This is a genomic window from Bacillus sp. LH1, from assembly GCF_057924895.1.
On the sequence record NZ_CM175007.1, the window covers coordinates 1,610,019 to 1,667,689 of the forward strand.

The 57,671-nt window shown below is 35.2% G+C and carries 60 protein-coding genes, 1 pseudogene and 1 riboswitch (1 of these 62 only partly in view); of the genes and pseudogenes, 47 read left to right on the plus strand and 14 right to left on the minus strand.

Annotation, left to right across the window (positions count from 1 at the left end; translation table 11 throughout):
* From ACX9TM_RS08530 to ACX9TM_RS08630, 21 genes are all read left to right on the plus strand, one after another.
* A protein-coding gene (locus tag ACX9TM_RS08530; RefSeq protein ID WP_098949027.1) for a site-specific integrase crosses the window boundary here: on the plus strand, window positions 1-400 show its 3' portion. Its footprint begins 143 nt before the window's first position; 400 of the gene's 543 nt are visible here — the last part of the coding sequence; its start codon lies beyond the left edge, outside the window; it ends in the stop codon at window positions 398-400.
* 665 nt (window positions 401-1,065) lie between these two features.
* Window positions 1,066-1,428, plus strand: a complete 363-nt coding sequence (locus tag ACX9TM_RS08535) for an HNH endonuclease (RefSeq protein ID WP_224742152.1) — start codon at window positions 1,066-1,068, stop codon at window positions 1,426-1,428.
* Between the two features lie 99 nt (window positions 1,429-1,527).
* Window positions 1,528-2,049, plus strand: a complete 522-nt coding sequence (locus tag ACX9TM_RS08540; RefSeq protein WP_150475889.1) for a phage terminase small subunit P27 family — start codon at window positions 1,528-1,530, stop codon at window positions 2,047-2,049.
* Between the two features lie 8 nt (window positions 2,050-2,057).
* Window positions 2,058-3,767: a terminase large subunit gene (locus ACX9TM_RS08545; protein ID WP_150475886.1), complete on the plus strand. Its 1,710-nt coding sequence runs from the start codon at window positions 2,058-2,060 to the stop codon at window positions 3,765-3,767.
* A gap of 13 nt (window positions 3,768-3,780) precedes the next feature.
* The gene (locus tag ACX9TM_RS08550) at window positions 3,781-5,031 is read left to right on the plus strand and encodes a phage portal protein (RefSeq protein WP_150475884.1); all 1,251 of its coding nucleotides are present in this window, start codon (window positions 3,781-3,783) and stop codon (window positions 5,029-5,031) included.
* Window positions 5,012-5,704, plus strand: coding sequence for a head maturation protease, ClpP-related (locus ACX9TM_RS08555; RefSeq protein WP_150475882.1), 693 nt, complete (start codon window positions 5,012-5,014; stop codon window positions 5,702-5,704). The genes ACX9TM_RS08550 and ACX9TM_RS08555 overlap by 20 nt, the downstream gene beginning before the upstream one ends.
* A 37-nt stretch (window positions 5,705-5,741) precedes the next feature.
* Window positions 5,742-6,899, plus strand: a complete 1,158-nt coding sequence (locus tag ACX9TM_RS08560; protein ID WP_150475880.1) for a phage major capsid protein — start codon at window positions 5,742-5,744, stop codon at window positions 6,897-6,899.
* Between the two features lie 40 nt (window positions 6,900-6,939).
* Window positions 6,940-7,233, plus strand: a complete 294-nt coding sequence (locus tag ACX9TM_RS08565) for a head-tail connector protein (protein WP_150475878.1) — start codon at window positions 6,940-6,942, stop codon at window positions 7,231-7,233.
* A complete protein-coding gene (locus ACX9TM_RS08570) occupies window positions 7,230-7,574 on the plus strand; it encodes a phage head closure protein (protein ID WP_150475876.1) in 345 nt (114 codons plus the stop codon). Before ACX9TM_RS08565 ends, ACX9TM_RS08570 begins: the two co-directional genes overlap by 4 nt.
* Complete coding sequence (locus ACX9TM_RS08575) at window positions 7,562-7,999, plus strand: HK97-gp10 family putative phage morphogenesis protein (RefSeq protein ID WP_150475874.1); 438 nt, start codon at window positions 7,562-7,564, stop codon at window positions 7,997-7,999. Before ACX9TM_RS08570 ends, ACX9TM_RS08575 begins: the two co-directional genes overlap by 13 nt.
* Window positions 7,996-8,358 carry a tail completion protein gp17 gene (gene gp17, locus ACX9TM_RS08580; protein ID WP_150475871.1) on the plus strand — a complete coding sequence of 121 codons (363 nt, stop codon included), beginning with the start codon at window positions 7,996-7,998 and terminating at the stop codon, window positions 8,356-8,358. Before ACX9TM_RS08575 ends, gp17 begins: the two co-directional genes overlap by 4 nt.
* Before the next feature lie 15 nt (window positions 8,359-8,373).
* Window positions 8,374-8,940: a major tail protein gene (locus tag ACX9TM_RS08585; protein WP_150475869.1), complete on the plus strand. Its 567-nt coding sequence runs from the start codon at window positions 8,374-8,376 to the stop codon at window positions 8,938-8,940.
* 58 nt (window positions 8,941-8,998) lie between these two features.
* Complete coding sequence (gpG, locus tag ACX9TM_RS08590; RefSeq protein WP_150475866.1) at window positions 8,999-9,373, plus strand: phage tail assembly chaperone G; 375 nt, start codon at window positions 8,999-9,001, stop codon at window positions 9,371-9,373.
* Window positions 9,374-9,537: 164 nt separating this feature from the next.
* A complete protein-coding gene (locus ACX9TM_RS08595; protein ID WP_150475864.1) occupies window positions 9,538-14,520 on the plus strand; it encodes a phage tail tape measure protein in 4,983 nt (1,660 codons plus the stop codon).
* Window positions 14,517-15,389 (plus strand): phage distal tail protein, encoded by an 873-nt coding sequence (locus ACX9TM_RS08600; RefSeq protein WP_150475862.1) that lies wholly within the window; start codon window positions 14,517-14,519, stop codon window positions 15,387-15,389. Before ACX9TM_RS08595 ends, ACX9TM_RS08600 begins: the two co-directional genes overlap by 4 nt.
* Before the next feature lie 27 nt (window positions 15,390-15,416).
* Window positions 15,417-16,268, plus strand: coding sequence for a structural protein (locus ACX9TM_RS08605; RefSeq protein WP_150475860.1), 852 nt, complete (start codon window positions 15,417-15,419; stop codon window positions 16,266-16,268).
* 16 nt (window positions 16,269-16,284) lie between these two features.
* Entirely contained in the window at window positions 16,285-17,406 is a 1,122-nt protein-coding gene (locus tag ACX9TM_RS08610) for a siphovirus ReqiPepy6 Gp37-like family protein (protein WP_150475858.1), read from the plus strand.
* A gap of 47 nt (window positions 17,407-17,453) precedes the next feature.
* Complete coding sequence (locus ACX9TM_RS08615; protein WP_150475856.1) at window positions 17,454-20,057, plus strand: BppU family phage baseplate upper protein; 2,604 nt, start codon at window positions 17,454-17,456, stop codon at window positions 20,055-20,057.
* Window positions 20,058-20,128: 71 nt separating this feature from the next.
* Window positions 20,129-20,365 carry a hemolysin XhlA family protein gene (locus ACX9TM_RS08620; protein WP_150475853.1) on the plus strand — a complete coding sequence of 79 codons (237 nt, stop codon included), beginning with the start codon at window positions 20,129-20,131 and terminating at the stop codon, window positions 20,363-20,365.
* Window positions 20,365-20,604 carry a holin gene (locus tag ACX9TM_RS08625; protein WP_098856097.1) on the plus strand — a complete coding sequence of 80 codons (240 nt, stop codon included), beginning with the start codon at window positions 20,365-20,367 and terminating at the stop codon, window positions 20,602-20,604. The genes ACX9TM_RS08620 and ACX9TM_RS08625 overlap by 1 nt, the downstream gene beginning before the upstream one ends.
* Window positions 20,601-21,665 carry an N-acetylmuramoyl-L-alanine amidase gene (locus ACX9TM_RS08630; RefSeq protein ID WP_150475851.1) on the plus strand — a complete coding sequence of 355 codons (1,065 nt, stop codon included), beginning with the start codon at window positions 20,601-20,603 and terminating at the stop codon, window positions 21,663-21,665. Before ACX9TM_RS08625 ends, ACX9TM_RS08630 begins: the two co-directional genes overlap by 4 nt.
* A 64-nt stretch (window positions 21,666-21,729) precedes the next feature.
* Here the strand turns inward: ACX9TM_RS08630 and ACX9TM_RS08635 are convergent, their stop codons facing one another.
* Both ACX9TM_RS08635 and ACX9TM_RS08640 read right to left on the minus strand, forming a co-directional pair.
* Entirely contained in the window at window positions 21,730-22,344 is a 615-nt protein-coding gene (locus ACX9TM_RS08635) for a hypothetical protein (RefSeq protein ID WP_150475849.1), read from the minus strand.
* Between the two features lie 90 nt (window positions 22,345-22,434).
* Window positions 22,435-22,641 carry a helix-turn-helix transcriptional regulator gene (locus ACX9TM_RS08640; protein ID WP_371410978.1) on the minus strand — a complete coding sequence of 69 codons (207 nt, stop codon included), beginning with the start codon at window positions 22,639-22,641 and terminating at the stop codon, window positions 22,435-22,437.
* Between the two features lie 156 nt (window positions 22,642-22,797).
* Here ACX9TM_RS08640 and ACX9TM_RS08645 point away from each other — a divergent pair, with 156 nt between their 5' ends.
* From ACX9TM_RS08645 to ACX9TM_RS08660, 4 genes are all read left to right on the plus strand, one after another.
* Complete coding sequence (locus tag ACX9TM_RS08645; protein WP_150475847.1) at window positions 22,798-23,100, plus strand: hypothetical protein; 303 nt, start codon at window positions 22,798-22,800, stop codon at window positions 23,098-23,100.
* 2 nt (window positions 23,101-23,102) lie between these two features.
* The gene (locus ACX9TM_RS08650) at window positions 23,103-23,285 is read left to right on the plus strand and encodes a hypothetical protein (protein ID WP_072192074.1); all 183 of its coding nucleotides are present in this window, start codon (window positions 23,103-23,105) and stop codon (window positions 23,283-23,285) included.
* A gap of 117 nt (window positions 23,286-23,402) precedes the next feature.
* A complete protein-coding gene (locus tag ACX9TM_RS08655; RefSeq protein ID WP_150475844.1) occupies window positions 23,403-24,584 on the plus strand; it encodes an FtsK/SpoIIIE domain-containing protein in 1,182 nt (393 codons plus the stop codon).
* Window positions 24,526-25,143, plus strand: a complete 618-nt coding sequence (locus ACX9TM_RS08660; protein WP_150475842.1) for a replication-relaxation family protein — start codon at window positions 24,526-24,528, stop codon at window positions 25,141-25,143. Before ACX9TM_RS08655 ends, ACX9TM_RS08660 begins: the two co-directional genes overlap by 59 nt.
* 32 nt (window positions 25,144-25,175) lie before the next feature.
* Here ACX9TM_RS08660 and ACX9TM_RS08665 read toward each other — a convergent pair whose 3' ends face one another.
* Window positions 25,176-25,412, minus strand: a complete 237-nt coding sequence (locus ACX9TM_RS08665) for a helix-turn-helix domain-containing protein (RefSeq protein ID WP_000673258.1) — start codon at window positions 25,410-25,412, stop codon at window positions 25,176-25,178.
* Between the two features lie 163 nt (window positions 25,413-25,575).
* Between ACX9TM_RS08665 and ACX9TM_RS08670 the strand changes: the two genes are divergently transcribed.
* The 3 genes from ACX9TM_RS08670 (at window position 25,576) to ACX9TM_RS08680 (ending at window position 28,095) form a co-directional block, all read left to right on the plus strand.
* Entirely contained in the window at window positions 25,576-25,695 is a 120-nt protein-coding gene (locus ACX9TM_RS08670; protein ID WP_023521579.1) for a DUF3961 domain-containing protein, read from the plus strand.
* 15 nt (window positions 25,696-25,710) lie between these two features.
* Window positions 25,711-26,574: a helix-turn-helix domain-containing protein gene (locus ACX9TM_RS08675; RefSeq protein ID WP_150475840.1), complete on the plus strand. Its 864-nt coding sequence runs from the start codon at window positions 25,711-25,713 to the stop codon at window positions 26,572-26,574.
* A 66-nt stretch (window positions 26,575-26,640) separates the two neighbouring features.
* Window positions 26,641-28,095 carry a recombinase family protein gene (locus tag ACX9TM_RS08680; protein WP_150475837.1) on the plus strand — a complete coding sequence of 485 codons (1,455 nt, stop codon included), beginning with the start codon at window positions 26,641-26,643 and terminating at the stop codon, window positions 28,093-28,095.
* 17 nt (window positions 28,096-28,112) lie between these two features.
* Here the strand turns inward: ACX9TM_RS08680 and ACX9TM_RS08685 are convergent.
* Window positions 28,113-33,101 (minus strand): annotated as a pseudogene (locus tag ACX9TM_RS08685) (beta strand repeat-containing protein); the annotation flags it as partial.
* A gap of 122 nt (window positions 33,102-33,223) precedes the next feature.
* On the opposite strand from ACX9TM_RS08685, the gene ACX9TM_RS08690 reads away from it, so the two are divergent.
* The gene (locus ACX9TM_RS08690; RefSeq protein WP_000571023.1) at window positions 33,224-34,084 is read left to right on the plus strand and encodes a GNAT family N-acetyltransferase; all 861 of its coding nucleotides are present in this window, start codon (window positions 33,224-33,226) and stop codon (window positions 34,082-34,084) included.
* 34 nt (window positions 34,085-34,118) lie between these two features.
* Here ACX9TM_RS08690 and ACX9TM_RS08695 read toward each other — a convergent pair whose 3' ends face one another.
* Entirely contained in the window at window positions 34,119-34,679 is a 561-nt protein-coding gene (locus ACX9TM_RS08695) for a cysteine hydrolase family protein (RefSeq protein ID WP_000806320.1), read from the minus strand.
* Between the two features lie 182 nt (window positions 34,680-34,861).
* Here ACX9TM_RS08695 and ACX9TM_RS08700 point away from each other — a divergent pair, with 182 nt between their 5' ends.
* Window positions 34,862-35,122: a DUF6123 family protein gene (locus tag ACX9TM_RS08700; protein ID WP_001195212.1), complete on the plus strand. Its 261-nt coding sequence runs from the start codon at window positions 34,862-34,864 to the stop codon at window positions 35,120-35,122.
* Between the two features lie 2 nt (window positions 35,123-35,124).
* Here the strand turns inward: ACX9TM_RS08700 and ACX9TM_RS08705 are convergent, their stop codons facing one another.
* The 3 genes from ACX9TM_RS08705 to ACX9TM_RS08715 form a co-directional block, all read right to left on the minus strand.
* Window positions 35,125-36,030, minus strand: coding sequence for a DMT family transporter (locus ACX9TM_RS08705; protein WP_063219992.1), 906 nt, complete (start codon window positions 36,028-36,030; stop codon window positions 35,125-35,127).
* A gap of 13 nt (window positions 36,031-36,043) precedes the next feature.
* Window positions 36,044-36,430, minus strand: a complete 387-nt coding sequence (locus ACX9TM_RS08710; protein ID WP_000573880.1) for a reverse transcriptase-like protein — start codon at window positions 36,428-36,430, stop codon at window positions 36,044-36,046.
* A 69-nt stretch (window positions 36,431-36,499) separates the two neighbouring features.
* Window positions 36,500-37,372, minus strand: a complete 873-nt coding sequence (locus ACX9TM_RS08715) for an aldose 1-epimerase family protein (RefSeq protein WP_000127417.1) — start codon at window positions 37,370-37,372, stop codon at window positions 36,500-36,502.
* Window positions 37,373-37,504: 132 nt separating this feature from the next.
* A riboswitch (PreQ1 riboswitch) is annotated at window positions 37,505-37,549 on the plus strand.
* Between the two features lie 6 nt (window positions 37,550-37,555).
* Here ACX9TM_RS08715 and ACX9TM_RS08720 point away from each other — a divergent pair.
* From ACX9TM_RS08720 to ACX9TM_RS08730, 3 genes are all read left to right on the plus strand, one after another.
* Window positions 37,556-38,041, plus strand: coding sequence for a QueT transporter family protein (locus tag ACX9TM_RS08720; protein WP_001026474.1), 486 nt, complete (start codon window positions 37,556-37,558; stop codon window positions 38,039-38,041).
* 151 nt (window positions 38,042-38,192) lie between these two features.
* Entirely contained in the window at window positions 38,193-38,852 is a 660-nt protein-coding gene (locus ACX9TM_RS08725) for a ribonuclease H family protein (RefSeq protein WP_063219993.1), read from the plus strand.
* A 12-nt stretch (window positions 38,853-38,864) separates the two neighbouring features.
* The gene (locus ACX9TM_RS08730; RefSeq protein ID WP_000358801.1) at window positions 38,865-39,041 is read left to right on the plus strand and encodes a zinc-finger domain-containing protein; all 177 of its coding nucleotides are present in this window, start codon (window positions 38,865-38,867) and stop codon (window positions 39,039-39,041) included.
* Between the two features lie 33 nt (window positions 39,042-39,074).
* Here the strand turns inward: ACX9TM_RS08730 and ACX9TM_RS08735 are convergent, their stop codons facing one another.
* Window positions 39,075-39,323, minus strand: coding sequence for a DUF2564 family protein (locus tag ACX9TM_RS08735; RefSeq protein ID WP_000534392.1), 249 nt, complete (start codon window positions 39,321-39,323; stop codon window positions 39,075-39,077).
* 119 nt (window positions 39,324-39,442) lie between these two features.
* Window positions 39,443-39,640 (minus strand): cold shock-like protein CspB, encoded by a 198-nt coding sequence (gene cspB, locus ACX9TM_RS08740; RefSeq protein WP_001161731.1) that lies wholly within the window; start codon window positions 39,638-39,640, stop codon window positions 39,443-39,445.
* A gap of 264 nt (window positions 39,641-39,904) precedes the next feature.
* Here cspB and ACX9TM_RS08745 point away from each other — a divergent pair, with 264 nt between their 5' ends.
* The 8 genes from ACX9TM_RS08745 to ACX9TM_RS08780 all read left to right on the plus strand — a co-directional run bounded on the left by ACX9TM_RS08745 (window position 39,905) and on the right by ACX9TM_RS08780 (window position 46,413).
* Window positions 39,905-40,633: a YqcI/YcgG family protein gene (locus ACX9TM_RS08745; protein WP_001043767.1), complete on the plus strand. Its 729-nt coding sequence runs from the start codon at window positions 39,905-39,907 to the stop codon at window positions 40,631-40,633.
* A 14-nt stretch (window positions 40,634-40,647) separates the two neighbouring features.
* Window positions 40,648-41,391, plus strand: coding sequence for a LysE family transporter (locus tag ACX9TM_RS08750; protein WP_139256954.1), 744 nt, complete (start codon window positions 40,648-40,650; stop codon window positions 41,389-41,391).
* Between the two features lie 19 nt (window positions 41,392-41,410).
* Window positions 41,411-41,704 (plus strand): hypothetical protein, encoded by a 294-nt coding sequence (locus ACX9TM_RS08755; RefSeq protein WP_000286361.1) that lies wholly within the window; start codon window positions 41,411-41,413, stop codon window positions 41,702-41,704.
* A gap of 78 nt (window positions 41,705-41,782) precedes the next feature.
* Window positions 41,783-42,412, plus strand: coding sequence for a sterol desaturase family protein (locus ACX9TM_RS08760; RefSeq protein WP_059303967.1), 630 nt, complete (start codon window positions 41,783-41,785; stop codon window positions 42,410-42,412).
* Window positions 42,413-42,634: 222 nt separating this feature from the next.
* On the plus strand, window positions 42,635-42,976 hold the full coding sequence (locus tag ACX9TM_RS08765; protein WP_000817366.1) for a DUF485 domain-containing protein: 342 nt from the start codon (window positions 42,635-42,637) through the stop codon (window positions 42,974-42,976).
* A gap of 2 nt (window positions 42,977-42,978) precedes the next feature.
* Window positions 42,979-44,529 carry a solute symporter family protein gene (locus tag ACX9TM_RS08770; protein ID WP_001098240.1) on the plus strand — a complete coding sequence of 517 codons (1,551 nt, stop codon included), beginning with the start codon at window positions 42,979-42,981 and terminating at the stop codon, window positions 44,527-44,529.
* 191 nt (window positions 44,530-44,720) lie between these two features.
* A complete protein-coding gene (locus tag ACX9TM_RS08775; RefSeq protein ID WP_000850962.1) occupies window positions 44,721-46,070 on the plus strand; it encodes an aspartate aminotransferase family protein in 1,350 nt (449 codons plus the stop codon).
* A gap of 64 nt (window positions 46,071-46,134) precedes the next feature.
* Window positions 46,135-46,413 (plus strand): DUF3986 family protein, encoded by a 279-nt coding sequence (locus ACX9TM_RS08780; protein ID WP_000417068.1) that lies wholly within the window; start codon window positions 46,135-46,137, stop codon window positions 46,411-46,413.
* A gap of 62 nt (window positions 46,414-46,475) precedes the next feature.
* On the opposite strand, the gene ACX9TM_RS08785 is transcribed toward ACX9TM_RS08780, so the two are convergent.
* Window positions 46,476-47,639 (minus strand): cation:proton antiporter, encoded by a 1,164-nt coding sequence (locus ACX9TM_RS08785; protein WP_072770146.1) that lies wholly within the window; start codon window positions 47,637-47,639, stop codon window positions 46,476-46,478.
* A gap of 331 nt (window positions 47,640-47,970) precedes the next feature.
* Between ACX9TM_RS08785 and ACX9TM_RS08790 the strand changes: the two genes are divergently transcribed.
* From ACX9TM_RS08790 to ACX9TM_RS08800, 3 genes are all read left to right on the plus strand, one after another.
* Window positions 47,971-49,644, plus strand: a complete 1,674-nt coding sequence (locus tag ACX9TM_RS08790) for a ribonuclease J (RefSeq protein ID WP_000645618.1) — start codon at window positions 47,971-47,973, stop codon at window positions 49,642-49,644.
* 93 nt (window positions 49,645-49,737) lie between these two features.
* Window positions 49,738-50,568 carry a MerR family transcriptional regulator gene (locus ACX9TM_RS08795; protein ID WP_065382339.1) on the plus strand — a complete coding sequence of 277 codons (831 nt, stop codon included), beginning with the start codon at window positions 49,738-49,740 and terminating at the stop codon, window positions 50,566-50,568.
* Window positions 50,569-50,710: 142 nt separating this feature from the next.
* The gene (locus tag ACX9TM_RS08800; protein WP_000388399.1) at window positions 50,711-52,066 is read left to right on the plus strand and encodes an MATE family efflux transporter; all 1,356 of its coding nucleotides are present in this window, start codon (window positions 50,711-50,713) and stop codon (window positions 52,064-52,066) included.
* A 36-nt stretch (window positions 52,067-52,102) separates the two neighbouring features.
* Here the strand turns inward: ACX9TM_RS08800 and ACX9TM_RS08805 are convergent, their stop codons facing one another.
* Complete coding sequence (locus tag ACX9TM_RS08805) at window positions 52,103-52,768, minus strand: DUF421 domain-containing protein (protein ID WP_000923928.1); 666 nt, start codon at window positions 52,766-52,768, stop codon at window positions 52,103-52,105.
* A gap of 160 nt (window positions 52,769-52,928) precedes the next feature.
* Here ACX9TM_RS08805 and ACX9TM_RS08810 point away from each other — a divergent pair, with 160 nt between their 5' ends.
* From ACX9TM_RS08810 to nfsA, 3 genes are all read left to right on the plus strand, one after another.
* Complete coding sequence (locus ACX9TM_RS08810) at window positions 52,929-53,507, plus strand: YdcF family protein (RefSeq protein ID WP_065382338.1); 579 nt, start codon at window positions 52,929-52,931, stop codon at window positions 53,505-53,507.
* A 146-nt stretch (window positions 53,508-53,653) separates the two neighbouring features.
* Window positions 53,654-53,971, plus strand: coding sequence for a magnetosome magnetite crystal formation protein family (locus ACX9TM_RS08815; RefSeq protein ID WP_000678038.1), 318 nt, complete (start codon window positions 53,654-53,656; stop codon window positions 53,969-53,971).
* 172 nt (window positions 53,972-54,143) lie between these two features.
* The gene (gene nfsA / locus ACX9TM_RS08820) at window positions 54,144-54,878 is read left to right on the plus strand and encodes an oxygen-insensitive NADPH nitroreductase (RefSeq protein WP_001004527.1); all 735 of its coding nucleotides are present in this window, start codon (window positions 54,144-54,146) and stop codon (window positions 54,876-54,878) included.
* 375 nt (window positions 54,879-55,253) lie between these two features.
* Here the strand turns inward: nfsA and ACX9TM_RS08825 are convergent, their stop codons facing one another.
* Window positions 55,254-55,979 carry a sulfite exporter TauE/SafE family protein gene (locus tag ACX9TM_RS08825; protein WP_000028733.1) on the minus strand — a complete coding sequence of 242 codons (726 nt, stop codon included), beginning with the start codon at window positions 55,977-55,979 and terminating at the stop codon, window positions 55,254-55,256.
* A 221-nt stretch (window positions 55,980-56,200) separates the two neighbouring features.
* Window positions 56,201-57,400, minus strand: coding sequence for an MFS transporter (locus ACX9TM_RS08830; protein WP_072770144.1), 1,200 nt, complete (start codon window positions 57,398-57,400; stop codon window positions 56,201-56,203).
* Window positions 57,401-57,671 lie beyond the last annotated feature (271 nt).

Below are 57,671 nucleotides of genomic sequence, written 5' to 3' on the forward strand. Positions count from 1 at the left end.
GGTAGGAGATGTCAAAGGTAGTCATATATCTATGAGAGAAAAGAAAACCGGGAAACAGAAACGAATACAAATTACTGCAGCACTGAAAAGAGAACTGAAATGGTTTATTGAAGAAAGAGAAGATGAGGAGTACTTATTGCAAAGTAGACAAGGAAAGAATCGTCCTATTGGTCGTAGTATGGCATATAAGATATTGAGTATAGCTGCAGCAGAGTTTGGTTTAGAGGAAATAGGAACACATACATTGAGAAAGACTTATGGGTATCACATGTACATGCAAACCAAAAATATAGCATTACTAATGGAGATATTCAATCACTCGTCAGAGAAGGTTACGTTACGTTATATAGGTGTAAATCAAGATGCAATGGATAAAGCAATGACTAGGTTTAAAATCTAAGCATTGCTTTTTCTTTTTAAATTCATACAGTTACTCATAAATTTCGTACTGTGTAACTCAAAAGAGAAAGTTAATTTAAATCAATGATATCAAGGGCTGTGGCGTATGGCTCAGTTACACACAATACAAGATATGGGTAACTCATTAGAGAAAGAACAGGGGGAGTAAGTAGTTGCCAAAAACTACTGATTTGGGTAAAACAGTTGCAAAGAGTAAGTTAGGATATTGATAGGAAAAATAAGTGGCAGAGTCGTGACCGCTTTTTGGCAGGATATGTGCCGGTTGTTTTGGAATTCACGTGATATATTTGTATTGTGAGAAGTGGCGGAAAACATAACTCACTATGTTGTTTCTTAATTTCTAAACGGTTCATAATAACGGGCATATAAAATCCGAAACCAGCAGATGGTACTGATTGAATGATACCGTTATTAAGGAGAGCTTTTGCTCTTCTCTCAGTTAACAAACAAGGTTGTCTATTGTGATTGTTAGCTGAGAGAAGCATAAAACTTCACATACCGTAATTAAAAACAAATAAGTAAACGATAGTAAAGCATCCGTTCGGGTGCTTTTTATTTTTGGTAATAAGGAGTGGATGTAATGGAGGATATAACATGTTACTAAAGATATGTAGATGTGGTAAGACAGTACCGATGGAGAAAGGTATGTGTGAGGCGTGTGCTGTTATTGCTGAAGAAAGAAGGAAGCAAAGGCACAGAGATTATAAGGTGAAGCGAACGGATACAGACAATCAGAAGTTCTATAACTCAAAGCCTTGGCGAGTAACTAGAGCAAGGATAAAGGATAGAGACAATGGGTTGTGTCAATTGTGTTGGAGTGAGAACAAGGTTAAACCAATGAACACAGTACATCATATTATACCTTTAGAAGAAAATGATCGATTAGCTTTAGTAAGAAGTAATTTGATTTCGTTATGCGAGAAATGCCACCAGAAAGTCCATAAGCTGTATGACGTTAGGACAGAGAAGTTCAATATACAGAAGAAGTTAAGAAGCTTGATAGGGTAGGGGGATATCAAAAACTTTTTAAGGAGGGCGACGAGTCGCCGGGTGGTCTTTTTTTTCGCGAAAACTCCCTAAATGAAAATTCCGAAAGGAGGAAGGTGGATGGCTAGACCGAGGGAACCTGTAGATTTAGTTGTACTTAAGGGAAAAAAACATTTAACAAAAGCTGAAATTGAAAATCGTAAATCAAAAGAAGTCAAGGCGCCTAGTGATAAAATTAGGGCGCCTTCTTATTTGCCAAAAGATTTGAGAAGAGACTTTAAAAAAATATCTGATGAACTAATCAGGATTGAAATTATGTCCAATCTTGATGTTGATGCTTTAGCAAGATTTTTAATAGCAAGGAAAATGTATGTAGAAATTACAAATGCTATGCTTGAGCTTAGTCCGCTAGAAGAAGTGGTAGATGTAAAAAAGGATCAGGAAGGTAACATCATATCCGAGAATAGGTATACCATATCTAATGGCGTCTATTCAGACTTACTTATAAATCAAGACAAACTTTTTAAGCAGTGTAGACAAGCTTCCAGTGATTTAGGTCTAACAATTACATCAAGATGTAGATTAGTAGTCCCAAAGGAAACTGATGAAAAGCCTAAAAATAAATTTAATAAGTTTATGTAGGTTGTAATATGAATAGAGTCACACAGTATGCACTTGATGTATTAGAAGGTCGAGAAATTGCAGGGAAGTACGTTAAGTTAGCTTGCCAAAGGCACTTAGACGATTTAGAAAAAAGTAAGTTGGCGCCGTTCGTCTATTATTTTGATGAGGAAAAAGCAGATCGGTTACTTGAGTATGCTGAAACTTTAATGATAGGTGAAGGAGAAGAAGTAGAACCGCTCGTCTTAGCAGAATTTCAAGCCTTTATTTTCGGGTCATTGCATGGTTGGGTCCATAAAGAAACGGGCTATCGTAGGTTTAGAAGTAGTTATGTTCAAGTGGGCAGACAAAATGGTAAATCCTTGATGAATGGTGTACTAGGGACATATTATAGCAATTTTGACGGCTATAATTATGCGCAGGTATACTGTACAGCTACGAAACAGGATCAAGCAAACATAGTTCTCAAAGAAATGATTAAGTTCATCGAATCAGATGAAGATTTAAGTGAATGTTTCAAGGTAAAAGAATATAAAAATACGATTGAAGCACTTGTAACAAATGGAATCATTCGCGCTCTTGGAAGAGATACGGAAAGTATTGATGGATTTCGTTCTTACCTTGGTATTGTGGATGAATACCATAAACACCCTACAAATCAAATGTATAAATTATTGGAGGGTGGAACAACTAAATTAAAAGAATGCTTAATATCAGTTATCACAACGGCAGGATTTGATTTAAATAGTCCTTGCTATGAGTTGTATGAAGATTGTTGCAGACTTCTTGAAGGGGTATATGAAGACGAAAAACAGTTTGTATATATTGCTCAATTGGATAAAGATGATGATATTTGGGATTCGAGTAATTGGATAAAGGCAAATCCTTTAGTAGCAAGAGATGAAGAAGGAATTGAAACCCTTGAAACTATGGCAAGTACAGCCAAACGTAGGGGTGGAGATGAACTTCGGAATTTCTTAACAAAACATTTAAATATTTGGGTGCAATTTACGGACAATCAGTATATGAATATGGAGCATTGGAAGGAATGTGCTTCAGATTTAGATTTAAAGGATTTTATAGGAAAAGAGTGCTATATAGGTCTTGATTTATCAAGTGGCGGTGATTTAACAAGTTTAGGGGCAATATTCCCATATATGAAAGAGGATGAAAAGAAATATTTTGTTCATTCCCATAGTTTTATCCCTAAAAACCGTGTAACGGAGCATATAGAGACGGACAAAGCCCCTTATGATATGTGGGTCAGAGATGGCTTATTGACTGTCACAGAGACACTAGGTGGTATTAAAACGGATTATAAATATATCATCGCCTATTTAAAAAGAATGATTGAAGAATATGATTGGAAAATACAGATTATTGCCTATGATCCGCACAATGCAGATGCATTTTTGAATGATTTAGAAGAACTGGGATATCACAGTGTAAGTATTGTACAGTCAGCAAGAAGTTTAAATGATGCAACTGTAGATTTTAGACTGGAAGTAGAAGCGAAAAACGTACAATATAACCGTAAAAATCGATTGTTAACTTGGAGTATGGCGAATGCAAAAACGGTATCCAATAGTTTTGGTGAGATAAAGATTGATAAAAATTTGAAGGAGAAACGTATTGATCCAATTGACGCTATTATTGACGCACATAAAATGGCGATGAAAGGACAAGCTGATTATTCGCAATATACAAGTGAGGAGTATCTGAAAAAACTTGGATGGTAAAGGGGGTGTTTATATGTGGAAGTGGTTAGGTAAGTTTAAAAATACCAATAAAAATGAAATGAAGAATGCAGTGTCATTAGATTCATTAGAATTTTTAAAAATGTTAGGTATAGATATTGGTAGCATTAGCAAAGACAAACTAAGTGAAATTACATATTTCACTTGTCTAAGGCTTTTATCTGAAAGCGTCGGTAAGTTACCTCTTAAATTGTATAAGGACACAAATAAAGGGCTTGAAAAAGCGACAGATCACAATCTATATACACTTTTAAAAATGAGGCCGAATCCCTATATGACTTCAAGTACATTCTGGTCTACAGTTGAGGCGAATAAAAATCATCATGGTAATGCATATGTATATATCAACACTGATAAAGTTCAAGTAAAAGACCTGTGGATTCTTCCAAGTGAACAAGTGCAAATTTGGATCGATAACGCGGGAATATTTCAAAAAGAAAACGCAATTTGGTATATCTGGGGGGACAATAAATCTGGTAAACAGTATAGATTTAGATACGATCAAATCATGCATTTCAAAACTTCACTGTCATTAGATGGCATTTCTGGATTGGCTGTTAAAGATATTTTGAAGGTGTCCATTGAAAATATTCAAAGTGGTGCGCAATATTTAAAGAATTACTTTGAAAATGGGTTGATGGGGAAAGCAGTTGTTCAATATACAGGCGATTTAGATAATGGAGCAGGTAAAAGAATGGCTTCGAAAATAGAAGAGTTTAGTAATGGATTAGGTAATGCAGGAAGAATCGTACCATTACCAATTGGTTTTCAGCTTACTCCATTAAATGTGAATATGGCTGATGCTCAATTCTTAGAAATTAATAAGTATACGGCGCTTCAGGTTGCCGGAGCATTTGGAATTAAGCCAGCACAAGTGAATAACTATGACAAGGGTAACTATGCAAATGTTGAAACGCAGCAGCGTTCATTTTACGTAGATACCCTTTTATATATTTTGAAACATTATGAGGAAGAAATGAGTTATAAACTTCTTCTTACCGATGAATTTCAAAGTGGGTATTGCTGTAAATTCAATGTGAATGGCATTTTACGTGCTGATTTTGCGATACAAATGGAAGGCTTGTCAAAAGGTGTGAATAATGCAATTTATACGCCAAATGAAGCGCGAGAATTTATAGATTTGCCCCGTAAAGATGGTGGTGATGAATTAATGTGCAATGGAAACTATGTTCCATTAACTATTGTGGGGAAAGGAGGTGAGGAAAATGGATTGGCTACAGATTAAAAATCAGGCTGAAGATACGCCATCCCTTTATTTTTATGGTGACATTGTCTCTTCTTGGTGGGGTGCTTGGGAGGATGAAGATCAATATCCTGAGAATGTAAGAAGTATCCTTGATACCGTTAAAGGAAAAAACTTAAATATCTATATTAACAGTGGCGGCGGATCAGTTTTTGCAGGGATGGCAATCTACAATATGATTAAACGTCATGAGGGTTACAAAACGGTTCATATTGATGGACTTGGGGGTTCAATTGCTTCAGTCATTGCGTTTGCAGGTGATAAGTTGATAGTTCCATCTAATGCATACCTAATGATTCATAAGCCATGGAACGGTACGTATGGGAATGCAAATGATTTTAGAAAGATGGCTGATGATTTAGACGCAATTGAGGAAGGGATTATCAATGTTTATAAAGATAACCTAAAAGAAGGCGTAGATATCGAAGTAATACGAGACATGGTACAAAATGAGACATGGTTAAATGGCCTGAAAGCTAGTGAGTATTTTAATATTGAAGTAGCAGCAGAAAATACAGCGGTGGCATGTACTAGTAATCTTTTTAATGAGTACAAGAATACACCAAAAGCTTTTAAAGAACCAAGGAGAAATCCACCACAAAATAATGAACAAGAAAAAATTAATAAATTGATGAGGGAGCTAGAGTTAATCTAACTCTTTTTTTATTGCTCAATTTTAAGGAGGAAGCAAAATGCCAAAAGAATTAAGAGAATTGTTAGCTAAGATTCAGAATAAGAAAGCAGCAGCACGAGAACTTTTAGCTCAAAAAAAGCTGGAAGAAGCAGAACAACTTACAAATGAAATCAAGGATTTACAAAAGGAGTTCGATATTGCTTCAGCTTTGTATGAAGAAGAAGCGAATAATATTCCAAATGATCCGATTCCTCAACCAGCAGCAAATACAGTACAACCTAATGATGCATTTGTTAACGCAATGAAAGCGGCCGTAGGAAAACATAGACTGTCTGATGATGAAAAAGAAGTATTGAATGCTACTACTATGACAGAAGGGATTCCAGCAGATGGCGGCTTAACTGTACCAAAAGATATTCGTACAGCAATTAAAGAACTACGTCGTAATGGTCCTGAGGCACTTGAAAATTATGTGAATGTCGAGTCTGTTTCTACATTGACAGGATCTCGTGTTATCGAAGTAGAGGCCGATTATGTTCCGTTCGATAACGTAGATGAAGCAGCTGACTTCCCATTAATGGAAGCACCGAAATTCGAGGATATTCAGTATGCCGTAAAGAAAAAAGGCGGAATCTTGAAATTTTCTAAAGAATTACTTGCTGATACAGCAGAAAATATTCAAGCTTACATTAAGAAATGGACAAGTAAAAAATCAAAAGCAACTCGTAATGCTTTAATTTTAAAGGCGATAGCCGATAACTTTGGCACTACAAAAGTTCCGGTTAAAACAGTAGACGATTTAAAAGATATTTTTAACGTGAAACTTGATCCGGCTTTTGAAACAACATCGAAGGCACTTATGAACCAAGATGCCTTTAATTTTCTTGATAAATTGAAGGATAGCGAGGGTAAGTATATTCTTCAGCCAAATCCAACAATGCCTACACAAAAGTTATTGTTTGGTAAGTATCCAATCATCGTTGTAAGTAATAAAACATTAAAAACAGATACAGTGAAGAAAACTGCACCGCTTTATTTTGGTGATTTTAAAGAGGCTATTACTATCTTTGATAGAGAAGCACTTTATATTGAGTTTTCAGAGGAAGCACTAGATCTTTGGGGTAAAGATTTAGTGGGTATGAAAGTGCGTGAACGTTTAGATGTTAAATCTGTTGATAAAAAAGCAATCGTTGTTGGTGAAATTACGTTTGCTTAATAGGTAGAGGGGCTTTTCCCCTCTTAATAGGAGGGGTTTTATGTTGTTAGATATAAAATTAACTAAAAAGTGGCTGAGATTAGAAGAAGAAGATACAGAAGAAGACGATATTTTGAATCTTTTAATCGATAATGCTGAGATTTATGTGAAAAAAGCAGTTGGTAAACATTACAATGCCACTGAAGAAAACAGAAAGCAAGCGCAGAAAATTGCTTTGGTTTTAGTCACGAATTGGTATGATAATCGTGATTTTTCAGGTCAAGCAGGTGAAAAAGTACGTTATACCATTAATAGTATGGTGTTACAACTCCAATTAAGTGAGGAAACCGTATGAATCCGGGGAAAAGGGACAAAAGAATTGTGATTGAGCATAAAACGGAAAGAAAAGACGAGGAAGGAAACGCACTCCCGGCAGGTTGGGTAGTCTTTTCTAAAGCGTGGGCAAAAGCTGAAACACCGGGAGGTTCAGGATTCAATTCTGAAATATTCAAAGGAAATGCAGAGTTTGTCATTAAATTAATAAACTTTACGATTCCATATCGGAAAGGTGTTCATTCTGATATGCGGGTACGATATCGAGGGAAACTGTTTGAAATTAAATCAGCAATCGATATTGATGAGAAGCACATAGATTTGTGCTTAATCTGTGAGGAGCGATCCAATTGGCAGAGTTAGAGGTCTTTGGAATAGAAGAATGGATTCGCGAATTAGAGAATTTAGGTCAAGACGTACCTAAAATCACAAAAGAAGCATTAAAAGCGGGTGCAGGAGTATTTAAACAGAAGTTAGAGTTTAACTCTCCAGTTGGTCCAGAACCAAATAAGCCAACACCTAAACAACCTTGGTGGGATGGGAGACATGCTAGAGATGCTATCGAAGAAGGAAAAATTGTGAAAAAGAATGGTGCTTATGTTATAGATATTGGATGGGACAAAGCAGATCGTTCCGCCCACTTCTACATGAAGTTCCAAAACTGGGGAACGAGCAAAAATCCCAATCCACCTCATAAAGGATTTGCAGAAAAAACATTAGTTCAGAGTGAAAAAGAGGTGTTGAAAGCAATGGAACGGGAATTTATGCGTAGGGTTACAGGACGATGAGAAATCTCAATAAAGATGTGTTCGATGTATTGCGTAAAGATGCGGTTATTACCTCTGAGTTAGGTGGAGAGTTCATATATCAGTTTGTAAAAGGTAATGACAATACACCTATATGGATTACATTTTCTGAACTAAGTACATCTCCAGGATCCTATGCGGAGAATGAGGAAACAACCTCAAATGTTATGTATCAAGTGGATATATGGTCAATGTCACCGATTAAAACACAACTAAAAACAGCAGTTCAGGCAGCTATGAAAAAGCTGTCTTTTCAGCGTTTAAGCACCTATCCAGATTATGAAATGGATACAAAAATTTATAGGTATGGTTTTCGTTTTGTAACGGAAATCATGAACTAAGGGGGAAAAAGGACTATGGCAATGACAATCGATTTTAGAGATTTACATTACGCGATTTTAACAGAAACAGCAGATGGTAAATTTACTTACACTACACCAAAACGAATTGGTAAAACAGTTAGTGGTAAAGCAGCACCTAAAGCAGAATCAGTAACTTTTTATGCTGAAGGTGGACCAGCAGCAACAGCGAGTGCTTTTGGTGGAACAGAAATTGAGTTAGAAGTAGATACATTACCTTTATCCGTGTACGCGGAGTTGTTGGGTAAAAAGGTTGTAAAAGGTCAAGTTGTTGATAATACAAGTGATGTACCACCCTATGTAGCATTACTATATCGTTTACCTTACGACAACGGAAAAAATCTATATGTATGCTATTACAAAATGAAGTTTGAGCTTCCAAGTGATGAGCACAAAACGGCAGAAGACAAACCGACATTCCAAAGTGCGAAAATTAAAGGGAAAGCAATTCAACGTTCTGATGGCAACTGGAGACATCGTTTAGATGAAGAGGAAATTGGTTTTGATCCAACTGTTGCAGCGAACTGGTTCAAGGCCGTACCAACGCCACCAACAGCAGCTTAAAATAATAATTGAAGGGGTAGCTGATGCTATCCCTATTTTAATTTAGGAGGAAAATCGAATGAAAATTACATTGCAAAATGCAGAGGGACAAAAAGATTATCATTTACCACAGTTTATTCCGGGTTCAGCCACTTTTGAAGCATCTAAATTTGCAGATGAATTACAAGCGGATCTTGTCCCAAAAGAAACAATTGAGAGAGCAGCTAATTTTATAGCTCGTATATATGGAGATCAATTTACGGCTCAAGAGTTTGTTGATGGTACACATGTATGGTTTTTAAGTTTAACAATACATTCCATTTGTTTAACAATTATGGGCCGTTTAAATGAGGCAATAAAAGTAATGGAAACGGTAGAAGATGCGAAAAAAAAGTTGATGAAACAACTAGAGATGAAGCCGAAAAGAAAACGTTCAAATACGAGGACATCGTAATTGATATATATAACGTCCTTATGGATGCAGGAATGACACAAAATCAAATCAATGAGATGGATATTGCGTTTTACTTTACCTGTATGGCTAGAAAACAAAAAGCAAATCGCGTGACATCAGCTAATCAAGCTCCAGCATGGTTATAAAGGTAGGTGAGAATTTAAATGGCACTAGGAGATAATACAATAGGTGGTCGTGTCCGTTTGGATACAGATCAATTTGAAAATGGAATTGCAGGTATTAATAGAAGTTTGAAAAGAATAGATGCTGAATTTCGAAACACTTCAGAACAGTTACGTGGCGTTGGTTCTGAGATGGATCAATTGCAAAATAAGTCAAACCATCTAAATCAAAAGATTGAAGCGCAAACGCAAAAAATGAAGCATTATGAGCAAGCTTTGAGGACTTCGCAACAAAAACAACAAGAGATGCGCCAAAAATGTGAGCAGTTAGCTACATCTATGCAACAATTAGAACAAGAGATACAGCAAAGCACTCAGGCATACGGGAAAAATGCCCAAGAAACAAAAGACTTACAAGCTCAATATAATCAATTACAGCAAGAATATAAGCAAGGTACACAAGCTTTACAGCGATTAACTGCACAAGTTTCTCGAAATGATACAGCCTTTAATAACGCTTCAGCAGCGTTACATCGTTTTCGTAATGAATTAGGTGATACAGAAGAAAGAATGGAGCAACTAAGTAACGTTTCTGGAAGAGTACGAGAACGTATGAATGAAGTCGGAAATAGTATGCAGGAGACTGGCACTAGAATTAGTCAAGGATTTGGTGCAGCGGCAGTTGGTGTAGCGGCAGGAGTTGGAGCTTTAGTAGTAAATGCGGGTCAATTTGAAGAGGCAAACAAGAAGGTTCAGGCTGGTTTAGGATTAACAAGGGAAGAAAGCTTAAAAGTTAGTGCTGTAGCAAGAAAAGTATGGCGTGAAGGCTATGGTGAAGATTTAGCTAGTGTCAGCGATTCTTTAGTTAAAGTAAAGCGCAATATTAAAGATATAAATGATGATGAAACATTAAAACAAGTGACTCGTGATAGTGAGATTTTAGCCGAAACAATGGAGTCGGATGTAAATGAGGTAACTCGTGGTGCAGCTCAATTAATGGGACGATTTGGTTTGTCGGGTCAACAAGCTTTTGATTTATTAGCACAAGGTTCCGCAAAGGGTTTAAACTATTCTAATGAGTTGTTTGATAATTTAAGTGAGTATGGGCCGTTATTTAATGAAATGGGATTTAGTGCTGAAGAAATGTTCACAATCCTTATTAATGGTAGTAAAAACGGTGCATATAATCTCGACTATGTGAACGATGTAATGAAGGAATTCCAAATCCGTGTGAAGGATGGTTCAAAATCTACTTCAGATGCTATGGGACAAATGTCAGAAGGTACACAAAAAGTATGGAAAGAGTTTTTAAAAGGGAAAGGTACAGTAAAAGATGTTTTCAATGCTGTATTAAATGAACTTAAGACAAGTGACGATCAAATTAAAGTTAACCAACTTGGAGTTTCACTTTTTGGAACAAAATGGGAAGATCTCGAAGCTACTACTATGTTATCACTAAATAACATGGAAACAGGGTTAGGCGATTATAGTGGTGCAATGAATAAAATGGTTGACGGTTATGATACAAGTGCAAAACAATGGAAATCCGTCACCCGTGAATTACAAATTGCATTAGAACCACTTGGCAAGGTGATTTTAGATATCGCTAAACAAGCCATACCTGAACTAAAAGAATCAATTAAAGGTGTAGCAGATTGGTTCAATGGATTAGATGATAGTACGAAAAAAGTATATGGTACATCATTATTATTAGCCCCGGTAGTATTAGGGGTAGTAAGTGCTCTTGGAATGCTTTCTTTTGCTATAGGAGCAATTATAGCGAACCCAATTGTTGCGACGATTGGTGGGGTTGTAATTGGATTAGGAGCACTAGGATTTGCTTTTGCTGAAGCAGGTAAAAAAGCAAAACAAGCAGAAGAAGATAGCCGTAAATATGGTGAGGGTGTAAGTGAAGGTACAAAAAAAGCACTCGAAGGATACGTAAATTTAAAAGAAAAAGCTTTTAAAACATTAGATGAAATCCCGGTGCTTACTGGAGATAAAGCGAAAGAAGCTGTTCAGCGAGCACATGATGAATTCGGTAAGTTAGCGGATGAAGCTATTCAAGCAATAAATAAAGATAAAGGCAAGCTTCAGGCTCATTTAGATAGTTGGTTTTCGGGTGAAACAGATTCAGCTGTATTAAGAGCAAAAGATAAAATTCTTAATGATCAAATGGAAGTATTTAAAGCGCAAGAAGAAGCAGTTATCAAAGCGAATGAGAAAATTCAAAGCCTACTTACACAATATAATGGACAGATATATAAGATGAGTGCAGCTGATAAGTCTGTATTTCTAGCGGCTTTGAAATCTATCGATAGCGAAGTTGGAAAATCAGCATCTAAAAGTGTAGATGAGATCCAAAAAATCGCGAAAGCAATGGATAATTTCAACAAGAATACGTCTGTTGAAACGATACAAGGAAAAGTAAAAGATTTAGGAAAACAATATACAAGTTTATATAATGACTTAGATAAAGCGAGACAAAAAGAAATAGAATTCGCGAAAAGTAAAATAGCTGATACCAAGGGTCAAGAAGTTGCAATTGCTCAAATTAATAAGAAATACTCTGAGCAATCTATCCTCATAACGGAAGGGTATAAACAACAGCTCCAACAAGCTCAAGAAGTGTTAAAGTCTAAAGGAATTGAAATGGACTTAACAACGGGTATTACAAAGGCTGAGCAAGAAAAAATCACCATTCAAGGTAGAAGTTTTGGCGAATACGTTAAGAATTCAGAAATGATTGAGAGTAAGAATGATAATCTCTTTAGAAGACTCCAAGAACGATCAGCAAAAGAGTCTGAATTACGTCAAAAAAGTGCTGAAGAAGTAAAAAGATATGGTGAGGCTTTAATTGCGAATTCTAATACTGTTTATGATAGCTTATTTCAATCAACTCGAGAAAAGGCTGTACAAGTTGGTAGTGATATCGCTTACGCCTTAGAAGATGGTACAAAGGCTGTTAATTTAGGGGAAAAAGGCGTAGTAAAGGTCGAAGAATTTGTTGAGGGTATAAAAACGGGTAAATATAAGGTTCAGGATGTAGCGGTTGCTCTTATTAATACCATGCGCATTGAAATGGGGAATAAACCATTAACAGCAGAAGGTATTAAGGTTATGACAACATTTGCAGATGGTTTAAAACAAATGAACGTATCTGATATTGCTACAAAATTAAATCTGGATCTCAAAAAGAACTTAGAAGTTGATTTAGGACCACTTGGTAAAATGACATCAACACAATTTGTAAATGGTTTGAAAGAAGGCACAGTCGGTATAGACGCTGTGTTTATTTTTTTTCAGCAACATTTATCTAAGTTAACGGCAAAAGATTTATCCCAAGATGGTACAAAAATAATGGCCACTTTAAAAACAGGAATGGAAACGGGATTCCTTAGTGTACAAGATGTATTGCAAAAGCTTGGGGTTAGCATCGAAGACAAAACAAAATATAATCTTGGTCCGAATGGTGAAGTAACTATTTCTTCACTTGTAAAAGGATTACAGACAGGCCAATTCAGTATCGATCAGGCGCTTGAAGTAATCAGACAAATGGTTGTAGCAAAAACAAACGTTGATACAACACAACAAGGTGCAAATATCTCGCAAACAACAGCAGATGGAATCCGTCAAAATGGTGGTCAACCTGTTCAAGCCGCAAGCGAAGTTAAGCTAGGTGTAGAGCAAACACTTGGCTCTACCACAGATGGAAATGGCGGAGCGACGTCTACATTATTGATGAGACAATTCATGGCTCAAAATAAACCTAGTATTGTTGGAGAAGCGAGTGGAATTAAACAAGGTGTAGAGCAACAACTAGGAAGTACAACGGACAATAATGGTGGTAATAATTCCACTTCCATGATGCGGAGTGCTATTGCAAATAATCAAGGAAGTGTAAATGGAGCCGCCGCAGGAGTAAAACAAAATGTTGAAAATACGCTAGGTTCAACTACTGATGGAAATGGCGGAGCTTCTTCGACGTTAATTATGCAACGTTTGATAAATGGGAATAGAGGAAATGTTGTTGGTGCAGCAAATAATGTGAAATCTGGAGTAGAGAGCACTTTAGGAAATGCAACAGATGGTGGCGGTGGAGATAAGGCTGGTAATAAATTTGCCAATGATTTAGGTTCTAAGCGTGGAGCAGCGCAGGGAAGTGGTGCAAATGTTGCAGGTGGTGGCTTAAGTGGACTTGGTTCCATTATTGCAAACTCAGTGGGGCTTTCTTTTGCACAAGGCTTTGCGTATGGTATGGATGGTGCTTTTGGCCAAGTTAGAGCGAGAGCAGCTTCTTTGGCTAACGCAGCATTCGAAGCTTTAAAAGCCACATTAAACGTAAACTCACCATCTAGACTTACAAGAGATCAAGGTGGTATGCCGTTTGGTGAAGGTTTTGCGGTAGGGATTCAAAAATCGGCTCCTATGGCTGAAAAAGAAAGTCGTTTACTTGGACTGAAAGCAAATAAAGCACTTGTAAATGAACTTCAGTTGAATAGCGACAATAATAGAATGACCTTTGCAGGGGTCCGTATGGCGCAAGGTCTTGCTACGGGGATTAAAAGTCAATATTCTGTAGTGCGTGATGCTTTGCAAACCACAGTAGAAGGCGCTATGGATGGCATCCGATCTATTCGGCCTGAGGAAATTTTCAGCTTGCAAGGAGATGATCCGCTAACAAAATACTTCAATGCAATTTTTATAGATGGAGATTGGCAAAACGATTGGATTACACACATTCCAGAAAGTATGCGTGACATGGTAAGAGAAATCGGTCGCCAAATGGAACGTTTTGAAGGGTTGTCGGTATATGACGTTGGGAAACTGTCCAAATGGAGAGAAGTTCTATCAGATAATCCTAATGTAATCCAGTATAGACCAGACAACGATAATCCGGATAAACAAACGAGGCAGCCCGCACAAATTGTAAATCATTTTTATAATCAAGATACTTCTGAAGTAATGAGACAACAGCAAAGAGTTCTAAATGAAGTTGCTTTCACATGGGGAGGGACATCATGAGTAAGCGAGTAATAATTGAAAATCAAAGACTAGAAAAAATTGAATTCGGACCATTGCCACCATATGTCCTCACTTCGATTGACCTTTCAGGAAGTGAGGCTGAAATTGTTCAAACTCAAGGATATATGCAAGATGGTTTTACTCCTAGATCGGTCACAATGAAGGGGATGCAATATCCCCTTGAATTTTATATAGAAGCTTCAAATTCAAGAGAGTTGTTTGAGTTGCGCAGAAAGTTAAATCGAGTATTAAATCCTAAAGCAGGACCATTTACAATAACTGTACAAATGCCACATGGTACATTTCAAAATACAATCATTATTGAAAACCTACCGAAATACAGAGTAGAAGATGAACAATTTTTGATTTTACAACAAGGATTATTCCATATTACTACCTCAGATCCATATTGGAAAAATGAAAGCGATATAGAAGTACCTTTATTATCATGGACACCAAAATTCAGCTTCCCTTTTTCATTTAGACCAACAGTACAATTTGGATATAAAGGTGAAAAGAAAAGGGTAATCAATAATGGTGATGAGGAAACGCCTGTTAAAATAGATATTTTTGGCCCGTGTACAAATCCAAAAATCACAAATCTTACAACGATGAAATCTGTACAAATCAATCGAGATATTCTTGCAGGAGAACGTCTTGAAATCAATACAGCATATGGTCAAAATACCGTTGAACTTGTAGGTATAGATGGAACGAGGAGAAATGCATACAACTGGATTGCTCCGGGAGTGAGGTTGAATGAATTTAGATTACAGGTTGGTCTAAATATATTAGATTATAGTGCAAATGCAGGAAGGGAGAGCGCTACGGTTAGTATTCGTTTTAGGGAAAGATATACAGGGATATAAAATAAAAGAAAGGGGTGAGAACGTATCATGGCAGAGCGTTCTTTTTTCTTTGATGGCGAAGATAAATTATATAATTCGCAAGATTTTGCTCAATTATTTGATATGTTTTTCGGGACTGGAGTTGTAAAAGGATATTTGCATAATATGAATATAAATTCTATATCCGATGGTATGAAAACTTCTGTGAACTCAGGATGTGCGGTGATATATGGGAGAGGGTATATCCTTGAGGAGTTACGTATTTTAGTACATGACCCAGCACATGATACGTTAGACCGTATAGATCGGATTGTTTTACAGTTAAACCTTGCAACTAGAAGTATTAATCTTATTGTAAAAAAAGGAGCGGTAGCAGCACTTCCAGTACCTCCAGCATTACAACAAGACAATATGAACAATGGAGGTATTATATATGAGTTGCCTATTGCCCAAGTTCGAATTATAAAAGGAAAATCATTTATTGATGGTACGCAAATCACTGATGAGCGTACTTTTTGTGATTTACAGGGACAAACAGGGCTATATGCAAAGAAAAAACAGCGCAATTGGGAGGTTCCTGGTTTTAGGAATGGCTGGACACCAGCGAGGAAAGACGGGATGGTTTCGTACTTCTTAGATGATTTTGGAGTCATTCATTTTCGAGGGGCAGTTATGAGTGGATACACAAACAATGGAATGGTTATTTTACAAATCCCAAGTGATCTAGCTCCACTGGAACCGCAATATAGACCTGTTACTACAATTGACTATAATGGAGGATTTGGGGTTGGTCATGTTGTTATGTGGTCAGATGGACAATTGATATGTAAAAGTGTACCAACAAATCGAGAGGTAGATATTTCTACAATTTCGTATGCGACAAAATATGCGCATCTATAAGAAAGGGGAAAGAGAATTGATTATCTATACTCCAGATCTACAAAAAATTGGCGAAATTAGCGATTATGAATCCCTTAGTTTTGGACGCTCATGGGAAGATGTTGGCACCTTCGAATTACAAGTCTCCAACGATGCCAAATATGCAATAAGTCTTTTTGATGATAACTTTATTTTAATAGATGAAAAGCGTGTAGGAATTATTACAAATTATTCTATAGATAAAAATGATAAAAGAACGGTAAAAGGATTTCAATTAAAAAAGATTTTGGGTAACCGAATCATTACTCCGCCGCCAAATACAACCCATGATAGACGTTATGCAGATGCAGAAACGGTTATGAAACATTATGTGGATAGGCATGCAGTATATCCAACAGATTCAAATCGATTAATTCCGAATCTTGTTATAAAGGTAAATCAAAAAAGAGGAGGATATATACAAGTTGAAAGTCGCTTGAAAAATCTTGCAGAACAGCTAAAAGAAATATCTTTAGCTTCTGAGTTAGGATGGGATGTATATCTAGATGAAACCACTAGACAATTTGTTTTCGATGTTTTTGCTGGGAGAAACTTAACAAGGCATCAACAGACATATCCACCTGTCATTTTCTCCATTGCTTTAGAAAATGTTCTGGAACGTGAATTTGTAAAAGATACATCAAATTATAAAAATACAGCATACGTTGGTGGACAAGGTGAGGGAGAAGAGAGAAGGATTGTAGAGGTTTCGACAGAGCAAGCTAAAGGTTTAGCAAGAAAAGAAGTGTTTATTGATGCTAGGGATGTAAGTAATCAAACAGAAGATAAAAAAGATAAACCTGAATCGGAAATTTATCAAATGCTTTCAGATCGTGGGCGACAAAAGCTAGAGAGTGAATACAATGAAATTGTTGAGTTTGCATGTGTTATAACGGAGAAACCAGGAATGGAATATGAAAAGGATTGGACAATAGGGGATATCGTAACATGTGAAGATGAAAAGATTGGGGTATCAATGGATGCTAGGGTTACTAATGTGGAAGAAATATCCGCTACCAATAAGAAGGATTTGAAAGTAACATTTGGCACGAAACGTATGGATATCACCAAGTTACTCCAAAGAGAACTTTCTCAAATTAAAAACATCATCCGAAATTAAGGCCTGTATGTAAACAGGTCTTTTTTCTATAGAAAGGAGTGTGCAACTTGAAAAATTCATATGAAATAATTGTAGATATCCGGAAACCTAATGAGTCCTATAATATTGAGTTTTCGCAAAATAGTTTAAATACTTCTGAACTCATTATTCGTGTTGTAGAGGATGGAAAGCCCTTTGTATTAAAAGATACAGATATCATTATTGTAGCTTTTAAAAAACCAGATCGAACTACAGTGCTCCAACAAGAAGAAGTGAAAGTAATTGATAAATTGAATGGTAAAATCAGTTTAATGTTGGTTACCCAAACCTTAGCAAAGTCGGGAGAAGTATTTGGTGAAATTTCAATTGAGCGAGAAGAGAATGGAATAAAACAAAGAGGAAGTTCGTATCCTTTTAGTTTTAAAGTAAGACAATCTTTTTTAGCAGATGAGAATTTCGAATCAAAAAATCAATTAGGAATTATCGATAAAGGAATGAAGTTAGTTGAAGAACTTGATAAAGTAGACATTCCGGCATTACAACAGGCACAGCAACAAGTTGTGCAAATTCAAGAAAGGGTAGATCAACGGGGATTAGATTTATCCAGTTTTGGTGCAAAGGGTGACGGCTCTAATGACATAGGAGCATTTGAAAAGATGTTTGCAAATACCGATAAGATAAAAACAGTTTACGTGCCGGATGGTGTATATGGTATTTCGAAAACACTTGTAGTGCCGCCTAAAGTGAAAATGGTATTTGCACCGAACGCGGTATTAGTTCCGTTAGCGGATGTGAATGTTATCCAATTGAAACCTGAAGCGTATGTGGAAGGGGTAACTATTGATTTAAGGATGATGAAAATACCATTTACAAAGGCAGGGATATATTTAAACGCGTCTGATATCTTTCAATTTTACGAGCAAACGCATATGTTGAAAGATATTAATATCCTTGGGAAACGAGCTACAGCAGGTTGGACAGGTACAGGAATCCTAATGGAAGCCACAACACCAATGTCCTATATTGATAATGTGAAGTGCAATAACATTACGATTACAAATATGCAAAAAGGTATTCATTTACGTGTTGATCCAAAGATAACAAAAGAGGCCGATATGGCTTGGGTGAATGCGAACTTCTTCCATCAAATTACGCTTATGAATTTTGAATACGGTTTGTATTTAGAAGGAGATTCAAAGGTTCCAAGAGATGTTGGCGGAAATCTATTTGACCAAGTGCAATTTCAAGCTGAAGCAGGAACAAAACGTTTGATTTATTGTGAAGGTGGTACAAATCGTTTTGATATTTTTGGTTGGGATATTCATAAATTAAAACCTACAGAAGCAGCATATGAGTTTTCTAAGTCTTCAAGATTCAATCAGATTGTCAGTCCAATGGCCGCTGAAATTACAGAAGCATGGATTGATAATGGATACTTAAACAGTTTTCCCAGCCCAAACAACTATGTAGCAGATAAAAGAACCAATGCAATGCCGATTAGTTTACCGAGCAGACCTAACTTTTTAGGGAACCAAGATGATTATATTGTAAATGGCCATAAACGTGGATACAAGGTAACAAAAGTTTCAACACACCCACTTGTTTCAGGTGAGTTAGCGGATATTCTTACATTTGACACAGAATCAGGAATTACATTTGATGGTACGAACGCTACTTATGAGAATCCAATTGTAATTGAAATTGATACAGCGACCGATCCAATTTGGTATGCGTCATTTTTACAAGTTATGTCAAGTTGGGGAAGTCAACCACAAAATTACGAAATGGAAATGTATGATGATTTGAGTAAACAATGGATTGGTGTCCATTGGACAAAAAATAATCGTTCTCAAGAAATAGCAGTTTCAGCACCATGGGCAGCGGTAGATAAGTGTACAAAGATTAGAATTAAATGTTGGGGAAGTAACCTATCAAATAAGCGGATTGGGATATCGAGGGTAATGCTAACAAGTGCTAAAGATGGTGGAAAAGCATATCTTCCTTATACGGATTATATTAAAGAAACAAACGATATAAACATGCCACCATTGTTACCAAATGATAAGAGGATTGTGGGAGATCAAGATGATATATTGTTGTCGGCGGATAAACGGTATAAAGTGTCCTCATTAGGGGCAACTAGAACGAGCGGAAATATGTGGGGAATGTTCAGTATGAGAAGGGAACAGTCTTGTCGCTGGTCTGATCCAACACAAGAGGCTCCAATTATCATAGAGATAGATTGTAGCTCAAATCCATTGTCATATGTAGAGTCAATCGGTCTTTCATTTGCTTGGGGAGAAACACCAAAAAACATAAAAGTTGAAAGAGTAACTACATTAAATGGCGAGTATACACAGATTGCTAATGTGACTGGAAATACAGCAGCAGTGGTTCATGTGGCTGCAAGATCAGCAGCTACATACAAGCTTAAAATTACTATCTATGGTACAAACAATGATAATAAGTTTATAAGAATCAATCGCATATTCGCTACGAGTGGCGACGATTATCCTAAAACGTTTGTGAATACAGAATCAGATAACACGGTTTATGGAAATTTTATTTTTGGTGATGCAAGTAAAAGTATAGTTATGAAAAGTCCAGATGGATCTTTGTGGAAATTAGTTGTAGATGATTTAGGGGCATTACATTTAGAAAAACAAACGTAAATAAAATATGACTTTTATAAGAAAGAGGAGCGATTTCGCTTCTCTTTTTATTTTGAAATGGGGTGATTGAGGTGGAAGGTTTACAAGAGGTAAGAAGCGATGTTCAAGAAATCAAGCAAGATATTAAGGATATTCGATTAGAAATTAGAAGTTTGGAGATGCGAACAACGGGTAACGAAAAAGACATTATCAATATCAACAAACAGCTAGATAAGATAAGTGCAAATACAACTTGGATATTACGTCTAATTGTTGGTGGAATCGTTGGGGGCATTCTCACCCTTTTATTGAAAGGAGGTGGTATGTAGTGGTTAGTTTAGCTGTAATAATTGGAATTGTAGTTGGCCTATCGCAGATTATTAAAACGATTGGATTGCAAACAAAATATGTTCCGCTATTGAATTTAACGCTTGGTATTGTGCTAGGCGTTTTATTTTTGGACGGAGATATCAAAACAAATGTATTTCAAGGAATCATCATTGGACTGTCAGCAAGTGGATTATTCGACCACACAAAAATTATAAAAAAGGATGTTGATGTTAAATGAAAAAGACAATGAAACATATTACTTCGTCTCTTATGATTTTAGTACTTGCTGTTTCTTTTGCAACAAGCGCTTTTGCTGATAGAATACTTATTATTCCTGATTTACCGAAACAACCATACCGTAACGGTGTAGGTGCTTATGAGGGCGTTGTAGCACATTCTACAGCAACTCCAGAAGCTCCAGCTATTAACATTCAAAAATATGAGTCTCGTACATGGCGTTCAGCATTCGTTCATTATGCGGTAGATTGGGACGAAACAATCCAAATTGCTGATACGAAATACATTGCTTATGGCGCAGGGCCGGGAGCAAACAAACGATTTGTACATGTTGAATTATGCGAAACGAAGGATTATGAGAAATTTAAACGTAGTTATGACAAATATGTGAAGTTACTAGCTAAAATTTTACGTGACCGTGGATTATCAGTAGAAAAAGGATTATGGACGCATAGTGATGTAACGCATCATCTTGGTGGTACGGACCATGAAGATCCATTAGATTACTTGCGCAGCCACGGTGTATCAGAAGCTCAATTTCGTGCTGATGTACAACGGGCATACAATAACTCTAATGTGGATGTTTCTGTTCCTGAGAAGCCATCTAAACCAGCAGAGGTTCCAACAGCAGTAACGGATGGAATCGCCTATATCGAAGGATATAACGTTAATTTACGTAAAGGACCAGATACAAGTTATTCTACGATTCGTCAGTTGAACAAACCAGAAGCTTATATTGTGTGGGGCGAAAAGGATGGTTGGTTAAACCTTGGCGGGGAACAATGGATTAAAAATGATCCAACTTATGTGAAGTTTAGTAAGAAAAGTATAGTAGATTCCTCTATTGTAGGTAAGCGCGTTGTTTCTAAAGTTAATAACTTACGATTTTATGACGTTCCATCTTGGCAAGATAAAAATGTAGCTGGTTCTGTGGATACAGGATTTGGATTTACAATTGATGCAAAAGTAAGCGTTAATGGATCACCGCAATATAAGGTACACAATAGCAAAGGCAAAACATACTATATTACAGCAAATGAAGCCTATGTGTATGTGAAATGATTTTTTACAAAAGAATAGTTATAGCAATAAAAAGAGCTGTCATTTGACGGCTCTTTTCTTATTGTTATAATTTATTAGATGGACCAGCTTGATTTTCTCTTTTCCTCTTTTCAATTTCTTTTTTTACCTCATTAGGAATAGCTATATCGATATTTCCTTTTACTTTTTTATAATCTTGTAACAAAGTATTAGTGTTTTCGTTAAACTTTAACAAACTACCACTAGGTGATTTAACTTGTTCATTTAGAGCAGTTATAATCCCGTAAACTTCTTTATACTCCTCATAAGTTTCCTTATATTTTTTAGGATTTTCATTTGCTGCTTTTGAAATAACCTTCAAATTTTCTCCCATGCCATTATACATTTCGGTAATTCCCGTAATGATCGTTGCTGAGTTTTTTATTTCTGTATTAACAGCAAGAGAAAAGTCTGTTCGATTGTTAATAGCGTTCGACCATGATTTTGAGTATGTGGAAAGTTGATTTGCCGAAACATATTCAAACGCTTCAGCGCTTATATAGAATTCGGTAGCTGCATTTATATACTTGTCATCCCTTTTCTTTTGAGCTTCTAATACCGCCGCTTCTTTTTTCTCCGCGTTTAATTTTACAATGTTGATACTAACAATTGTTATAATCACTAACAAAGATAACATGCCTATTATGATCTTCTTATTCATAATGTACCCTCCATGACTAATTATGTAAGATTTCGTTATCAGCATAACAGGTTACTATTTTTTTGTTTGTCGTAATTAGTCTTATGCTCTTTATTTATCATCTTCAATCCAAATATCTTCGACATGCATATTAAGAGCTTTTGCTATTCGAATCGCAACTGGTAATGTTGGTATGCTTTTTTCATTTAGTATTAAGCTCATTGTAGATCGTTGAATATTTACTTTTTCTGCAAAAAAACTATACTTTATACCGTTTTCATCTAAAATACCTCTTAGTTTACATCGCAAACATATCACCTCATTTTTGTATAGAGTTCAACACATTTTTGAACATACCTTTAAAAATAAAATTCTAAAGGACAGGCAAAATCCCTCCTTCTAGTTCATATACCTATATCAAGACCACGAGGAATACCAAGTGGAACTAGGGACATCAAGAGGGGAGAGGATTACATGCGTTGGCAGTATAACCACTTAAATACAACTCCATATCTACATCCTTCAAAAGAGTTACGTCAAATGTATAACGAATCCAAATCACAATCAGAAACGGAATCAATTATGAATCACATGAAAAATCATGAAGTGTTTAATAACAAGGAGTATAAAAGATATTTCAGTTTATCCCAGGTTATCGAAGAGGATCTATACGGTGAGGAAGAAGACATTTTAAATTGGGAAACTTTAATGGACTGTTATGAAGCGGTCCTTACGAGAAAAGGTATTATATTCCGTGAAAAAGAAGAGGAGGAATAGGTATGACACTCGCAGGAGAAGCGGTAGTTATTTGGACTGCAACAGGATTATCTGTAGTCGCTATGAAAATAGCTGAAAAAATGGGAGGGAGTGTTCCAGTTTGGCTTCCACGTGTCACCTTGTACACAACACTTACAGGCTCGTTTCTATACCTTCTACGTTATGTTCTCGTTTTATTTCTATGAGGGAATACGATGTGGAAACCTTTTATTCCTTATGTCATAAGGAGTTTAGCTTGTATGCACGTATTCCTTGAAACAGGGATATATACCCTCTATAAGAGGGATATAAGGAGTGATTTTATGTTGGAATTGTTATCAGTACCATTCGCAGGTTTAATTCTCACCATATTTGGCGGGGGGCTCAAAGGAAGAGAGAGTGATCGAAAGAAAATACAAGTTTTTTTCGAAGTAAGCGGAATTGCGATACGTAGAGAGGACAGATTACAGTATCCAGTTTTTCTCGAACAAAAAGAGGATGATCGAAGTACAACTTATATATATCGGTTGCCTGTAGGAATGCCGAGTAAAATTATTCAGAAGGTCGAGGATGTTGTCTCTGAAGGGCTAAGTAAACCTGTCCGAATTGATTATGATAATTACAAGTTAAATATTCGTGTGTTCCATAGGGATATACCGAAGAAATGGTCATGGTCTACTGATTTAGTGACACAAGGAAAATGGCATGTACCAATGGGCCAAAGTTTAGAAAAGCTTATCTATCATGATTTTGATAAAACGCCACATATGACACTAGGTGGTCTCACCAGAATGGGTAAGACGGTGTTTCTAAAAAATGTAGTTACTTCACTTATTTTAGCGCAATCAGAACATATTCATTTATACATTATTGATTTAAAAGGCGGTTTGGAGTTTGGACCGTATAAGAACTTGAAACAAATAGTTTCCATTGCTGAGAAGCCCGTAGAAGCCTTTATGGTATTAAAGGACATTCTTGAGAAGATGGAAGAGAAAATGCAATACATGAAAGACAGACATTATACAAACGTTGTAGAAACAAATATCAAAAAGCGGTACTTCATTATAGTAGACGAAGGAGCCGAACTTTGTCCTGATAAAAGTATGAAAAAAGAACAACAAAGATTATTGGGAGCGTGTCAACAAATGCTATCCCACATAGCACGGATAGGTGGTGCCTTAGGCTTTAGATTGATTTTCTGTACACAGTATCCGACGGGGGATACATTACCACGCCAAGTGAAACAAAATAGTGATGCGAAATTAGGCTTTAGATTACCAACTCAAACGGCCTCAAGTGTTGTTATAGATGAAACAGGATTAGAAACGATAAAAAGCATTCCCGGACGTGCAATTTTCAAAACCGATAGACTTACAGAAATACAAGTGCCTTACATTAGTAACGAGATGATGTGGGAGCATTTAAAAGGATATGAGGTGGAGAAACATGAGAATGCAAACACATATGCAAATCAACCGTCAAATGACGATACTTGCGACGATTAGAAAGCTACAGTTTGCAACAAGAAGGCATTTAATGAGTATTCATGAAATGGGCGGAATAAGAAATGCAAATCGAATCATGAAAGATTTATCTACGTATACAAGTAAGGTAGTTTACAATAAAGAGCATGTATATTATTTAAACCAATTAGGACATAAGTTGTTCGGTGAAGGTAAAGTTGTACATCATGGTAAAGTTGCACACGCTATTTTACGTAATGAGGCTTGGCTATATTTATTTTGTCCAGATGATTGGCAAGTAGAAACTGAAATTAAATATATAAAAGATAATAAAAAGAAAAAAATAATTCCAGATGTGAAATTTCGTGATGAGGACGGAATACTTCATGCTGTAGAAATAGATCGTACTCAGAAAATGATAGTAAACGATGAGAAATTAAAAAAATATGAAGAGTTAACGCAGATTTATAAACAGAAGCATAACGGAAAAGTGCCAGTTATTCATTTCTTTACAATCACAAAATACAGAGAAAAGAAGTTAGAACAACTGGCAAATAAATATAATGTGTTTGTAAAAGTATATGTAATCGCTGCTACTTAATGATGAAAAAAGAGCTGATCATTTTCGAATGATTAGCTCTTTTTTATGTATTGTATTACGTCGTCTATTTTGTAAATTTTATTAATTCCTTTTTCTGCAGCAATGGTATTCAAAGCGTCAATGATAGCTTCAAGTGAATCAAAACGAACAGCATTAGCGTTGCCATTAACCAAATCACTAATTGTGTTGTATCTTACTTGGGATTCTGTAGACAACTTATTTTTCGTGATCCCCAATTCATCTAAAGAATTTCCGAGTGTGAATTTCATTTTATTCTCCTCCGCAGCACTAATTATCTTGTACCCATTTTACAACATCAATCGAAATTAGTAAAACTTTTTTCGTTCAACTATTGACGTTGAATATTTAGAGAGTTATAATTCAACTTAAATAGTTGAACTTTTATAGTTTAACTCAAAAGGAGGAACAAACATGCAAAGATTAAATGATTATTTTGGTTTAGAAAGCAAATCAGATCTTGTATGGTTTTATGGTTTCTACACAGTTTCTATGATTTTAATTGTGATTAATATGATTATTGTACTTATATAATTAGGGGGTAAGGAGATGCTTAGTTCAGCAAATTACACACAATACAAAGAACTACAATCATTCCAATCAGTAGAAGAGATGAATGAAGTGATACGCTCTTTTCTATACAAACATACACATGAATTATCAGAATCAGCAATAAAAGTATTGAAATTTTTAGCAAGGCATTCTTGTAAAATTCCAGGTGTAGCTTTCCTAAAGGTAGGAACAATTGCTAAAGCATTGAATATAAGTGATCGAACAGTTCGGAGGGTACTGAAAATATTAGAGGATTGCGAAGTAGTAACTAGACATAAAACAATTCGGACAGAAGGAAAATTGCGTGGGGGGAATGGACATAACGTCTATGTTCTTCTAAAAAAATATAATGTCACACCGAATGTCCTACCGAAAATGTCACAGCGACAAGATGGAGAAACCCCTACGGAATCAAAGGTTTCCGACGTGAAATTGGACAAGGAAACTAAACTTTCTGAATCACATCCTCTAGAAGAATTAAAAAACGAATTAAACGTAAACGAAACGTCAGCAAGGGAATCCAATGAAAATAAATTGGAAGATTTAGATGAAACCTTCACACCAGAAAATGTACCAAGCCAATTCAGAGATGTGGTTGCTCCTTTTTTCAAATCTGCAGATAAAATTTATAAGCTATATTATCGGGTATTAATAGCTTATAAACGTTCAAAAATAGACAAGCCTATCGAACAAGTGATAAGCCAAGCAATACAAGCATTCAAAGAGACTGTTTTCGCACAAAAAGCAAATAAAATTAGAAGTACTTTTGAAGGTTATTTTTATAGGATTCTTGAAAGTAAATTTGTTGCCGAAAGAAGAGAAGAATGTCGAGGGTTATTGTTCGATTGGTTAAATGAATAATATGAAATTGCCCACAGGGAAAAATTTGTATATAATTTACTTATCATATTATTAGTAAAAAAGTGGGTGAAGATTTTGAAGTACGCTGTTTATGTACGAGTTTCAACGGATAGAGATGAGCAAGTTTCATCTGTTCAAAATCAGGTTGATATTTGTCGATATTGGTTAGAAAAAAACGGATACGAGTGGGACTCAAATGCAGTATATTTTGACGATGGTATTTCTGGTACAGCTTGGTTAGAACGTCATGCGATGCAGCTGATATTAGAAAAAGCAAGACGAAATGAATTGGATACAGTCGTATTTAAATCTATACACCGTTTAGCAAGGGATCTAAGGGACGCCTTAGAAATTAAAGAAATTTTAATAGGTCATGGAATACGCTTGGTTACAATTGAGGAAAATTACGATAGTTTATATGAAGGTGGCAATGACATTAAATTCGAAATGTTTGCCATGTTTGCCGCACAATTACCTAAAACTTTATCTGTATCTGTTTCTGCTGCAATGCAAGCCAAAGCAAGAAGAGGCGAGTATATCGGAAAACCTGGATTAGGATACCATGTAATTGATAAAAAACTCGTTATTAATGAAGAAGAAGCTGAAGTTGTAAGGGAAATTTTTGATTTATCCCATAAAGGATATGGATTTAAGAAAATAGCAAATATCCTAAACGATAAAGGAACATATACGAAATTTGGTCAGTTATGGTCACATGCAACTGTAGGAAAGATTTTAAAGAACCAAAAGTATAAAGGGGATTTAGTCTTAAATAGTTATAAAACAGTAAAAGTAGATGGGAAAAAGAAAAGGGTTTACACTCCAAAAGAGCGATTGACAATTATAGAAGACCATTATCCAGCAATTGTATCAAAAGAATTATGGAATGCGGTTAATAGCGACAGGACAAGTAAAAAGAAAACAAAACAAGATACAAGAAATGAATTTAGAGGGATGATGTTTTGTAAGCATTGCGGTGGGCCAATTACAGCTAAGTATACAAGTAGGTTCGCCAAAGGAAGTAAAAAAGAATGGGTATATATGAAATGCAGTAATTATGTAAGATTCAATCGATGTGTTAACTTTGATCCAGTTAAATATGATGATATAAGAGAGGTAATTATCTATAGATTGAAGCAGCAAGAAAAAGAGTTAGAGATACATTTCAATCCAAAAATGCATCAAAAAAGAAAAGATAAATCCACAGAAATTAAAAAGCAAATTAAGTTGTTAAAAGTGAAAAAAGAGAAGTTGATTGATTTGTATATAGAAGGGTTAATTGATAAAGAAATGTTTTCGAAGCGCGATTTTAATTTCGAAAATGAAATTAAAGAGCAAGAGTTAGCATTACTTAAATTAACGGATCAGAATAAAAGAAATAAAGAAGAGCAACAGATTAAAAAAGCTTTTTCGATGCTAGATGAAGAAAAAGATATGCATGAGGTTTTCAAAACTTTAATTAAGAAAATTACACTAAGTAAAGATAAGTATATCGAAATCGAATATACATTTTCTTTATAATTTTATAGTTAGTTATTAGTTACTGTAAGATTTGTTACAGTGCTACCAACAGCAGGAGATTGGTTTGGATTTACGGTATATTCATAATTTACAAGAGCATTATTTGTTAATGTGCCACTAGGTGGTATCGCTAAAATTTGTGCTTGAAAAGTAATGAATACAGTATCTCCTGGCGAAATATCTGCCAAGTGAACACCAAGTGATGGATCTAATCCTGGTTGTGGAACATTATTGATCGTTACGGAGTTTTGGATAAATGAAGCTCCTGCGCCAAGCCCATCTGTTAAAACAGTTGCACTAGCAGGGATATTACCTGTATTTGTTACTGCAATCGTATAAGTAACAATATCACCAATTGCAGCTGTCGGTGTATTCACAGACTTAGTAGCGACAATAGTAGCGTTATTAATTTGAGTTGTTATTACGTTACTTAACGTATTGGCAGATGCTGGAGGTAAGTTAGGATCTACGACATACTGGTACGTTGTATTATTTTGGTTCGGGATTGGATTTGGATTCGGGATAGAATTTACTTGTACTTGGAATGAGATGATTGTATTTGCATTCGGATTTATTGGATCGATTGCAATTCCGCTTGCTGGATTGACATTAGGAAGTGTATTCCCATTTACAGTAACACTATTAGGAATAAACGATGTTCCGTTTGGAATTACATCTGTAAATATTACATTTGATGCAAGTATGTTCCCGTTATTCGTTAAAGTAGTCGTGTACGTAATAATATCATTTACGTTAGCAAACTGTTTATCTGCAGATTTAGTAGCGGCAATTGAGGCGTTATTAATAGTTGTCTGTACAGTGTTAGAAGCAACCATCTGCATCACAGCAGGTTTGGATGGATCATACGTATATTGGAATGTTGTGCTTGATTGATTTGTAATTGGGTTTACAGCAGGGATAGTTGGTACAAAAACTTGAAATGCAACGGTGCGTGATGAATTCGCTCCTATCGTACCAATTGAAATGCCAGTGGCAGGATTTGCGTTAGCTACAGGGACATTATTAATCGTTACAGTATTAGGAATGAAGAGGGTACCCGCTGGAATGATATCTGTAAACGTTACATTAGCAGCAGAGATATTCCCGTTATTTGTTAAAATAGTTGCATATAGTATGACATCACCAACATCAGCGAAGTTTGTGCTTGTGAGTTTTGTAGCAACGATATTAGCAGTATTAATTTGTGTAGTTACTATATTGCTAGCAGTGTTTCTAACGAGAGCAGGTAAGTTTGGATCAGCGATAAAGCTATATTGAAGTGAAGCGCTGTTTTGAATTGGGTTTGGTGAAGGTAGCCCATTTGCACTTATTTGAAAAACAATCGTTGTAAAACCACCTGAAGGAATGGAGCCGACTTGAAGACCGGTACTAGGGTCTGCACTTTGTTGTAAAGTACCACCTATAAAAATACTATTTGGTACGATAGTGGAGCCATTAGGGATTATATCGGTAACAATAACATTATTTGCTGTAGTATTGCCAAGATTAGCTAAAGAAATTGTATATGTGATTGGTTGCCCGACATCGGCGATAGTTAAATCTACTTCTTTGACAATCACTACATTTGCTAAATTAATTTGTGTACTTACAGTATTACTTACAGATGTTTCTATAGTTGGTGGATCGCCCGGATTTAGAATAAAGCTATACTGTGTACTAGATGAATTTAATGTTGGGTTTTGTGTTGGTAAAGAGGTGACGGTTACTTGATAAGAGACAGTAAGTGAGCCATTAGCAGCAATGGAAGGTAGTGGAACACCTATATTTGGATCTGCGTTATTTTGGAGTACACCATTAATAAGAAAAGTGTTTGGGATAAAGGTAGTACCGTCTGGATTCGTATCTACGAAAGTAGGACTATCAGCAGAAACACTTCCTGCATTCGTCAAAGTAACAGTATAAGTTAATATATCCCCTACGGTAGCGAACGCTCGGTCCACTGTTTTGGCTGAAATGACATTTGCATCGTTTACTTGAGTAAATGTAGTAGTTGAAGTAGTGTTCTTACTTACAGGTGAAGCGTTTGGATCAACGATAAAGTTATAGGAGATGGAAGCGCTATTTGAAATAGGGTTTGGATTTGGAATGCTAGTTATTACTACTTGGAATGAAGCTGTAATTGTAGTATTAGCATTGATGCTACCAATATTGATGCTAGCTGGTGTAACGCCTGGCTGAGTAACACTGTTAACTATAACGCTGTTTGGGACAAAGGCGGTTCCATTCGCAATTGAATCAGATAGTAATACATTGTTTGCTGCAACATTCCCATCGTTCGTAAGAGCGAAGGTGTAAGTTAATACATCGCCAACTTCCGCAAACGTTTTATCTACAGATTTATTAGCACGGAGATTTGCTAGTCTAATTGTTGATGTAACAGAATTAGAATTTGCTGTTTTTGAAGTCGGTGGCAAACTTGGATTTACAGTATATAGATAAGAAGCGAAGGCGTTATTAATGATAGGATTTTGGGTCGTAATATTGATGACTGTTACTTGGAAAGAAAGGGTAACAGTAGCCCCACCAGGAATTGTGCCGATAGGTAAAGCAACGAGAGAATCTACATTTTGTAAAACTCCGTTTAGTGTTACAGTACCAGGAGTCAATATCGTTCCGTTTGGAAGTGGATCTGTTAGTTGCACGTTATTAGCGGCTGTATTTCCACTGTTTGTAATAAGGATTGTATAACTTATTGTTTCGCCAATTGTAGCAAATTGTTTATTTGTTGATTTTGTTAATGTTACATTCGCATTGTTAATTTGAGTGGAAACGAGATTCGAAGAAATATTTTTTGTAACAGGTGATTGGCTAGGATTGACAGTGTATTGATAAGAAGCGCTTGATCCGTTAGATACGACATTTGACGTGGGTATTGTGTTTACTACTACTTGAAATGCAACATTTTTTGTTGTGCCGCTTGTTATGGATCCAATGTTCACGCCGGTAGCGGGATTTGCACCCACTTGTGTCGTGCCATCTATTGTTAAACTGTTTAGAACGAAAGTTGTTCCAGTAGGGATGACATCTGTAAAAATAACATTGTTCGCATTTGTATTACCTGTACCTGTAAAGGAAACGGTGTACGTTAGTGTATCACCAATATCTGCAAAATTTTTATCTACTGCTTTCGTCATTGTTACAGTAGCATTATTCACTTGAGTGGAGACAATATTTGTCGTATCAGTCCCACTTACTGCTGGTTGATTAGGTACAGGAATGTATTGATATGTTGTTGTTCCACTATTTAATATTGGGTTTGTTTGAGGGATAGAAGGAACGAGCACTTGGAATGAAATAGTAGTAGTGGAATTTGCGGCAATTGAACCAATTGTTATACCATTAGCGGGATTTGCGCCAGCTTGAGTAACTCCGTTCACAGTTACACTCCCTGGAATGAAAGTAGTCCCGCTAGGAATCGGATCCGTATATATCACATTCGTTGCAGCGATATTTCCTATATTAGCTAAGGCAATACTGTAAGTTAATGTTTCACCAATATCGGTAAAAAGTTTGTTAACTGATTTTGTTCCATTAATATCTGCAAGGTTAATTTGTGTTCCAGCAGAGTTACTTGTTGCAAGACCATTAAAAGTTGTTCCTCCGGCGATTGGTGTATATTGAAATGTAATATTAGCAGTGTTAGAGATAGGATTTTGACTTGGAAGAGAAACGACAGTAGCTTGGAAAGTTACTATACGAGAAGCACCATTATTAATTGTTCCAAGAGATATACCAGCCGCAGGATTTGCATTTGTTTGTGGTACGTTATCTACTGTTACAGTGCCGGGTATAAAAGAAGTACCATTAGGGAGACTATCTATAAAAATAGCGTTATTGGCAGGAAGAAGCCCGGTGTTAGGGATAGTAACTGTATAAGTGAGAATATCTCCAATTGCAGCAACACTTTTATTTACGCTTTTCGTTGCTTGTATATTTGGGGAGTTTATATTAATTTGTAAGCCGACTGTATTTAACATATATGCATCTCCGTTAGTAGTTAAACGGATTGCAGCGGATACTTGTGAGTTTGTTAAATAAGGAGAAATATCAATAGAAGTAATATCCCAGCCCTGTCTTCCTGCGGAAATGTTTGTACCTGTAGAAGCACTTTGATTTCGCGTTCCAAATGTCCCAGTTGTATCTAAGTTTCCTGCAGCATTATTAACTTGAGAACCGAAGAAATTATTTATGGCATTATTTGGTCCAGATAAAGCATTTAATGAACTGAAATTTGGTCCAAATAAAGCTTGATCCCCGGTTAAATCTGCATCTCCTTCGGTAGAACTTAAAAATAATCTCCCACTTACTGGTCCTCCTGAAGGTGTTAAAAATCCAGAAACAGATACATCGGCACTACCAGTTTCTGCAGAAACACGGTTACCAGCTACATAAATGGTTAAGTTTCTTGCTGGCAATGTCCCGTTTTGATAAGCGACGATAAGCGTCCATCCAGCCGAATTAATTGTTCCATTAGAAGCATCTATAGGATCTACAAGTCCAGGAACCGCTCCTGTAGTATAGGAACCAGCACCTCCCGCTTGAATAAGAGTTGTTACGTCTGCTGAACGAGTGTAAAAGCCAAATGTAATAGAGTTTGAAACGAAAGTTTGATTTGAAGCCGTAACAGCTGAAGGAGTAATCGAGTATGTTGAAACAGGTGTTGTAAAAGAAACTGGGTTTCCTAATACACTCGTAATGTTTTGATCACGAGATAAATAGTTTCCACCCCAAACGAGTTCTGCGTAAAGAATAGTACTACCAGCAGGGATATTTAAAATAGCGGTAGAACTATTTTGTGTATAGTTTAATGTTGTACCAGCAGGAAAAGTAGTTACTTGTAAAGCAGTATTCGTAGTTGCGAATGCACCAATTGCCCCGATTGTACCAGCACGGTTTTGATTGCTGATTTTACTTAAGCCTAAAGTATTACCTGTAATAGCGAGTGCGCCGTTAGTGGTGGTAGAAAATCGATTCGTAATGGGCATGTTGTCACCTCATTTACAATATAGTCTTGGTCAAAATAACATATGTGTGTGACAAATAAAGGGAAACATGTACAAGTTGATTTCGTAATAATGATTTAAATGTCTAGATAAGGGGATGGAGTATGATTGAATTGGAAATTAGAGTGGAGCGTCTTCGGAAAGAACAAATAAGCGACATTGTAGCGCTATCTTCTTATATTGGTTGGGATTATAATAGAGAAGAAATTGAGACTATTTTTAACGCAGGGATTGTATACGGTGTTTGGAATGAGAAAGAGGAACTAATTGCTAGCGCAGCAATAATATTATATGGGGAGAAATTAGCATCTATCGGAATGGTGATTGTACATCCAGATTATAAGGGGAGAGGGATTGGAAAGATAATAACGGAAGCGTGCGTTAAAAGCGTATCAGCTCATACTCCAATTATGCTTATTGCTACGGATGAAGGGAAACCTTTATATGAAAAGTTAGGATTTAGGGCAGTAAGTTATGTTTCTAAATACATATGTAACTCATACAATGCGAAACATTATTGTGTAAGAAATGAAGATTATGTGATGAATTATGAAGAGGGTGATTTAGAAAAAATAATAAAAATAGATGAATATGCGTTTGGAACAAATAGAAAAGAGTTTTTAAAGAAAAGAATTATGCAAAGTGAACAGTGTATCGTTGTAAAGGACAAGGAACAAAATGTATTAGGTTACGGTTTAAGCATACAAACACCAGAAAATAAGATAATAGGGCCGGTTGTTGCTAAAAATGATGAGATGGCAATGAGAATTGTACATGATTTAGCAAAAGGGCATAATGGTAAATTAAGAATTGATGTACTAGAAGGAAAGAAAGATTTCATGAAAGTATTAGAGATTGCTGGTTTTAAAAAGGTGAATACACCACCAATTATGATGAAAAATAGCGGTCAATTATTAAAAAGGAATAATGAGTTATATAGCATTGCAGCACAAATTTTTGGGTGAAAAAGAATCCTTCTGAATGAAGGATTCTTTTTCGCTAATCACGATATTGATCATGAGTCGGCTGAAAGAGGTCTTCCTCGATATCTCTCACCATAGAAAAATGATCAACGTTATAATGACCGTGTAAAGTTTTATTGTGATGACCAATAATTTGCTCTGCAGACAATACGTTAGAATCAGTTGTTGAATGCCCGTTTTTAATTAATGTAACGTCAAATCCTTGTACAGTTGCTGTCCTAACGGCAGTGTCAATGCAATGTTCTGTTTTACATCCGCCTATAACAATATGATTAATGTTTTCTTCTTTTAAAAGTTCAAGTAAAGAAGTGCCGTAGAATGAATTGGTTGCTGCTTTATTAATAAAGATTGCAGACTGGGGTACTTGAATTTGATTATGTACTTCAAATCCTTCGCCACTACCAGAAGCAACATCGATATCTCTTACGAAAACAATAAGAGCATTTGAATCTATTGCTTTCTGCAGGGCTATATTTAGTGTAGATAATAGCTCGGTTTTACGAAAAACTTCATTTTCTTGCTCATTTCCATCAATTAATTCTTGCTGAGCGTCAATAATTAATAGTGCTTGTTTCATCGTGTCTCCCCTTTAATATGAAATAAGTTCCACTGTACATATTCCTTCAGATTGTTAGAAAATCCTCCATTGTAAGAGAAGTAGAAGATTTATTTACAAAGTTGTCAAAGAAATTTCATTCTCATAGCGTGTAAAAACATGTATGATAGGAGATGGAGAATTTTTGAGTAGGTGGGAATAACATGCAAACAGTAGAAGATTATCTTTCATTCTTACATACGAAAGGATTTAAATTATCAGAGGAAGCACAAGGGTTTATTATGTTTGGACAAGGATATACTGGTGCGTCTGATGGGATTGTGAACGCAGCAATAGAAGCCACAATTAAACATCAATTGCAGTTTGATGGTAGTTATTTCGTTGCGTTATTAGAACGATTGAAAGAGGAAGAAATTACAGATAAAAAAAGCGCTAAGGCTTTTATGCGGAAGTTACAAGCGTAACTTCACGCAGCCTGCGCTTCTTTTTTTGTTTTGGAAGGTAATTCAACAAAAATCATGCCTAGAAAAATACATAGACATCCGATAATAGCAGAAATAGAAAGTTGTTCATTTGCAACGAGAACGCTTGTTAATGCAGCAAAAACGGGCTCCATTGCGAAAATAATTGCTACTCTCGTTGGAGAAGTGTGTTTTTGTGCCGATGTTTGAATGAAAAAAGCAATAGATGTTGCAAACAGGGCAGTTAGAAAGAGTGCGAATAAAAAGGATTGATTCGTCCATAGTGATACTGAAAATAACTTTTCCCAATCTTCAAACAAGAAAGCGCAAATAGAAGAAAATATACCAACTGCTAATACTTGAGATGTGCTTAATAATAAAGGTGATATTTTTTTAGAAAAGAAGCCGTTAATAAGAATATGGGCAGCGAAAGCGACTGCACAACCAAGAACAAGTATATCTCCTATATTTAATTGGAAAGAATTAGCAGCTGTTAATAAGTACAAACCTGTTGTAGCTACAGCAATACCAAGTACGATGAAAATGGTGGCTTTTTGTTTTAAGAAGATAAATGATAAGATTGGGACCATAACAATGCTTAGCCCAGTTAAGAAACCTGCTTTTGAAGAAGTTGTATAAAGTAAGCCAAATGTTTGTAATAAATAGCCGACAAATAAGAAGAACCCAACCATTAATCCAGCTAAACTACTATGTTTTAATTCTTGTTTTGAAGTTTTCTGTGAGGAAATAATTTGAACGAATAATAAAATAATTCCAGCGAATAAAAAGCGAATACCATTAAACGTAAATGGACCAACGAAAGACATAGCGTTTTGAACGACAACAAACGTAGCTCCCCAAATAAAAGAGACAAATAATAAAGCAAGAGGAGCAATCCACTCTTTTTTCACACTCATACCCCCGTTAATTTTGTAAGATAGCTTTTCTAGCTAATTCATCAGCTACTTTATTTTGACTACTTGGAATCCACTTAATAAAAAAGAGATCGAAGTTTTTTATGTACTGCAGTGCTTCATCTAAAAGAGGTGCAAATATTTTATTTTTTGCGTATTCCTTTTCAACAGCCCGCTCAACAAGCTGCGAATCTGTACGAAAAGAGACAGTGCTATAATTATGCTCGATGCAATATTTTAATGCTAAAAGTAAAGCGCGGTATTCTGCTTCATGATTGGACATTGTTCCAAGTGGTACTGATAATTGTACAGGTGGCTGAACGCCTTTAATAAACACTCCTGCACCAGAAGGACCAGGATTTCCTTTTGATGCACCATCAATATATACTTCAATCAAAATGAGAAACCTCCAAATTATAAGATGATCCCCTACTTAAATATTTTTTTGAAGTAGGGGATAGAGTAGTTATCCGATTGTGATGCTGTAACGACATGTAAATGTTTCATTCGCTTGTAAAGATTGAATTCCCTTTTTGTTCTTGAAATCTTTTGCTGGATTTACTTCATCAGCGATGCCATACCAAGGTTCAATACATAAGAAAGGTGCGTTATCCCCTGGTGTCCATACGCCAACAAATGGGAATCCATCAAATTCTACTTTTACAAATTTATTATGTTTATGAGAACGAATCGAAATTTCATTCGTATTCATATGTTCAAAAATAAGTGCATCATTTTTGAATAAATCATATGTAAGTGGCAATTCAGTCGTATTTTCAGCGATTAATTGCTTTTTGTTTGAAAGATAAGGTCCTTCTAATACGCTTGTTTCTAAGCGTTCCGAACCATTAAACGATAAGTGATAATCTGTAAATGATTCACCGTCCAATAAAGGGAAGTTGAATCCAGGATGTGCTCCGATTGAGAAGAACATCTCTTTTGAAGTAGGATTGTTTACTTCATATGTTATATGAACGCTTTGTCCATTTAGCTCATAAGAAACGAGTAATTCGAATTCGTATGGGTATTTTTTTAATGTTTCTTCATTACTAGTAACGATATAAGTGATTTTTGTTTCGCTTTGTTCTTTCACAGAGAAAGTAAGATCACGAGCGAAACCGTGTTGTGTTAATGAATATGGTTTACCGTCTACGTAGTATGTATTATCTACTAATCGGCCGACAATTGGGAACAAAATTGGTGCACGGCGTCCCCAATAAGTAGAATCACCTTGCCATAAATATTCTGTGTTGTCTTCTTTTAAGCGAACGCTCTGTAATTCTGCACCTTTGTCAGAAATGGAAACGATCACTTTTTCATTTTGAATTGTTGCTGTCATGAAGTGAAACCTCCTAAATCTTTCATATGTTTCATTATACGTTGTCTAAAAGGAAAAAGGTAGTTTATGATAGGAATCTATTGACGAAAGAGGGGCTACCACGTAAAATATAATCTTGTTGCTTAAAAAACGAATAACGTGGTTCGAAACCATCCCACGTAAAAAAACTAAGGAGATTTTGTCATGAATATTAGAACTTTAGTCGGTAATGGTATTTTAGCGGCATTATATATTGCTGTTTCTATGCTTATTCAGCCATTTGGCTTTACGAATGTACAATTTCGTATTTCAGAGATGTTTAATCATCTCGTTGTATTTAACAAGAAAGCAATTTACGGAATTGTATTAGGTGTATTTTTAACGAATCTCTTTTTCTCACCTATGATCGCTTACGATTTAGTGTTTGGAGTAGGGCAATCTATTCTTGCGTTAGTTGCAACGATTATTTCTATGCGATTTATTAAAGGTGTTTGGGCTCGTATGATTTTTAATACAGTTATCTTTACAATTACAATGTTTATGATTGCAATTGAACTTCATCTTGCATTGGGTTTACCATTTATGTTGTCTTGGTTAACTTGTGCAATTGGTGAATTTGTTGTCATGGCGATCGGTATGCCTGTAATGTACTGGATTAATAAGCGAGTACAATTTGAAAGATTTATGTAATAGATGAAAGAGCTATTCCTATAGGGATAGCTCTTTTTGTATGTAATCATATTGAATATAATGCTGTGACTCTAGATAAAATATAATAAAATAAAGTGAGGCTTCAATTAGCCGGATATATATAAGAAGTCTTACATAAGGGGAATGTAGTATGAAATATAAAATTCATTGGTTGTATAAAACGAAGCGTGGATTGCAGACGGAATTAACAACAGAGTATATGAACATAGAAGAAGTACTTCAATTTGCAGAGGATTTTGAGAAAACAGGAAGAGCTAAGGAACTTTTATTTTACGATGAAATGGACGCAGAATGGTCATTAAAAGAGATGAAAAAGTTAAGTAAGCAAGTAGAGGAAGAGCCCCAAGAAATACTCGTTTATTTTGATGGGGGGTATGATGTGCAAACGAAAGAAGCTGGCGTTGGTATATGTGTGTATTATAAAAAAGGAAATACAAACTACCGCATTCGCCGCAATGCATATATAGAAGGTATATATGATAATAATGAAGCGGAATATGCATCATTATTATACGGTATGAATATACTCGAGGAACTAGGGATTAGGTATGAAGCAGTTACACTTCGCGGAGACTCACAAGTGGTACTGCAGCAATTAGCCGGAGAATGGCCTTGTTATGATGAACATTTAAATCATTATTTAGACCAAATTGAGCAAAAGGCGAAGCAAATGAAATTAAAACTTATATGTGAGCCGATATCTAGAAAACAAAATAAAGAAGCACATCAATTAGCTACGCAAGCATTAGAAGGAACAAGTATTGATAGTCATAAAGAAATAACCGAATAGAGAGGTGCAAAGGTGGATAAAAAGCAACTCATTACAGAGGTAAATGACTTATTAGAAACGTATTGTGAAGGATGTTTTTTGCGAGAACATAATCGAAAGACAAATAGTAAGTATTACGCTCATTCATTTTGTATAAGGCAATGTACAGTGGGAGAAACATTGAAAAAGTATGGGGAACAGTTGTCATGAAAAAACATCCAGAGAAAATTCTCTGGATGTTTTTTAGTGTCTTGCTTCGTTTAGTTGATGCTCACATTTATTTAATTTTTTTTCCTCATTCATTAAAAATGGCTCATCTAAATCAGTTGCAACAGATTTCATAATTTCAAGCTGAGAGCGAGCTGCTTCTACAGCAGTAGTAGCATGTTCTAATGTATCTGGATCCATTGAAATTGTTGCTGATCCTACCATTTTTTGTGCTGTTTCTACACGGAATTTCACTTCTTCAAAATCATTTACTTCTGATCCCATTAATAATTCCTCCTTTGTATAGTGCGCATTTCACATAGTTTTTGCTCTGTAAAACGGAAATATACAAAGGAATAACAAAGGAGGTTACCAAGTAAGGTAACCTCCTGTTATATGTTGGATTAAAGTTTTACTACGTTAGCAGCTTGAGGTCCGCGGTTACCTTCAGTAATGTCGAAAGATACTTCTTGACCTTCTTCTAAAGCTTTGTAGCCGTCGCCTTGAATAGCAGAGAAATGTACGAATACATCGTCAGCGCCTTCCATTTCGATAAATCCAAAACCTTTTTCGTTGTTAAACCATTTTACTTTTCCTTGCATGTTACAATTCCTCCTAAAAGCGTTTACTATTTTCATTTAGTGAAATTCATTTTAAAAAAATAATATAAACTAAAAATGCTATATTCTTGAATATTCTGCTAAATGATTAATTTAAATATACACGAATTGGGAGAATTTAGTCAAGTAAGCGATTTTATTTTTTTGTATTTTTAAATAATTTTTCAGTCAAATTTTTAAATAGGTATAGGACAGGCTGAGTATATAATATTCTTAATTGAATGCTATACATAATGAGGTGAAAGAATGAATAAGTCTTACTTATTAGATAATGAAGGAATGAGAACGAGAACCGACATACCGGATTGGGTTGCAAAAGAATTTGAGATTTTTTCAAATGTTGTGTTAGAACCAACTTTTCCATGTTATTTCGGTTTAACAGCTTTGAAAAAGAATGAACTTCGTTATTCATTTCTTTCTCATAATGATTGGAGTCATTTACCACATACAATGTTATCTTTTTTAGAGTTAATGAAAGAGAGGCCGATTGTAAGAAGGGGCTTTTTCCTTTTTGTAGAACCGGAATGTGAAGAACAGCCACTCGAATATTACCGTGATTCCTTTTGGAAAGTGTTACAGTATTTACATGAAAACGATAATCAAGCATGGCCAAAGCAAATTCCTGAAGATCCAGACCATTATTTATGGGAATTTTCATTTGGTGGTGAGCCAATATTCGCATTTGGAAATGCGCCAGCTTATAAACAACGAAAAACTAGACATTTAGGGAATTCTCTCGTTATTGGGTTTCAGCCACGCACTATTTTTGATGGATTAGAGGGAGATCGTCCTAAAGGAGCATATTCAAGACAAATGGTTCGTGAGCGAGTTGAAAAGTGGGATCAATTGCCGAAACATCCTAACATTAGTCATTATGGTGACCCAGAGCATCGTGAATGGAAACAATATTTCATAGGAGACGATGTAGAGCCAATAAAAGGGAAATGTCCTTTTCTTCATAGGATAGAAAAGTAAGAGCCATCACCTAGATGGCTCTTTTGTATATTTTGGATAAAAAAGGGTATTTTATTATGAAAGCTAGTCTATTTTTTCAAATTACATCATTAACTAGTAGTAAAGAGAGTAGAAAGGGTAGAGCGATGTTTGGAGCAATTATACAGCAAATCGTATTAGGTATATCATTAGCTGCGCCAGTAGGGCCGATTAATATTGAAATGTTAAAACGAGGAATTGAACGTGGGTTTTGGCACGCTTGGGTTGTTGGAATTGGTGGAATGACTGCAGATGTTTTATTTATGCTTCTCATTTATTTCGGTTTATCTTCTGTGTTTATGTATACATATGTACAAGCCTTCATGTATTGCACGGGTTTTTTCTTGTTATTTTATTTAGGATTTCAAAGTGTAAAACAAGGAATTTTCGACTCGAATATGGAATATAAAAAAGAAGAGGTAGGTGGCCTTAAGCAATCGTTTATGGCAGGATTTTTAATTGCGATATCCAATCCATTAAATCTTGTTTTTTGGTTTGGTATATACGGAAGTACACTTAGCTCATTACTTACGAAGGTAACGAAACAAGAAGCTTTTTTGTACAGTCTTTGCATTATTGTTGGTATTATTTTATGGAATTTAAATATTGCTTTTTCTGTACATTTTGGAAGAACTTTATTAAAACCAAAAGCGCTTGGCTACATAACAGCCGGAGCAGGTATTATTTTAGTAGGTTACTCTATACATTTTGCATACAAAGCTTTACAGTTGTTCACATAAGATTGAAGGGGAGATTTTTATGTATCGAACCACTATTGACGGAAAAGAAATTATAATTACGTTAGCGCCAAAAATCCGAAAAGAAATTACTGATAGAAATCCACTATATGAAGCGGTATTTCATAATGCTGCAAGATTGTTACAAACAAAGCAACCGACGTTTGCAGTAAATCATGAAATATTTGGGCTCATTATTGGAGAAGTGCAAAGAGGAGAAGTAACAGTGTTTGCAGTGGAGCATATTATTCCGAAGCAAAATATATTTGGACCAAACAATTTTTTCTCGACAATAGAACAGCAGGCAAATTTGTAAAGTGAATAGAATAAGAATAGAAAAGAAATAGTCGTAACGATATGTTGCGGCTGTTTTTTGGGAAAAGGGGGAAACAAGATGAAGAAAGTGGGGAAAGAGTTCTTTTTACAACATGATATCGTTATTATGTATAGCATTCTATTTGTTTTCATTATTATTTTAAAAATGCAATTTTTTACGTGGTTTGGCATGTTAGCATGTATGTTTGGGATTGTTTTCTATACACTTAATGAATATATGACACATCGTTTTTTATTCCATATAAAGCCACCTAAAAACACATTTCTATTAAAAATGTTAAGAAGATTGCATTATGATCACCACGTATATCCAGATGATTTAAAACTTTTGTTTTTACCTGTATGGTTTAGTATACCTAGTTTTACTATATATTTACTTATAGCATATGGTATTACAAAAAGTTTTACTATTACACTTTCATTTGGAATCGGAATGATTATTATGCTGCTCGTTTACGAATGGAAACATTATATTGCTCATAGACCGATTCGTCCCGTCACTAAGTTTGGAAGATGGCTAAAAAAACAACATATATTACACCATTATAAAAATGAAAAGTTTTGGTTTGGTGTTTCAAATCCAGTATTCGATTTTATATTTGGAACACTGAAAGACGGAAAAGATGTTGAGCTAAGCGAAACGGCTCGTAATTTAGAAAAGGAAAAAAAGACAAAAGTAGTGCGTTAAGCACTGCTTTTGTCTTAATGAGGATAAATAAGTAAAGTGTCACTTTATTTTGAAAAAGTATATTAAAAATTTGGGGGAAATTGCCGAAAAATGTCTATCAAAAAATCTTTGCATGAATGCATGGATTGTCTAAAATGAATGTAAGTTTCTGAATATTTATAAAATTTAGTCTTTAGGTATGCAAGGGGGAAGTGTATTTCAAGTAAGAGAGGGGATCGGTTAATGAAACGAGACGATACGTCAGCACGTAAGTTGCAAAATGAGGTGAATTATACAGAGGTCGTTCAGTCGGAAGAATTTCAATTGTTATTAAATACGAAAAAGAAGTTTATCATTCCAATGAGTATTTTCTTTTTTAGTTTTTTTATCGCATTACCTATTCTAACATCGTATTCAAAGGTGCTTAATACACCTGCATTTGGAGACGTTACATGGGCGTGGGTATTTGCTTTTTCCCAATTTATCATGACATGGGCACTATGTATGATTTATAGCAAAAAAGCAGAATCATTTGATGAAATCTCCCGAAAAATTCTGCAAGATATGCAAAAAGGGAGGGGCTGAACTTGAATACTACTGCATTTGCACTATTTTTAATTATTGTTCTTGGTACGCTCGTCATAACCTATTTTGCATCGAAAAAAACGAAAAATGCGAGTGAATTTTATACGGCTGGAGGGGGATTAACTGGTTGGCAAAATGGTCTGGCCATTGCTGGAGATTACATGTCTGCTGCTTCATTTCTCGGTATAGCTGGAGCAATCGCATTAACTGGGTTTGATGGATTCTTTTATAGTATCGGTTTTTTAGTTGCTTATCTAGTTGTACTATATCTTGTTGCAGAACCGCTTAGAAATTTAGGAAAGTACACTTTGGCGGATATGATTGCAGCACGCTTTGATGCGAAAAAAGTTCGCGGAGTTGCAGCTCTTAATACGATGACGATTTCTATCTTTTATATGATTGCACAATTAGTTGGCGCGGGTGCACTTATTAAATTATTATTAGGGATTGAATATACGACATCTGTATTAATCGTTGGAACACTTATGACGGTGTATGTTATTTTTGGAGGTATGACAGCAACGAGCTGGGTACAAATCGTAAAGGCTGTATTACTTATGGCTGGTACGTTTATTATTTCTGTTATCGTTTTCGCAAAATTCAACTTCAGCGTGACTGAAATGTTCGCTCAAATGAAAACAGCTACACCTTTAAAAGATTCATTTTTAAATCCAGGTGTAAAGTATAAGGATGGTCTTGATACACTTTCTTTAAATTTAGGACTAGTACTTGGTACAGCTGGATTACCACATATACTTGTCCGCTTTTTTACAGTACGTGATGCAAAAACTGCACGTCAATCTGTCGTATATGCGACGTGGTTAATTGGTGCATTTTATATTATGACGATTTTCTTAGGATTTGGTGCGGCAGCGTTTGTAGGAAATGAAGCGATTATTAAAGCGAACCCAGCTGGTAATATGGCGGCACCTTTATTAGCCAAAGCGTTAGGTGGAGACTTCTTATTTGCTTTCGTATCAGCAATTGCTTTTGCAACCATTTTGGCTGTAGTGGCAGGTCTTGTATTAACAGCAGCATCAGCATTCGCTCATGATTTTTATAATGAAATCATTCGTAAAGGAAAATCAACGGAAAAAGAGCAAGTATCCATGGCTCGTTATGCATCTATTGGAGTAGCGATACTATCTATCATACTTGCATTATTTGCCCAAACATTAAACGTAGCATTTTTAGTATCATTAGCATTTGCAGTTGCAGCGAGTGCAAATCTACCAGTAATTTTATTTACAATATATTGGAAGCGTTTTAATACAACGGGTGCTATTTCGGGTATGATTGTAGGTCTCGTATCAGCAATTGTTCTCGTAGCGTTGAGTCCGAATGTTTGGAACCCTGTAGCTGGAAAAGCTATTTTTGTTGGGGAAGCGTTATTCCCATATACGACACCAGGAATTATTTCAATTCCACTCGGATTTCTTGCAGCATATTTAGGAACGGTTTTATCTAGTAAGAAAGAAGATGAAGCGAAATTTGATGAAATTCTAGTGAAATCTAATACTGGTCATGGCATTAGCGATGCGTCTTCACATTAAATAAAAGAGGAGCTTTTCGATAGATAAGAAAAGCTCTTTTTTCTTTTGTCATTTTCTTGTAAATATTACTGATTTGTAAGTAGGATTTGTCTTAATTTTGTGGAATGAAAATAGCAGGGAGAAATTTAAGTCATCATGGCACCAGCGCAGCTTTTGTGAAAAATAAGTTGTTATGGAAGGTGGAAGTAATGATGAAAACGAAGCAAACTGATGAATTATTAGCAAAAGATGAGCAATATGTTTGGCACGGAATGCGTCCCTTTAGTCCAAATAGTACAATGGTAGGGGCAAAAGCTGAAGGGTGCTGGGTTGAAGATATACAAGGAAAAAGATATTTAGATGGTATGAGTGGCCTTTGGTGTGTCAATAGTGGATATGGAAGAAAAGAGCTCGCAGAAGCGGCTTATAAGCAATTACAAACATTATCATACTTTCCAATGTCACAATCCCATGAGCCAGCTATAAAGCTTGCTGAAAAGTTAAATGAGTGGCTTGGGGGAGAGTATGTTATTTTCTTCTCAAATAGTGGTTCAGAAGCGAACGAAACAGCTTTTAAAATAGCAAGGCAATACTATGCTCAAAAAGGTGAACCACATCGTTATAAATTTATGTCACGTTACCGTGGGTATCACGGGAATACAATGGCGACAATGGCAGCGACGGGACAAGCGCAGCGTAGATATCAGTATGAGCCGTTTGCTTCAGGTTTTTTACACGTAACACCACCGGATTGTTACCGTATGCCTGAAATTGAAGGGCAGCATATTTATGATGTAGAATGTGTGAAAGAAGTCGATCGTGTTATGACGTGGGAATTAAGTGAAACAATTGCCGCTTTTATTATGGAACCAATTATTACAGGCGGGGGCATATTAATGCCACCACAAGACTATATGAAAGCTGTTCATGAGACGTGTCAAAAACACGGTGCCTTGCTTATTAGTGATGAAGTAATTTGCGGTTTCGGTCGTACAGGAAAAGCATTTGGTTTTATGAATTATGATGTGAAGCCAGATATTATTACAATGGCAAAGGGCATTACGAGCGCATATTTACCATTATCTGCAACAGCTGTGAAAAAAGAAATATATGAGGCTTTTAAAGGTAAAGGAGAATATGAATTTTTCCGCCATATTAATACATTTGGTGGAAATCCAGCAGCTTGTGCATTAGCACTTAAAAACTTAGAGATTATGGAAAATGAAAATTTAATCGAGCGATCTGCGCAAATGGGTTCCCTTTTATTAGAGCAACTAAAAGATGAAATTGGGGAACATCCGCTTGTTGGGAATATTAGAGGAAAAGGTCTATTAGTTGGAATTGAATTAGTAAATGATAAAGAGACGAAAGAGCCAATTGATAACGACAAAATTGCAAGTGTTGTAAATGCTTGTAAAGAAAAGGGCTTAATTATAGGACGAAACGGTATGACAACAGCAGGATATAATAACGTTTTAACATTAGCGCCGCCTCTTGTTATTTCAAGTGAAGAGATTGCTTTCGTTGTTGGAACGTTGAAGACAGCGATGGAGCGTATTTAATAAATAGAGAGAGGAGCGAGCTGTAATATAAGGCTCGCTCTTGTTTAGTAGGAGGGGACTTTTAATGGAGAAATATGATCCTAACAAACATTATCACATCGGATATTATGAAGACGGATATGATTTAGAAGTGACGGCGTACAAAAGAATAAATGAACCAGTTTGGGATGCTTATATTCCGCACTATGAGGCAGACGATTTTTATAAGAAAGTGGAGGGAATGAAGCTAGGTAAATATATAGATGATTATGGCATTATGGTGTATTCATTTGGCAATGATATTGATGATGATGAAGCACGAATTATTTTTGAAAAATGGTTAAAAAAGAACGGGATTGTTTAAAGATAAAACAAAAAGGAGATTGCTATCTTATAAAATAGCAATCTCCTTTTATTATAGTAAATTTATTTACTTGCTTTCATTGCTTTATCTTTTGCACCAAAAGTGTATTTTAACATTGGTGGTGTAATCATTGTAGTTAAAATAACGACAATAACGATTGCTGTAAAGTAATCTTGTGCCAATAGACCTGAAGAAAGTCCTGTTCCTGCGATGATAAGTGCAACTTCACCACGAGAAACCATTCCAGCACCGATAATTGCAGAAGACTTAGCGTCAAATCCAGTCATTCGAGCACCGAATCCACAGCCGATTAATTTCGTTAATACAGCGATAACAGTTAATGCTAAGATGAACCAAATTTGATTGCCGATACCGTCAAATGTAATATTCATACCGATACTAATGAAGAATACTGGAACGAACATAGCGTAAGCAATTGGTTCTACTTTCTTTTCTACTTCATGTTTGTAGTTTGTTTGAGAAATTGCAATACCAGCAGCGAAAGCACCGATAATACCAGCAATTCCTAATAATTCGCCGAAATATGCGAATGAGAAACAGATGATAAGAGCCGCGCTCACGATAGACTCAGATACGCGCAGTGGTGATAACCAGCGCATAATCGCAGGAACACCTTTCCATCCGATTAAAATAATAGAAGCGAAGAATACTACTTTCTTCAAGATAACCATTGTTAAGTTAACATCATCAGTACCTAAGAAGCTCATTGCAAATGCTAATAAAATAACAACAAGAATGTCATCAAATACAGCTGCGCCTAGCATAGTTGTACTTTCACGTGTTTTCATTTTACCTAAATCACGAAGTGTTTGTACGGAAATACTAACACTTGTCGCACATAGAAGTAATCCTAAGAATACAGCGTTTCCTTGTTCCATTCCCATCACAAGACCGGAAACGTAACCACCTACGAATGGAAGAATGATACCTCCGAGTGCAACTGCTAAAGAAGAATTACGATTTGCGTTTAATTCTTCTAAGTCTGTTTCAAGTCCAGCCATAAACATTAAAAGAATAACTCCGACATTACTTAATTGAGTTAGAAGCTCTGAATTTTCAATCCAACCTAATACAGCTGGACCGATAACGATACCGACAATTAATTTACCTAGTACAGAAGGTTGACCTAATCTAACACTAAGATCACCAGCAAGCTTTGTACTTAATAAAATAAGTGCAATTTGAAAGAAAAATTCGAATTCCATCTGATCCTCTCCTCGTCATTTTTAATTTTATCATACGATTTCTCGGAATTTGCCTAATGAAAATATGTAAAACCCATTAAACAAAAGGGTCTGATTACAAGTTCTTTTGAACTCGTAATTTGAACCTGTAATTAATATATAATAGATTTTATAAAAAATCAATGAAAAAATGGGAGCTTTTTGAGGAAGAAGCTGTCTTATTGGGATATAGGTGTAAGAGTAGTGTGTGAATTTTATATGTATAAAATAGTATGAAGTCCTTTTCCATTACAAATAATAAATTCTACATACTATTTCACGAACTATAACTGTGAAAGGGAGGATTTATAATTTGAAGGCATTAAAAAATAACTTGTCTATTGTTGCTTTAGGTGGAGTAAATGAAATAGGAAAAAATATGTATGCTATCCAATATGAAAATGATATTGTCGTCATTGATTGTGGATCTAAATTTCCAGATGAAAGTTTATTAGGGATTGATTTAATAATTCCAGACGTCACATATTTGCAAGAAAATAAAGAAAAAATTCGCGGTTTAATAGTAACGCACGGGCATGAGGACCATATTGGCGGAATACCATATTTTTTAAAACAACTAAATGTACCAATCTATGCAACAAAGTTAACGTTAGGTTTAATTGAAATTAAATTAAAGGAACACAATCTTCAAAATGATACGGAATTAATCGTTATTCATTCAGAATCAGAAATTGATTGTGGTTCTATTAAGGCAACTTTTTTTAAAACGAACCACAGTATTCCGGATTGTCTCGGTATTGTTTTTCATACACCAGAAGGTACTGTAGTACATACAGGTGATTTTAAATTTGATTTAACACCAGTAAATAATCAACATCCTGATATTCATAAAATGGCTAAAATAGGAAGTGAAGGTGTACTAGCTTTATTATCTGAAAGCACAAATGCAGAACGCCCAGGTTTTACTCCATCAGAAAGGTCAGTAGGAGAACGGATAGAGGAAATATTTATGAAAGCAAATAGAAAAGTAATTATTTCTACGTTTGCTTCTAATGTGAATCGTGTTCAGCAAATAGTTGAAGCATGTATAAAAACAAATCGAAAACTAGCTTTGCTAGGGAGAAGTATGGTAAATGTAGTAGAGGTTGCTCTAGAGAAAGGTTATTTACATATTCCAGAAGGTATGTTGATTGAAGCAAATGAGGTAAATCGTTTAGATCCAAAGCAGGTTGCAATACTTTGTACAGGAAGTCAAGGAGAACCAATGGCAGCTTTAGCGCGTTTAGCTAGTGGAAACTATAGACAAGTGGATATTTTACCAGAAGATACGGTTATTATAGCCGCGACCCCTATCCCAGGAAATGAACGTAACGTTTCTCGAATTATCGATAATTTATTTGCATTAGGAGCAAAGGTGATTTACGGATCAGGTAGTTCTACTGGAGTGCATGTATCCGGTCATGCATATCAAGAAGAGTTGAAGTTAATGCTTACATTAATGAAGCCAAAATATTTTATTCCAATTCATGGAGAGTTTAGAATGCTACACCACCATAGTTTGTTAGCAGAATCAATTGGTATTGAAAAGGAAAATATCTTTATTGTACGTAATGGAGATGTTGTAGATATAAGTAATGAAGTGGCAATTCAATCTAGAAGAATACAGGCAGGAAATATATATGTAGATGGATTAGGAATTGGAGATGTTGGAAATGCATTATTACGTGATCGTAAACAACTTTCAGAAGATGGAATGCTCGTTATAGTTATTACTTTTAATAAAGTGGATGGAGAAATAATTTCAGGTCCAGATATTATTTCTCGTGGATTTGTCTATGTCCGTGATTCAGAAGAATTTCTAAGAGAATTAAATAAATTAGCTGTTATTACGATTAATAATTTAAAGAAAGAGAATGTGAATAGCTGGGGTATTTTGAAAAGGGAGGTAAGAGAAGCATTAGGGAAGTATATATATACAAATACAAAACGAAAGCCGATGATTCTTCCTATAATAATAGAGGTTTAATAGTAAAAAAGAATTCTCGTATGGGAATTCTTTTTTGTTTTGAAGAGAAAATGAACATATAATGAAATAAATAGAAATGGAAGGAAATAAAAGATGTTATTAAATAAACGTTTTACAATTGGAGAAATGGCGAAAATGCATAATATCGCAGAATCTACATTAAGGTATTATGATGAAAAAGGAATTTTTCATCCGTCCATTGTGGATCCTCAAACGAATTATCGTTATTATACAATCGATCAATTTTCACTGTTAGATACGATTAAATTTTTACGCCAGTTAAATATTCCGTTAAAGGAAATTAAGAAATATATTGATGAAAGAAATCCAGCATACGCACTCGATTTACTGGAAAAACAACAAGAGATGATGCTGAAGAAACAAAGAGAAATTGAGTATGCTTTGGCGAAAATGGAGCATAGAATTCATTTAATTAAGAAAGCAACAAAAGCAAAAGTTGAACAAATGGTAATTAAAGAGATTCCGCAGCGAAAAATTACAGCAATTGCGGTTGCTCCAAATACGACGGATGATATGTTTGAGTACTACATTCATTCGTTACAAAAAAATATGAGGCAAATGGATGATAGTTTATTTTCTGGAGATATTGGTGTAACTGTTGCGAAAAAAGGATTAATGCAAAATGAGTTTCAAGCATATAGCAGTGTATTTATTCTTTTGGATTATATGCCGTATGAAGTGCATACTTCAGATGAAATTAAAGAAGGTTTATATGCTTGCTCTTATCATCATGGACCGTATGAAGAAACAGATGCAACGTACAAGGAGTTACTTACATACATTGATAAAGAAGGTTACGAAGTACATGGAGATTCGATTGAGATTGGATTGATTGATTGGTCTGTAACAGAAAATCCAGAGGAGCAAGTAACAGAAATTCAAATTCCTGTAGTAAAAAAATAAGATGAACACCTTTGAATTGATTACAAATTTACATTCATTAGTATAAGTCAGTTACCTGTTTTTTTAATTCTCTCTTGACCTTCAAGTTACTTGAAGGTTTAAACTAAGAAAAGAGAGTTGAAAAAAAGGAGCATATTAGAGTATGGAAGCAACAGAAAAATTAAGAGAAAAACCGATAAAAAGCTTATTTATTTCTTATTTAATACCAGCCGTTCTTGGAATGGTATTAATGTCAGTGAATATTGTAATTGACGCGGTCATGATTAGTAGAGGAGTTGGGGCGAACGGTTTAGCAGGAGTGAACGTGGCTATTCCAGCATTTTCGATTTTCTTCTCTATTTCATTATGGATCGGAATGGGCGGGGCAACGTTATACTCCATTGCATTAGGTGAAAATAAACGAGAGAGAGCAAGGTCTATTTTTACTCAATCCATGACGGTAGCAGTTGTTATCGTAGGTGTTTTAGCGGCTATTTGCTTATGGAGAATAGAAGATTTAGCATACTTATTTGGTGCAAATGAAGTGATTCTACCATATGCGTTAGACTATTTACACGTATTATTAACATTTGGAATGATATACGTTTTAGAAAATATTTTAAGTACATTCATACGAAATGATGGAAATCCTAATTTAGCAATGGCTGGTCTTGTTGTAACAGCTGTATTAAATATAGTGTTTGACTATATCTTTATTTTTATCTTTGGATGGGGCGTAACAGGTGCTGCTTCAGCGACTATTCTTTCGGCAGCGATTGGTTTCCTTGTATTATTAACTCATTTCTTTAGAAAAAGTAGTATTTTAAAGTGGACGAAATTCCATTTTGAATGGGATACTGTCAAACAAATTATGGTGATTGGTTTCCCAAGTTTTACAGCAGAAAGTACGGTTGCAATCGTAACGATTGGTTTTAATATCGCATTCGTCCAATATGCAGGAGAAGTAGGAGTAGCTTCCTATGCGATGGTGAATAGTATTCATGCAATGACATTACTATTATTCTTTGGTGTTGGAGCAGCATTACAGCCAATTGCTAGTTTCCATTATGGGGCAAATTTATCAGAGAGACTTCGTGAAGGATTGAAGTTTGCTGTGAAAATTGCAGTTGTCCTCGGAGGCATTGCGATAATTGTCGGATTATTCTTCGGGAAATATATCATTGGTTTATTTGATGTTCAATCTCCAGAATTATTGGAGTTAACCTTAACAGGTATTAGCTTATTCTTTATCCAATACGTATTTTTAGGTTATAACATTGTGTATGGAGAGTATTTCCAATCAGTGCGACAAACGAAGAAATCAGTACTTATTATAATGAGCCGAGGATTACTATTTATTATTCCATTGTTATGGATTATGCCGAAATTATTTGGGATAAACGGAATTTGGCTCGTTATGCCAGTTGCAGAAGTAATGACAGCGATTATCGTATTTACGATGAATCGTATGAAACATCCTGTTCCATTAAATATGGCAGGAGAGAAAGAAGCGATATGATGAAAAAAATCCCCTTAAGCAATTAAGGGGATTTTTTTATTCCTTTAAACTAATCGCAAAAGATCCATCCGTTTCTTGAACAGAAGCAAAGGCAACGTTTTTAATATTTGTAATTCCTTTTTCCTTTAATTCTTTATATAACCATTTTTCATCTTTATGTATTAACTTTAAGTTATCATATTGAATTTGTGAATCGACGATAAGTGCAATTGGTAATCCAGCATACTTAACTTCTATGTTTAAATCTTTTGGAGTTAATGGTACAAGTTCTCTTTTTGGTAAAATACTAATAGCGCCGTTCGCTTCTAAAATAGCGTATTCAATTTCATGAACACTTGGATATCCTGCAACGCGAAGATTAGAAAGCAGTTCTGCAATGGGGTATCTACTTTTTTGTAAGTTCTCAAAAATAATATCACCATGTTTAATTAAAATGATAGGGTGTCCGAGAATAAAACGATTTAGTTTGTTGAATAGGCTTAATTTTGTAAGGAGTAAATGTAAACATGTGATAATAACCATACCGAGAAATGCTTGCAAAGCACCAGAGACTGGTATGGCCTGAAAAGCTAAATAAGATAAAAAGATAATAGCACCAAAATCATGAGGAGTTAGTTGTGCTAAAGCTGATTTACCGAGCATCTTAAGTGATAGTAAAAATAAAATAAAAAAGAACGATACGTTACATAAAAAGAGAAGCAATAGAGACACTCCTTCGTGCAAAGTTGTACTTACTGTTCCCGAAAGAAATATAAATATTACTTTCTAGAGGATAAATTAGGTTGAATTGGAATTTGTCTGTATACAAACAAATAAATGGATATTATCATGAAAGAAGCAAAGAACATAGGAGTATATGGATATGAAAAAGAAAAAAATACTTAAGTATATGATAGGAATTATAATGGTTTGCGCCGTTTATGTGGGATTTTTACAATATAACATTTATAAGCATGGGCAAATGAATGCGACCTATGAAGCTGATTATATAATTGTATTGGGCTCGAAAGTAAACGGAACGAAACCATCGTACTCATTGCAATATCGTATTGATAAAGCAGCTGAGTATTTGAAATCACATGAGAAAGCAATCGCTATTGTATCTGGAGGGAAAGGAAAAGGGGAAGATATTTCAGAAGCATTAGCAATGAAAAATGAATTAATGAAATTAAAAATTGCAGAAGACCGCATTATAATGGAAGATAAGTCAACGAGTACTGATGAAAATATTAAATTCTCAAAACCTTTAATTCCGGACAATATGAAAAAAGGAATGATCGTAACAAACGATTTCCACATGTTTAGAGCGAAAAAAATAGCGGCAAAACAAGGTTTACAATTAGAAGGTCTTCCGGCAAAAACACCGAAACCAATCATCATTCCATCGAATGTACGAGAATATTTAGCAATCACACAGTACTGGTTTATGAATCGAATATAGAGAAAAAAATCCCGTCTGAAAGTCCAGGTGGGATTTTTTGAGGGAAATCTTACAAACATGTCATCTTAATGAAAGGTAAAGCGATAGTTTCTAGAATGGATTCCTGACATAATGAAGATAACAAAAACTATTTAGAGGTGAGTCGGATGAAAGGAAATAATATACTATCTTCACTATGTTACTTTAGTATCTTTTTTGCACCATTTTTACTACCAATTATCGTGTACTTCGTTGCGGAAGATGAAGTGAAATACCACGCGAAAAAAGCATTTTGGTCACATATTTTCCCGTACGCAATTTTATTCGGAGGATTAGCGATATCAGGAATATTCGGTTTAGGATTCAATCAATCTGACGGTGCTGGAATTGGAATGATGATCACATATGCAGTGTTCATTCTTGTAGGAATTTACTACTTCATTTGGAATATCGTAAAAGGTATTAAAGTTTTGAAAACGGCGTAATAAGATAAGAAATAATATGATGTAAATCTGTCGGTATAATTTCATTTACCGTATTAATAAACGTTTTAAAAAGAGCAATTCAAAAAGAATTGCTCTTTTTGTGCTTATAAGTTGTGAATATTGAAAAAGATATGTTAATTTTTCATTAGGAAGAGAAAAAGGAGTGATTTTCATGAATGAGATGATACATAAAATGGAGCAACACGTTTCAGTTCGTAAATATAAAGAAGAACCTATTCCGAAAGATGTAGTAGAAAGAATGGTGCAAGCTGCGCAGCATGCTGCGTCCTCGCATTTTGTACAGGCTTATTCTGTTATATATGTAACAGATCAAGACCTAAAGATTAAACTAGCAGAGCTATCCGGAAATCGTCACGTGAAAGACTGTGCAGCATTCTTTGTTTGTTGTGCAGATTTAAAACGACTTGAAATGGCATGTGAAAAACATGGTACCGAGATAAAGCATGAAGGAGTAGAAGATTTTATCGTTGCGACAGTAGATGCTTCACTTTTTGCGCAAAACTTAGCGCTAGCAGCAGAATCGTTAGGATACGGTATTTGTTACATTGGTGGTATTCGTAATAACCCAAGAGAAGTGAGTGAATTGCTTCATTTACCAGATAAAGTATATCCTGTATTCGGAATGACAGTCGGTGTACCAGATGAAGATCATGGAGTGAAACCACGTTTACCAGTAACAGCTATCCTTCATGAAAATGGATATGATGAAAAGAAATATGATGAATTATTAAACGAATACGACGAAACGATGAGCGCGTATTATAAAGAAAGATCATCAAATCAAAAAAACGTAACATGGACGGAATCAATGAGTTCATTTATGTCTAAAGAAAAAAGAATGCATATGAAAGAGTTCTTAAGTGAAAAAGGATTAAATAAGAAGTGAGTAAAGAGGCGAACCTGTGATGTAGGTTTGTCTTTTTGGGAAGGAGAAATACCTAAGGCCAGAAAGTTGTTTATTCTTTCTGAACTTAGGTATTTTGTTTGTTATCATATACATAGAAATAAAAATTAATAATTTTTTACAAAAGTGATAGAAAATGAGAATGAAATGCCAATAGTAAGTAAAAGCAGCATAATAGCCGCTTTTTATCGTTTTATTTAGTATTTGATTTGAAATGTTTATCTTATGAAAGAAAGATTATTGCTAATTGTAAACTGTCAATAAAGTTATTTAAGTTTTGATATGGAATACCCTGCCGGAAAATACAGCAATAATTTTGTTTGAACATATCTGTTATGGCACAATCTAAAGCATCTTCTATAACAAGTTCAAACTTTCAATAAGAAGATAACCCCCTGTACAACTTAAAAGAATGTACGTAAATATTTTAAAAATCCGTTGATTAAGCCATTTAAAAATAATTTGACCTATAAACAAACCTAAAAATACAATTGGAATGGCATAAAAACTTGATTCCCAAATGGTTTTGTTTGTGCCAGTAAAGAGTATTTGAGTTACTAGGCTAATGAAATATATAAACAAATAAAAAGCTAATGTAGTTGCTCTTAACTTCTCTTTTTCAGTATCAGTCCCTGTAAAATAAAGTAACAGGGGTGGACCGGGCATACCGATACTTGTCGTTAAAAGACCAGATAATCCACCAACTATGAAATCTCTAGATTGTGTTGATCTAACCTTAACGTTGCATATTAGCAACAATGTTAATAGTAAGAGTAGGATGCTAACTGCTAATTTAAAAGTGTTTATGTTAACGGAAATGAAAATTAAAATGCCAAAAGGAACACCAACTATACTTCCAAAAATAAACCTTTTCAGTAGAACAAAATCAACGTCCATTCTTATTTTCCAAATGAGTGAAATGGAAATAATTAAAGATAAAATAATGTTTATTTGTATAGCTTCTTGTGGTAGAAATAACATAAGTAAGAAAGGGGTTGCCATTATGGAAAAGCCAAAACCTGTACTTGCTTGCAGAATAGAAGCCACTAATATAATACATACGAAAATGAATGTGATACTCAAAACAGCCCTCCTATTTAATCAAGTTTAACTAGTTAAAGTCTATTATTTAAGTGCAATATTTCACAAACTCATTTGTATTTTAACATAAATATCTAGTTTTTTCTCAAATAGTATTGCCATATAAGGCTCTTTAACTAAAAAATCCGACTTACATTTTGAAACAATTTTATTATGGGGAAACAAATAATGAATGGAATCAAAATGTATTGATTATCATTAAATTATTCACTGAGATCCCCGCGATAAAACAAGAACAGCCATATAAAACTTACAAAAATACAGCATGTAGCTAATAAACTGCCAATCATTTGAGGAGAAAGAATTTCTAACAGCCCTCCTGTAAAAAACATCGATAACTGAATAAGAGATCCGTAAATAGAATAATGGAATGAAAAAACTTTACCTATCATATTTTCGTGTGTGTAAGTTTGAAGTAATGTCGTATCAAGTGGAACGATGATTCCTCCTGCTATACGCATACAGAATAAAGTAATGATACCGATAATAAGTTGATCGGATAGAATGAATCCGAGAAAGAAAATTCCTTGTAATAAGTAGGCCCAACCGAATACTTTTTTCATTTTTTCTTTATTATGGGATATATAAAGATTAACGAGAAGGCTTCCTATCATAAGCCCAGCCCCTTGAACCGTATATAAAATCCCAATGTTCGTATGGAAAATTTTTTCGGCATAGATCGTTAGAAGTAGTTGATAAGCGCCTCCAATAATGCCCCATGAAATGCAGACAAGAATTAATGTTAAAATGATTTTTGTTTGTAATATGTATGTATAACCACCTTTTATATCAGTGAAAAATGCTTTGTTCTTGTTACAAGTATCATGAGCAGGAATACTCATGTTATAAATAAAATAGGCTGAAATAAAGTATGATAGGCTATTTACTAAAAAAGCGAACTCAATATGTAAAGATTGTGTAAGTATCCCGCCCAAAGAAGCACCTATAATAGACATAAAACCAGTAATTGTACTAGAAAGAGAGTTAGCAGTTACGAAATGGTTTTGGTGTACGATATTTTTTAGGGTTGCTTGTTTAGCCGGTTCAAATAAACAAGAAAGTAAAGATAAACATATATTAGCAATGAAAATAATCTCAATTTTATAGCCTGCGAGTAAGTATGTAAGGACTAGAATTCCCCGTGTAATATCGGTAAAAATCATAATATTCTTTTTAGAGAAACGATCTACAATTCCGCCTATGAATGGACTAAGAAGAAGCTGTGGTAAACTTTTACTTATAAAAGTAAGTGCGATCATAAACGGCGATTCCGTTATGCTGTAGACAAATGTTAATAAAGCTACCGTATGGAACCAATCCCCAAGTACACTTAATGTTTGCCCATAAAATAGTTTATTGAAGTTTTTATTTGTTTTAAGAAGTGTGGAATAAGAAACTGACATAAATAGATTAATCCTTATGTATTGATGATGCTTGAACTTGTTTTTTCCATTCGCTTACATGCACTTTCTCCTCTGTAGGAAGTCCAACAGGTAATTGTGCTTCGTAAAGACCTTTAATCATTGTAATCCTCCTTAGTAAAATGTTTCTTCCTCCATATTAAACGATATTTTGTTAGTTGAAATCGCAAATAAGAGGGATATAAATTCATACGAAAGTATGAAAAAAACAGCTCATATTTGAGCTGTTTTTCTATAGTTTTTAGTTCATTTT

Coding starts and splice junctions, on each gene's coding strand:
- ACX9TM_RS08550 (WP_150475884.1), top strand. CDS start 3,781: ATGTGGAAGTGGTTAGGTAAGTTTAAAAATACCAATAAAAATGAAATG.
- ACX9TM_RS08595 (WP_150475864.1), top strand. CDS start 9,538: ATGGCACTAGGAGATAATACAATAGGTGGTCGTGTCCGTTTGGATACA.
- ACX9TM_RS08670 (WP_023521579.1), top strand. CDS start 25,576: ATGCAAAGATTAAATGATTATTTTGGTTTAGAAAGCAAATCAGATCTT.
- ACX9TM_RS08535 (WP_224742152.1), top strand. CDS start 1,066: ATGTGTGAGGCGTGTGCTGTTATTGCTGAAGAAAGAAGGAAGCAAAGG.
- cspB (WP_001161731.1), bottom strand. CDS start 39,640: ATGCAAGGAAAAGTAAAATGGTTTAACAACGAAAAAGGTTTTGGATTT.
- ACX9TM_RS08645 (WP_150475847.1), top strand. CDS start 22,798: ATGCGTTGGCAGTATAACCACTTAAATACAACTCCATATCTACATCCT.
- ACX9TM_RS08665 (WP_000673258.1), bottom strand. CDS start 25,412: ATGAAATTCACACTCGGAAATTCTTTAGATGAATTGGGGATCACGAAA.
- ACX9TM_RS08800 (WP_000388399.1), top strand. CDS start 50,711: ATGGAAGCAACAGAAAAATTAAGAGAAAAACCGATAAAAAGCTTATTT.
- ACX9TM_RS08810 (WP_065382338.1), top strand. CDS start 52,929: ATGAAAAAGAAAAAAATACTTAAGTATATGATAGGAATTATAATGGTT.
- ACX9TM_RS08695 (WP_000806320.1), bottom strand. CDS start 34,679: ATGAAACAAGCACTATTAATTATTGACGCTCAGCAAGAATTAATTGAT.
- ACX9TM_RS08745 (WP_001043767.1), top strand. CDS start 39,905: ATGAATAAGTCTTACTTATTAGATAATGAAGGAATGAGAACGAGAACC.
- ACX9TM_RS08785 (WP_072770146.1), bottom strand. CDS start 47,639: ATGGAATTCGAATTTTTCTTTCAAATTGCACTTATTTTATTAAGTACA.
- ACX9TM_RS08725 (WP_063219993.1), top strand. CDS start 38,193: ATGAAATATAAAATTCATTGGTTGTATAAAACGAAGCGTGGATTGCAG.
- ACX9TM_RS08760 (WP_059303967.1), top strand. CDS start 41,783: ATGAAGAAAGTGGGGAAAGAGTTCTTTTTACAACATGATATCGTTATT.
- ACX9TM_RS08605 (WP_150475860.1), top strand. CDS start 15,417: ATGGCAGAGCGTTCTTTTTTCTTTGATGGCGAAGATAAATTATATAAT.
- ACX9TM_RS08795 (WP_065382339.1), top strand. CDS start 49,738: ATGTTATTAAATAAACGTTTTACAATTGGAGAAATGGCGAAAATGCAT.
- ACX9TM_RS08650 (WP_072192074.1), top strand. CDS start 23,103: ATGACACTCGCAGGAGAAGCGGTAGTTATTTGGACTGCAACAGGATTA.
- ACX9TM_RS08545 (WP_150475886.1), top strand. CDS start 2,058: ATGAATAGAGTCACACAGTATGCACTTGATGTATTAGAAGGTCGAGAA.
- ACX9TM_RS08720 (WP_001026474.1), top strand. CDS start 37,556: ATGAATATTAGAACTTTAGTCGGTAATGGTATTTTAGCGGCATTATAT.
- ACX9TM_RS08655 (WP_150475844.1), top strand. CDS start 23,403: ATGTTGGAATTGTTATCAGTACCATTCGCAGGTTTAATTCTCACCATA.
- gp17 (WP_150475871.1), top strand. CDS start 7,996: ATGAGAAATCTCAATAAAGATGTGTTCGATGTATTGCGTAAAGATGCG.
- ACX9TM_RS08780 (WP_000417068.1), top strand. CDS start 46,135: ATGGAGAAATATGATCCTAACAAACATTATCACATCGGATATTATGAA.
- ACX9TM_RS08715 (WP_000127417.1), bottom strand. CDS start 37,372: ATGACAGCAACAATTCAAAATGAAAAAGTGATCGTTTCCATTTCTGAC.
- ACX9TM_RS08565 (WP_150475878.1), top strand. CDS start 6,940: ATGTTGTTAGATATAAAATTAACTAAAAAGTGGCTGAGATTAGAAGAA.
- ACX9TM_RS08570 (WP_150475876.1), top strand. CDS start 7,230: ATGAATCCGGGGAAAAGGGACAAAAGAATTGTGATTGAGCATAAAACG.
- ACX9TM_RS08560 (WP_150475880.1), top strand. CDS start 5,742: ATGCCAAAAGAATTAAGAGAATTGTTAGCTAAGATTCAGAATAAGAAA.
- ACX9TM_RS08675 (WP_150475840.1), top strand. CDS start 25,711: ATGCTTAGTTCAGCAAATTACACACAATACAAAGAACTACAATCATTC.
- ACX9TM_RS08755 (WP_000286361.1), top strand. CDS start 41,411: ATGTATCGAACCACTATTGACGGAAAAGAAATTATAATTACGTTAGCG.
- ACX9TM_RS08690 (WP_000571023.1), top strand. CDS start 33,224: ATGATTGAATTGGAAATTAGAGTGGAGCGTCTTCGGAAAGAACAAATA.
- ACX9TM_RS08585 (WP_150475869.1), top strand. CDS start 8,374: ATGGCAATGACAATCGATTTTAGAGATTTACATTACGCGATTTTAACA.
- ACX9TM_RS08600 (WP_150475862.1), top strand. CDS start 14,517: ATGAGTAAGCGAGTAATAATTGAAAATCAAAGACTAGAAAAAATTGAA.
- ACX9TM_RS08815 (WP_000678038.1), top strand. CDS start 53,654: ATGAAAGGAAATAATATACTATCTTCACTATGTTACTTTAGTATCTTT.
- nfsA (WP_001004527.1), top strand. CDS start 54,144: ATGAATGAGATGATACATAAAATGGAGCAACACGTTTCAGTTCGTAAA.
- ACX9TM_RS08630 (WP_150475851.1), top strand. CDS start 20,601: ATGAAAAAGACAATGAAACATATTACTTCGTCTCTTATGATTTTAGTA.
- ACX9TM_RS08735 (WP_000534392.1), bottom strand. CDS start 39,323: ATGGGATCAGAAGTAAATGATTTTGAAGAAGTGAAATTCCGTGTAGAA.
- gpG (WP_150475866.1), top strand. CDS start 8,999: ATGAAAATTACATTGCAAAATGCAGAGGGACAAAAAGATTATCATTTA.
- ACX9TM_RS08830 (WP_072770144.1), bottom strand. CDS start 57,400: ATGTCAGTTTCTTATTCCACACTTCTTAAAACAAATAAAAACTTCAAT.
- ACX9TM_RS08750 (WP_139256954.1), top strand. CDS start 40,648: ATGGCTCTTTTGTATATTTTGGATAAAAAAGGGTATTTTATTATGAAA.
- ACX9TM_RS08765 (WP_000817366.1), top strand. CDS start 42,635: ATGAAACGAGACGATACGTCAGCACGTAAGTTGCAAAATGAGGTGAAT.
- ACX9TM_RS08660 (WP_150475842.1), top strand. CDS start 24,526: ATGAGAATGCAAACACATATGCAAATCAACCGTCAAATGACGATACTT.
- ACX9TM_RS08635 (WP_150475849.1), bottom strand. CDS start 22,344: ATGAATAAGAAGATCATAATAGGCATGTTATCTTTGTTAGTGATTATA.
- ACX9TM_RS08555 (WP_150475882.1), top strand. CDS start 5,012: ATGGATTGGCTACAGATTAAAAATCAGGCTGAAGATACGCCATCCCTT.
- ACX9TM_RS08540 (WP_150475889.1), top strand. CDS start 1,528: ATGGCTAGACCGAGGGAACCTGTAGATTTAGTTGTACTTAAGGGAAAA.
- ACX9TM_RS08700 (WP_001195212.1), top strand. CDS start 34,862: ATGCAAACAGTAGAAGATTATCTTTCATTCTTACATACGAAAGGATTT.
- ACX9TM_RS08775 (WP_000850962.1), top strand. CDS start 44,721: ATGAAAACGAAGCAAACTGATGAATTATTAGCAAAAGATGAGCAATAT.